At 72.3% G+C, this 54,112-nt stretch carries 44 protein-coding genes, 1 tRNA gene, 2 pseudogenes and 2 riboswitches; of the genes and pseudogenes, 12 read left to right on the top strand and 35 right to left on the bottom strand.

All coding sequences use genetic code 11. From position 1 onward, the window contains the following. From gcvP to CR162_RS17510, 5 genes are all read right to left on the bottom strand, one after another. A partial coding sequence (gene gcvP / locus CR162_RS17530) for an aminomethyl-transferring glycine dehydrogenase (RefSeq protein ID WP_218014923.1) occupies positions 1–2,283 on the bottom strand: 2,283 nt, incomplete at its 3' end. A 65-nt stretch (positions 2,284–2,348) separates the two neighbouring features. Then, complete coding sequence (gene gcvH, locus CR162_RS17525) at positions 2,349–2,726, bottom strand: glycine cleavage system protein GcvH (protein ID WP_099096831.1); 378 nt, start codon at positions 2,724–2,726, stop codon at positions 2,349–2,351. Positions 2,727–2,738: 12 nt separating this feature from the next. Next, complete coding sequence (gene gcvT / locus CR162_RS17520) at positions 2,739–3,839, bottom strand: glycine cleavage system aminomethyltransferase GcvT (RefSeq protein WP_099096830.1); 1,101 nt, start codon at positions 3,837–3,839, stop codon at positions 2,739–2,741. Between the two features lie 47 nt (positions 3,840–3,886). Beyond that, positions 3,887–3,996: riboswitch (glycine riboswitch) on the bottom strand. A 3-nt stretch (positions 3,997–3,999) separates the two neighbouring features. Next, positions 4,000–4,099, bottom strand: a riboswitch (glycine riboswitch). 77 nt (positions 4,100–4,176) lie between these two features. Further along, the gene (locus CR162_RS17515) at positions 4,177–5,010 is read right to left on the bottom strand and encodes a class I SAM-dependent methyltransferase (protein ID WP_099096829.1); all 834 of its coding nucleotides are present in this window, start codon (positions 5,008–5,010) and stop codon (positions 4,177–4,179) included. Positions 5,011–5,154: 144 nt separating this feature from the next. Continuing rightward, positions 5,155–5,709 carry a hypothetical protein gene (locus tag CR162_RS17510; protein ID WP_099096828.1) on the bottom strand — a complete coding sequence of 185 codons (555 nt, stop codon included), beginning with the start codon at positions 5,707–5,709 and terminating at the stop codon, positions 5,155–5,157. A 171-nt stretch (positions 5,710–5,880) separates the two neighbouring features. Here CR162_RS17510 and ispH point away from each other — a divergent pair, with 171 nt between their 5' ends. The 3 genes from ispH to rnhA all read left to right on the top strand — a co-directional run bounded on the left by ispH (position 5,881) and on the right by rnhA (position 8,389). Further along, complete coding sequence (gene ispH, locus CR162_RS17505) at positions 5,881–6,825, top strand: 4-hydroxy-3-methylbut-2-enyl diphosphate reductase (protein WP_099096835.1); 945 nt, start codon at positions 5,881–5,883, stop codon at positions 6,823–6,825. A gap of 117 nt (positions 6,826–6,942) precedes the next feature. Next, the gene (locus tag CR162_RS17500) at positions 6,943–7,920 is read left to right on the top strand and encodes a homoserine kinase (protein WP_099096827.1); all 978 of its coding nucleotides are present in this window, start codon (positions 6,943–6,945) and stop codon (positions 7,918–7,920) included. After that, entirely contained in the window at positions 7,910–8,389 is a 480-nt protein-coding gene (rnhA, locus tag CR162_RS17495) for a ribonuclease HI (RefSeq protein WP_099096826.1), read from the top strand. The genes CR162_RS17500 and rnhA overlap by 11 nt, the downstream gene beginning before the upstream one ends. A gap of 24 nt (positions 8,390–8,413) precedes the next feature. Here the strand turns inward: rnhA and CR162_RS17490 are convergent, their stop codons facing one another. Further along, the gene (locus CR162_RS17490; RefSeq protein WP_099096825.1) at positions 8,414–9,403 is read right to left on the bottom strand and encodes an NAD(P)H-dependent flavin oxidoreductase; all 990 of its coding nucleotides are present in this window, start codon (positions 9,401–9,403) and stop codon (positions 8,414–8,416) included. A gap of 294 nt (positions 9,404–9,697) precedes the next feature. On the opposite strand from CR162_RS17490, the gene CR162_RS17485 reads away from it, so the two are divergent. Then, entirely contained in the window at positions 9,698–10,723 is a 1,026-nt protein-coding gene (locus tag CR162_RS17485; RefSeq protein WP_218014922.1) for an SDR family oxidoreductase, read from the top strand. Between the two features lie 74 nt (positions 10,724–10,797). Here CR162_RS17485 and CR162_RS17480 read toward each other — a convergent pair whose 3' ends face one another. The 12 genes from CR162_RS17480 to CR162_RS22495 all read right to left on the bottom strand — a co-directional run bounded on the left by CR162_RS17480 (position 10,798) and on the right by CR162_RS22495 (position 24,826). After that, a complete protein-coding gene (locus tag CR162_RS17480; RefSeq protein ID WP_099096824.1) occupies positions 10,798–12,441 on the bottom strand; it encodes a hydantoinase B/oxoprolinase family protein in 1,644 nt (547 codons plus the stop codon). Position 12,442: 1 nt separating this feature from the next. Then, positions 12,443–14,518: a hydantoinase/oxoprolinase family protein gene (locus CR162_RS17475; protein ID WP_099096823.1), complete on the bottom strand. Its 2,076-nt coding sequence runs from the start codon at positions 14,516–14,518 to the stop codon at positions 12,443–12,445. Positions 14,519–14,699: 181 nt separating this feature from the next. Further along, positions 14,700–16,352, bottom strand: coding sequence for an ABC transporter ATP-binding protein (locus CR162_RS17470; RefSeq protein WP_099096822.1), 1,653 nt, complete (start codon positions 16,350–16,352; stop codon positions 14,700–14,702). After that, complete coding sequence (locus CR162_RS17465; RefSeq protein ID WP_099096821.1) at positions 16,349–17,182, bottom strand: ABC transporter permease; 834 nt, start codon at positions 17,180–17,182, stop codon at positions 16,349–16,351. The genes CR162_RS17470 and CR162_RS17465 overlap by 4 nt, the downstream gene beginning before the upstream one ends. A 1-nt stretch (position 17,183) precedes the next feature. Further along, positions 17,184–18,161 (bottom strand): ABC transporter permease, encoded by a 978-nt coding sequence (locus CR162_RS17460; protein WP_099096820.1) that lies wholly within the window; start codon positions 18,159–18,161, stop codon positions 17,184–17,186. 8 nt (positions 18,162–18,169) lie between these two features. After that, positions 18,170–19,774 carry an ABC transporter substrate-binding protein gene (locus CR162_RS17455; RefSeq protein ID WP_099096819.1) on the bottom strand — a complete coding sequence of 535 codons (1,605 nt, stop codon included), beginning with the start codon at positions 19,772–19,774 and terminating at the stop codon, positions 18,170–18,172. 203 nt (positions 19,775–19,977) lie between these two features. Then, positions 19,978–20,709 (bottom strand): Crp/Fnr family transcriptional regulator, encoded by a 732-nt coding sequence (locus CR162_RS17450; protein WP_099096818.1) that lies wholly within the window; start codon positions 20,707–20,709, stop codon positions 19,978–19,980. Positions 20,710–20,851: 142 nt separating this feature from the next. Then, positions 20,852–22,258, bottom strand: coding sequence for an NAD(P)(+) transhydrogenase (Re/Si-specific) subunit beta (locus CR162_RS17445; protein WP_099096817.1), 1,407 nt, complete (start codon positions 22,256–22,258; stop codon positions 20,852–20,854). A gap of 3 nt (positions 22,259–22,261) precedes the next feature. Next, entirely contained in the window at positions 22,262–22,666 is a 405-nt protein-coding gene (locus CR162_RS17440; RefSeq protein WP_099096816.1) for an NAD(P) transhydrogenase subunit alpha, read from the bottom strand. A 17-nt stretch (positions 22,667–22,683) separates the two neighbouring features. Continuing rightward, the gene (locus CR162_RS17435) at positions 22,684–23,847 is read right to left on the bottom strand and encodes a Re/Si-specific NAD(P)(+) transhydrogenase subunit alpha (RefSeq protein ID WP_099096815.1); all 1,164 of its coding nucleotides are present in this window, start codon (positions 23,845–23,847) and stop codon (positions 22,684–22,686) included. Between the two features lie 151 nt (positions 23,848–23,998). Further along, positions 23,999–24,472 carry a cellulose biosynthesis protein BcsD gene (gene bcsD, locus CR162_RS17430; protein WP_099096814.1) on the bottom strand — a complete coding sequence of 158 codons (474 nt, stop codon included), beginning with the start codon at positions 24,470–24,472 and terminating at the stop codon, positions 23,999–24,001. A 45-nt stretch (positions 24,473–24,517) separates the two neighbouring features. Beyond that, positions 24,518–24,826: a cellulose synthase subunit BcsC-related outer membrane protein gene (locus CR162_RS22495; RefSeq protein WP_176559902.1), complete on the bottom strand. Its 309-nt coding sequence runs from the start codon at positions 24,824–24,826 to the stop codon at positions 24,518–24,520. Between the two features lie 57 nt (positions 24,827–24,883). Between CR162_RS22495 and CR162_RS22490 the strand changes: the two genes are divergently transcribed. Continuing rightward, a tRNA-OTHER gene (locus CR162_RS22490) sits at positions 24,884–24,979 on the top strand. A 1,056-nt stretch (positions 24,980–26,035) separates the two neighbouring features. Here the strand turns inward: CR162_RS22490 and CR162_RS23260 are convergent. The 6 genes and pseudogenes from CR162_RS23260 to CR162_RS17400 all read right to left on the bottom strand — a co-directional run. Further along, positions 26,036–28,360 (bottom strand): annotated as a pseudogene (locus CR162_RS23260) (tetratricopeptide repeat protein); the annotation flags it as partial. Further along, a complete protein-coding gene (gene bcsA, locus CR162_RS17420) occupies positions 28,357–32,883 on the bottom strand; it encodes a UDP-forming cellulose synthase catalytic subunit (RefSeq protein ID WP_099096812.1) in 4,527 nt (1,508 codons plus the stop codon). The pseudogene CR162_RS23260 and the gene bcsA, both read right to left, overlap by 4 nt. 4 nt (positions 32,884–32,887) lie before the next feature. Beyond that, complete coding sequence (gene bcsQ, locus CR162_RS17415; RefSeq protein WP_099096811.1) at positions 32,888–33,718, bottom strand: cellulose biosynthesis protein BcsQ; 831 nt, start codon at positions 33,716–33,718, stop codon at positions 32,888–32,890. A gap of 13 nt (positions 33,719–33,731) precedes the next feature. Next, a complete protein-coding gene (locus tag CR162_RS17410; RefSeq protein WP_099096810.1) occupies positions 33,732–34,397 on the bottom strand; it encodes a hypothetical protein in 666 nt (221 codons plus the stop codon). Positions 34,398–34,830: 433 nt separating this feature from the next. After that, positions 34,831–35,898: a glycosyl hydrolase family 8 gene (locus CR162_RS17405; protein ID WP_099096809.1), complete on the bottom strand. Its 1,068-nt coding sequence runs from the start codon at positions 35,896–35,898 to the stop codon at positions 34,831–34,833. Positions 35,899–36,026: 128 nt separating this feature from the next. Then, a complete protein-coding gene (locus CR162_RS17400; protein ID WP_099096808.1) occupies positions 36,027–36,725 on the bottom strand; it encodes an alpha/beta fold hydrolase in 699 nt (232 codons plus the stop codon). A gap of 99 nt (positions 36,726–36,824) precedes the next feature. Here CR162_RS17400 and CR162_RS17395 point away from each other — a divergent pair, with 99 nt between their 5' ends. The 3 genes from CR162_RS17395 to CR162_RS17385 all read left to right on the top strand — a co-directional run bounded on the left by CR162_RS17395 (position 36,825) and on the right by CR162_RS17385 (position 41,414). After that, on the top strand, positions 36,825–38,708 hold the full coding sequence (locus tag CR162_RS17395) for a DEAD/DEAH box helicase (protein WP_408887461.1): 1,884 nt from the start codon (positions 36,825–36,827) through the stop codon (positions 38,706–38,708). A gap of 157 nt (positions 38,709–38,865) precedes the next feature. After that, the gene (locus CR162_RS17390; RefSeq protein ID WP_099096807.1) at positions 38,866–40,056 is read left to right on the top strand and encodes an acyl-CoA dehydrogenase; all 1,191 of its coding nucleotides are present in this window, start codon (positions 38,866–38,868) and stop codon (positions 40,054–40,056) included. A gap of 107 nt (positions 40,057–40,163) precedes the next feature. After that, positions 40,164–41,414: a class I SAM-dependent RNA methyltransferase gene (locus tag CR162_RS17385; protein ID WP_099096806.1), complete on the top strand. Its 1,251-nt coding sequence runs from the start codon at positions 40,164–40,166 to the stop codon at positions 41,412–41,414. A gap of 15 nt (positions 41,415–41,429) precedes the next feature. Here CR162_RS17385 and CR162_RS17380 read toward each other — a convergent pair whose 3' ends face one another. Further along, entirely contained in the window at positions 41,430–42,779 is a 1,350-nt protein-coding gene (locus tag CR162_RS17380) for a hypothetical protein (protein WP_099096805.1), read from the bottom strand. Positions 42,780–42,964: 185 nt separating this feature from the next. On the opposite strand from CR162_RS17380, the gene CR162_RS17375 reads away from it, so the two are divergent. Next, a complete protein-coding gene (locus CR162_RS17375; RefSeq protein ID WP_099096804.1) occupies positions 42,965–43,969 on the top strand; it encodes an MBL fold metallo-hydrolase in 1,005 nt (334 codons plus the stop codon). A gap of 47 nt (positions 43,970–44,016) precedes the next feature. Here the strand turns inward: CR162_RS17375 and CR162_RS17370 are convergent, their stop codons facing one another. The 9 genes and pseudogenes from CR162_RS17370 to CR162_RS17330 all read right to left on the bottom strand — a co-directional run. Further along, positions 44,017–44,430 (bottom strand): organic hydroperoxide resistance protein, encoded by a 414-nt coding sequence (locus tag CR162_RS17370; protein WP_099096803.1) that lies wholly within the window; start codon positions 44,428–44,430, stop codon positions 44,017–44,019. A gap of 49 nt (positions 44,431–44,479) precedes the next feature. Beyond that, a complete protein-coding gene (locus CR162_RS17365) occupies positions 44,480–44,845 on the bottom strand; it encodes a HesB/IscA family protein (RefSeq protein ID WP_099096802.1) in 366 nt (121 codons plus the stop codon). A gap of 19 nt (positions 44,846–44,864) precedes the next feature. After that, a complete protein-coding gene (locus tag CR162_RS17360; RefSeq protein ID WP_099096801.1) occupies positions 44,865–45,263 on the bottom strand; it encodes an SUF system Fe-S cluster assembly protein in 399 nt (132 codons plus the stop codon). Then, complete coding sequence (gene sufU / locus CR162_RS17355; protein WP_099096800.1) at positions 45,256–45,723, bottom strand: Fe-S cluster assembly sulfur transfer protein SufU; 468 nt, start codon at positions 45,721–45,723, stop codon at positions 45,256–45,258. Before sufU ends, CR162_RS17360 begins: the two co-directional genes overlap by 8 nt. 25 nt (positions 45,724–45,748) lie before the next feature. Further along, positions 45,749–46,990 (bottom strand): aminotransferase class V-fold PLP-dependent enzyme, encoded by a 1,242-nt coding sequence (locus tag CR162_RS17350; RefSeq protein WP_099096799.1) that lies wholly within the window; start codon positions 46,988–46,990, stop codon positions 45,749–45,751. Continuing rightward, the gene (gene sufD / locus CR162_RS17345) at positions 46,990–48,300 is read right to left on the bottom strand and encodes a Fe-S cluster assembly protein SufD (RefSeq protein WP_099096798.1); all 1,311 of its coding nucleotides are present in this window, start codon (positions 48,298–48,300) and stop codon (positions 46,990–46,992) included. Before sufD ends, CR162_RS17350 begins: the two co-directional genes overlap by 1 nt. Continuing rightward, on the bottom strand, positions 48,297–49,040 hold the full coding sequence (gene sufC / locus CR162_RS17340; protein WP_099096797.1) for a Fe-S cluster assembly ATPase SufC: 744 nt from the start codon (positions 49,038–49,040) through the stop codon (positions 48,297–48,299). The genes sufD and sufC overlap by 4 nt, the downstream gene beginning before the upstream one ends. 88 nt (positions 49,041–49,128) lie before the next feature. Continuing rightward, positions 49,129–50,634 (bottom strand): Fe-S cluster assembly protein SufB, encoded by a 1,506-nt coding sequence (sufB, locus tag CR162_RS17335; RefSeq protein ID WP_099096796.1) that lies wholly within the window; start codon positions 50,632–50,634, stop codon positions 49,129–49,131. 177 nt (positions 50,635–50,811) lie between these two features. Then, a pseudogene (locus CR162_RS17330) lies at positions 50,812–51,228 on the bottom strand (SUF system Fe-S cluster assembly regulator); the annotation flags it as partial. Between the two features lie 151 nt (positions 51,229–51,379). Here CR162_RS17330 and CR162_RS17325 point away from each other — a divergent pair. Next, positions 51,380–52,051 carry an NUDIX domain-containing protein gene (locus CR162_RS17325; RefSeq protein WP_176559903.1) on the top strand — a complete coding sequence of 224 codons (672 nt, stop codon included), beginning with the start codon at positions 51,380–51,382 and terminating at the stop codon, positions 52,049–52,051. A gap of 78 nt (positions 52,052–52,129) precedes the next feature. On the opposite strand, the gene CR162_RS17320 is transcribed toward CR162_RS17325, so the two are convergent. Continuing rightward, entirely contained in the window at positions 52,130–52,612 is a 483-nt protein-coding gene (locus CR162_RS17320) for a peroxiredoxin (RefSeq protein ID WP_099096794.1), read from the bottom strand. A gap of 149 nt (positions 52,613–52,761) precedes the next feature. Between CR162_RS17320 and CR162_RS17315 the strand changes: the two genes are divergently transcribed. Then, positions 52,762–53,400: a YqgE/AlgH family protein gene (locus CR162_RS17315; RefSeq protein ID WP_099096793.1), complete on the top strand. Its 639-nt coding sequence runs from the start codon at positions 52,762–52,764 to the stop codon at positions 53,398–53,400. Between the two features lie 272 nt (positions 53,401–53,672). Then, positions 53,673–53,963: a hypothetical protein gene (locus CR162_RS17310; RefSeq protein WP_141563204.1), complete on the top strand. Its 291-nt coding sequence runs from the start codon at positions 53,673–53,675 to the stop codon at positions 53,961–53,963. Positions 53,964–54,112: the final 149 nt, after the last annotated feature.

Below are 54,112 nucleotides of genomic sequence, written 5' to 3'. Positions count from 1 at the left end.
GTAGGAGATGGGCAGGATCGAGGCGCTGCCGAAGGGCGCGGCCGAGACGGGGCCATAGCCCGTGGCGGGGCCGGCCTCGGCCAGCAGCGGGTGGTTCGGCAGGTGCGGCGCGAGGTGCCTCGCCACGCCGATCGGGCCCACGCCCGGGCCGCCGCCGCCATGCGGGATGCAGAAGGTCTTGTGCAGGTTCAGGTGGCAGACATCGGCGCCGATGCGGCCGGGGGCGGTGAGGCCCACCTGCGCGTTCATGTTGGCGCCGTCCATATAGACCTGCCCGCCCGCCGCGTGCACCGCCTCGCAGATGCGGATGATCTCCTCCTCGAAGACGCCATGCGTCGAGGGATAGGTGATCATCAGCGCCGAAAGCTTCTCCGCGTGCTGCGCGATCTTGGCGTCCAGATCGGCCAGATCGACATTGCCGTCGCGGTCGCAGCCGACCACCACCACGCGCATCCCCGCCATCACCGCCGAGGCGGGGTTGGTGCCATGCGCCGAGGAGGGGATCAGGCAGATGTCGCGCTGCCCCTCGCCGCGCGCCTTGTGGAAGGCGCGGATGGCGAGCAGCCCGGCATACTCGCCCTGGCTGCCGGCATTGGGCTGGAGCGAGACGGCGGCGAAGCCGGTGATGTCCGCGAGCCATCCCTCCAGCCGCCGGACCAGCGCGATGTAGCCCGCCGCCTGGTCGGCCGGCGCGAAGGGATGCAGGCCGGAGAAGCCGGGGAAGGTGACCGGGATCATCTCGGCCGTCGCGTTCAGCTTCATCGTGCAGGATCCGAGCGGGATCATGCTGCGGTTCAGCGCGACGTCCTTGTCCTCCAGCGACTTCAGGTAGCGGAGCATGCTGTGCTCCGCGTGGTGCGTGTTGAACACCGCCGCCGTGAGGAACGCCGAGCCGCGCTCCAGCGCGGCGGGGATGCCGCCCGCGCCGGCGAGGTCCGCCAGCGCCACCTTGCTGCCGCCGACGCTGCCCAGCAGCGCCACCAGCGTCTCCATCTCGGTGCGGGAAACGGTCTCGTCCAGCGCGATGCCGACGCCCGTGGCATCGATGCGGCGCAGGTTGAAGCCGTCGGCCAGGGCCGTGGCCATCAGCGCGTCGGCCTTGTCGCCGGCCTCGATGGCCAGCGTGTCGAAGAAGCTGCCGTGGCGCAGGGTGAAGCCGGCGCGCTGCGCCGCATCGGCCAGCAGCCGCGCCTGCAACGCCACGCGGCGGGCGATGCGCTTCAGCCCCTCCGGCCCGTGCCAGACGGCATACATCCCGGCCATGACGGCCAGCAGCACCTGCGCGGTGCAGATGTTGCTCGTCGCCTTCTCGCGCCGGATGTGCTGCTCGCGCGTCTGCAACGCGAGGCGCATGGCGGGCTTGCCGGCGGCATCGACCGAGACGCCGACAAGGCGGCCCGGCATCAGGCGCTTATAGGCATCCTTCACCGCCATGAAGGCGGCATGCGGGCCGCCATAGCCCATCGGCACGCCGAAGCGCTGGGAGGAGCCGATGACCACGTCGGCGCCCATCTCGCCCGGCGGCGTCAGCAGCACCAGCGAGAGCGGGTCGGCCGCCACGATGGCGAGGCCGCCCGCCTTCTGCACGGCGGCGATCTCGGGCGCGATGTCGCGCACCTCGCCCGTGCTGCCCGGATATTGCAGCACCAGCGCGAAGGGCTTCCGCGCCTCGCAGGCCGCGGCGATGCCGGCCACCGGCACCACCGACACCGTCAGCCCCAGCGGCTCGGCGCGGGTCTGGATGACGGCGAGGGTCTGCGGGTGCACGTCCTCCGCCACCAGCAGGGTCTGGGACTTGGCCTTGGTGGCGGCCAGCGCCATCGCCATCGCCTCGGCCGCGGCCGTCGCCTCGTCGAGCAGCGAGGCGTTCGCCACCGGAAGCCCCGCGAGGTCGCACACCATGGTCTGGAAGTTGACCAGCGCCTCCAGCCGCCCCTGGGCGATCTCGGCCTGGTAGGGCGTGTAGGCCGTGTACCAGCCCGGGTTCTCCAGCACGTTGCGCAGGATGACGGGCGGCACATGGGTGCCGTGATAGCCCATGCCGATCAGCGAGCGGCGGGCCGTGTTCAGCTCCGACAGCGCCCGCAGCTCGGCGATGGCCTCCGCCTCCGAGGCCGGCGGCGGCAGGGTGGAGAAATCCTGGCCCCGGATGGCGGCGGGCACGGTGCGCTCGGCCAGCGCCTCCAGGCTTTCCACGCCGACCACCTCCAGCATGGCGGCGACCTCGGCCTCGCCGGGGCCGATATGGCGCGCGGCGAAGGCGCCGTGGTCCTCCAGCGCCATCAGCTCGTCGAGCGCGGCGCTCGCGGAGGCCCCGCTCACGACTGCCCCCTTCATGGCTGCCCCGCTCACGACTGGCTGTCCACGAAGGACTGGTAGGCGTCCGCGTCCATCAGCGCCTCGATCTCGGCGGTGTCGGCCGGCTGGATGCGGAAGAACCAGCCACCCTCGGTCGGCGCGCTGTTCACCAGGGAGGGGTCGTCGGGCAGGGCGGCGTTCACCTCGACGATGGTGCCGGCGATCGGGGCATAGACGTCCGACGCGGCCTTCACGCTTTCCACCACGGCGATGGAATCGCCGGCCGCCACCTCGCGCCCCACCTCGGGCAGGTCGACGAAGACGACGTCGCCCAGCGCGGTCTGCGCGTGGTCGGTGATGCCGACGGTGGCGACGCCACCCTCCAGCCGCACCCACTCATGATCCTTGGAGAATTTCAGCTCGGCCATCGGGGCAGGTCCTTATCGGGCGTAACGGTGGGGGATGAAGGGCGTGGGGGCGACGCGCGCGGGCAGTTCCCTGCCGCGCACCATCAGGGAAAGGGCGGTGCCGTCGGCGGCATGGGGGCGGGCGACATAGCCCATGGCGCAGGGGCCGCCGAGCGAGGGGCCGAAGGTGCCGCTGGTGATCTCGCCCACCGTCTCGCCGCCCGCCGCGATGGCGGTGTGGGCGCGGGCCGGCTGGCGGCCTTCCGGCAGCAGCCCGACGCGCAGGCGGGCGGGGCCGTTGTCCAGCTCCTGCCGCACGCGCTCCGCGCCGGGGAAGTCCCACGCCATGCGGCGGCGCTTGCCGATGGTCCAGACGAGGCTGGCCTCCACCGGGCTGGTCGTCTCGTCGATGTCGTTGCCGTAGAGGCAGAGCCCCGCCTCCAGCCGCAGCGAGTCCCGCGCGCCGAGGCCGGCCGGCGCCACGCCGGGCAGGGCGAGCAGGGTACGGGCCAGCGCCTCGGCCTGTTCCGCCGGCACGCTGATCTCGACGCCGTCCTCGCCGGTGTAGCCGCTGCGGCTGACCAGCACGGGGATGCCGGCGATCTCCGTCTCGGCCACGCCCATGAAGCCCAGCGCCGCGACGGCGGGGGCGAGCGGCGCCAGCAGCGCCACCGCCTGCGGCCCCTGGAAGGCCAGCAGGGCGCGCCCGTCCAGCCGGTTGAGCCGCACCCCCGCCGGCAGCACGGCCTCGATCGCCGGCAGGTCCACATGCTTGCGGCTGGCGTTCACCACCAGGAACAGCCGGTCGCCGCCCAGATTGGCCACCATGAAGTCATCGACGATGCCGCCGGCCTCGTTGGTCAGCAGGCCGTATTTCTGCCGGCCCGGCTTCAGGATCTGCACGTCGGCCGGCGTCAGCCGCTCCAGCGCGGCGGCGGCTCCCTCGCCCACCAGCTCGGCCTGGCCCATGTGGGAGACGTCGAACAGCGTGGCGCCGGCGCGGGTGGCCAGGTGCTCGGCCAGGATGCCGGCCGGGTACTGCACCGGCATGGCATAGCCGGCGAAGGGCACCATCTTGCCGCCAAGCTCGCGGTGCAACGATGCCAGGGGGGTTTCGAGCAGGGATTCGGCCACGCAGCCTCCAGCGCCGCGCGGGGCGGCGGGTCAGGGTTCGTGGCCCCCCTCTGTCCGATGACCTGAGAGATTCAGCGCGGGCGTTGCGCGCCTTACTCCGTCGGTGCCAGCGCCCGTTTCCGGGCATGCCTGCTTCCAGGCCTGGGCTTTCCAGAGGCCCCTTCCCCACGCGGCCCTTCTGCCTGAGCGTTTCCGGGGGCCGGTTGCGCCTTCGGCGACGGCCACCGCGGACGGCAGCCGTTCTCTCCCGCGCGGGATCTGCGGGTAGGCCACTCTGTGCCCCAGCGCGGGGCGGGGCGCAAGCGTTCCTCTCCGCCCGCGCCCCGCATCCCCTCCTTCAATGCGTGGCGCCCGGCCTGACCACCACCTCCAGATACTCGGACGGCACCACGAGGCCCGCGCCGCCGCCACGGTCGCAGCGCCCGAGCAGGGCCAGGATCTCCTGCTCCAGCCTCCCCTGGGCTTCCGGGTCGAGCGCCTGGAAGGCCTTGTGGACCGGCCCGTAATAGCCGCGGAACACCTCCAGCCAGTGAGTGGGCGAGCGGTAGCGGAACTGGAAGTGCCGCGGCGTGGCCGTGACCGTGGCGTTCGGAAAGAGCTGGCGCAGGCGCTCCTCCGTTCCCCAGAGCGCGGGGGAGCGCACCCCGGCCGGCGGCGGCAGGAAGCCGCCGAGCAGCTTGAAGAGCTGGCCGACGAAGCCGGCCGGCGTCCAGTTGGCCAGGCCGATCCGCCCGCCGGGGCGGCAGACGCGCCGCATCTCCGCCGCCGCCCGGTCCTGGTCCGGGGTGAACATGACGCCGAAGGTGGACAGCACCACGTCGAAGGCGCCGTCCTCGAAGGGCAGCGCCTCGGCATCGGCGACCTTGAAGGTGATGGGCAGGCGGTTCGCCTCGGCCCGGGCGCGGCCCCGCTCCAGCAGGGCCGGCACGTAGTCGGTGGAGGTGACCTCGGCGAAGCGGCGGGCGGCGGCCAGGCTGGCATTGCCATTGCCGCTGGCCACGTCCAGCACCCGTTCGCCGCCCCGCAGGTCCACCGCCCCGCACAGGCTTTCGCCCACGATCTGCAAGGTGGTGCCGATGATGGCGTAGTCGCCGGACGACCAGGCCGCCATCTGCCTGGTCTTCAGTCCCGCCAGATCCGGTGCGGGCGTCGCGCTGGATGGGTCGGACATCGGCTGCCTCCGGATATTGTTGCGATGTCGCACCTTACCCGATCGGCCGGCTTCCCCTCCAGCGGCGCCACCCCTTCTCCTGATGGCGTGAAAGGGGCGCGCGCGCCACCCCGCCTCGCCCGGCCCGGCCCCGGGCGGGCCGCCTCAGCGCGGGCCGCGCTCGCGGTTGAGGGCCAGCTCCTCGGGGCTGAGGACGAAGCCGAGCCAGACCTGCTTCCGCGCCGCCTCCTGCGGGCTGCCGGGGATGCGGATGGTCACCTCCTCCCCCGTGCTGCGGATGCGCGACACATTGGCGGGGAAGCTCACCCGCATGGTGTAGGCCTGGCGCGCGAGAATGCGGTTCTCACCCTCGGCCACCGCCACCATATAGGGGATCTCGGCGGTGCGGCCCGTGGCCGCCGGGCCGCGCTCGGCGGTGAAGCCGGGCGTCAGCGTCACATCCAGCCCGGCCCCTCCGGGCGCGTAGTCGCAGCGCGCCTGGAAGCCGGCGACGGAGGCATTCAGCTCCATGGCCGTCAGGTCCCGCCCGCCCCCGGCGCGGAAGCGCGTCAGATCCGCGGCATCGGCCAGGATGGCCACGCGCGGGCATGGCGCCGTCATCTGCGGCAGCGCGCCGCCGCCGCCGCACCCCGCCAGCAGCAGGAGCGCCCCGCCCATCGCCGCCATCTCGCCGCTTCGGAGCTTCCGCGCCTTGACCATGCCGCCACTCTTCCCCTTAGTGCCGCGTCCGGATGCCATGGCCTCCGGCGCCACGGCCGTCTATGCCATGCCCGCCTACGCCATGCCTGCCTATGCCATGCCCAATGGGCCCGGCACCACCCTGTGAAGCGACCATTCGTGAACGCCAACGCCCCCATCGAACAGGCCAGCATGACCGTCAAGCCCGCCCTGCATGTCCTGCTCGCCGGCCCCCGCGGCTTCTGCGCCGGGGTGGACCGCGCGATCAAGATCGTCGAGGAATCGCTGCGCCGCTTCGGCGCGCCGGTCTATGTCCGGCACGAGATCGTGCACAACAAGTTCGTGGTGCAGAGCCTGGAGGCGCAGGGCGCCGTCTTCGTCGAGGAGCTGGACGAGGTGCCGGCCGACGCGCCGGTGGTGTTCAGCGCCCATGGCGTGCCGAAATCGGTGCCCGCCGAGGCGAGGCGGCGCAACATGGTCTATCTGGACGCCACCTGCCCGCTCGTCTCCAAGGTCCACCGCGAGGCGGAGCGCCACGCCGCCGCCGGCCGGCACATCCTGCTGATCGGCCATGCCGGCCACCCGGAGGTGATCGGCACCATGGGCCAGCTCGAGCCCGGTACCGTGACGCTGGTGGAGACGGTGGCCGATGCCGAGAGCATCCAGGCGCCCGAGGGGCCGCTCGCCTACACCACCCAGACCACCCTTTCGGTGGATGACACGGCGGAGATCGTGGCGGTGCTGCAGCGCCGCTTCCCGCAGCTCGTGGCGCCCGCCAAGGAGGATATCTGCTACGCCACCACCAACCGCCAGGCGGCGGTGAAGGCGATCGCGGCGCGGTCGGAGATGGTGGTGGTGGTGGGCGCGCCCAACTCCTCCAACAGCGTGCGCCTGCGCGAGGTGGCGGAGCGCGCCGGCTGCGCCCGCGCCATCATGGTGCAGCGCGGCCGGGAGCTGGACCCCGCTCTGGCCGACGGCCTTTCCACCCTCGGCATCACCGCCGGCGCCAGCGCGCCGGACATGCTGGTGCAGGAGGTGCTGGAGCGGCTGGGCGAGCGCTTCGCCCTCACCATCGAGGAGGTGGTGGTGGCGGAGGAGAACGTGGTGTTCAAGCTGCCCGCGGCCCTGGCCAAGTAGGGCGGCGCGCACCGCCGGCGGGGGAAGGCCGGCGCGGAGGGGTATGCCGGCATCGCGCCGGTGCCAGGGGGTATGCCGGCCTAGCGCCGGCGGGGATTTCACGAGAACGGGGCGCCGATGGCGGTCTATACCGAGATCTCGGACGAGGCGCTGCGCGCGTTCCTCGCCGATTACGATTTGGGCGAGCTGCTGGCCTTCCGCGGCATTGCGGAAGGCGTGGAGAACAGCAACTACGCGTTGAAGACCAGCGAGGGCGGCGACTTCGTCCTCACGCTGTACGAGAAGCGCGTGGACCCGGCGGAGCTGCCCTGGTTCCTCGGGCTGATGCGCCACCTGGCCTCGCAGGGCCTGTCCTGCCCGCTGCCCGTGGCGGGTCGGGACGGCATCGCGCTGCGCGAGCTGGCGGGGCGGCCGGCCGCCATCTGCACCTTCCTGCCCGGCGTCTGGCCGCGCCGGGTGCGGCAGGAGCATTGCGCCCCGCTCGGCGCCGCGCTGGCCATGCTGCACGCGGCCGGCGAGGGCTTCCGCGCCGAGCGGCCGAACGGCCTCGGCCCCCGCGCCTGGGCGCCGCTGCTGGAGCGCTGCCGCGAGGGCGGCGACGCGGTGCAGCCTGGCCTCGTCGCCGAGCTGGAGGGCCACCTTTCCGGCATCCTGCGGGAATGGCCGCGGGGCCTGCCGCGCGGCCACATCCATGCCGACCTGTTCCCCGACAACGTGTTCTTCCTGGAGCAGGAGCGCGGCACGCCGCGCGTCTCCGGCCTGATCGACTTCTACTTCGCCTGCACCGACCACCTGGCCTACGACATCGCCATCTGCCTGAACGCCTGGTGCTTCGAGCCGGACCTCGCCTTCAACATCACCAAGGCCCGCGCCCTGCTCGGCGCCTACCAGGCGCTGCGGCCGCTGAGCGGGGCGGAGCTGGAGGCGCTGCCGGTGCTTTGCCGTGGCGCCGCCATCCGCTTCCTGCTCACCCGCCTCTATGACTGGACGCACACGCCCCCCGGCGCGCTGGTGACGCGCAAGGACCCGCTGGAATACCTCAGGCGCCTGCGCTTCCACGCCGCCGCGAAGGATGTCGGCGCCTATGGCCTCTGACGTCTTCGAAAGCGCTCCCGCCGAGGCGGCGGAGCGCGTGGTGGAGATCTGGACCGATGGCGGCTGCAAGCCCAATCCCGGCCCGGGCGGCTGGGCCGCGATCCTGCGCTTCGGGAGCGCGGAGAAGGAGCTTTCGGGCTTCGACGCCGCCACCACCAACAACCGCATGGAGCTGACCGCCGCCTGCATGGCGCTGGAGGCGCTGAAGCGCCCCTGCACCGTGAAGCTGCACACCGACAGCGAGTATGTCCGCAACGGCATCAGCCGCTGGGTGCATGGCTGGGTGCGCAACAACTGGCGCAACGCGGCCAAGGACCCGGTGGCGAATTACGAGCTGTGGCAGCGCCTGCTGGCCGCCGCCCGCCCGCACAAGGTGGAATGGCTCTGGGTGCGCGGCCATGCGGGCGACCCGATGAACGAGCGCGCCGACCAGCTCGCCACCGCCGCGCGGCTGGCCGGCGAGGGCTGAGCACCCGGCGGCGGCTGGCCGGGCTCAGGCTTCCACCGTCCCGGCGCGCAGCAGGGCGGGCCGTTCGCGCAGCTCAAGCCGGGCCGCCGCGTATTCCCGCCGCAGCCGGGCGATCAGCGCGGCGGCGGGCTCCACGGCGCGGATGGCGCCGATCCCCTGCCCCGAGCCCCAGATGTCCTTCCAGGCCTTCTTGCGGTCGGAGGAGAAGTCCATGCGCGAGGGGTCGGAGGCGGCGAGGTTGTCCGGGTCCAGCCCGGCATTGGCGATCGAGCCGCGCAGGTAGTTGCCGTGCACGTCGGTGAAGAGGTTGCTGTAGACGATGTCGCCCGCGCCGCTTTCCACGATCATGCGCTTGTAGGCCTCGGCCGCCCTCGCCTCCTCGGTGGCGATGAAGGCGCTGCCGATATAGGCGAAGTCCGCGCCCATCGCCTGCGCCGCCAGGATCGACCGCCCGTTGGCGATGGCGCCCGACAGCGCGACGGGCCCGTCGAACCAGGCGCGCGTTTCCTGCACCAGCGCGAAGGGCGAGAGGCTGCCGGCATGGCCGCCCGCCCCGGCCGCCACCAGGATCAGCCCGTCCGCCCCCTTGTCGATGGCGCTGTGGGCGAAGCGCTGGTTGATGACGTCGTGCATCACATGGCCGCCATAGGCGTGGATGGCCTCGTTCACCTCCCGCCGGGCGCCGAGGGAGGTGATGATGAGCGGCACGCGGTGCCGCGCGCACAGCTCCAGGTCCTGCTCCAGCCGGTCGTTCGAGCGGTGGACGATGAGGTTGATGGCGAAGGGCGCGGCCGGCGCCTCGGGGTGGGCCGCGTCATGCGCGGCGAGCCGCTCGCGGATCTCGCCCAGCCACTCGTCGAGCTGCGACAGCGGGCGGGCGTTCAGCGAGGGCATGCTGCCGATGACCCCCGCGCAGCACTGGGCCACGACCAGGTCCGGCACGGAGATGATGAACAGCGGCGAGGCGATCACCGGCAGGGAGAGGCGGCCGCGGAGCGAGGCGAGCAGGGTCATGGTGCAGGGCGTTTCCCGATCGGGTTGGCAGGGCGGAGGGAAGGCGCCGGGACGGACGGCTCCCTCCTCCGCGTCGCGCGGCCGATCCTTGCCGAAGAACGCCTCCCCGCCAATGAGGAAGCTGCCCCTGCCGCCGCGCGGCAGCTCCGGCAACCCAGGGCGGGTGGCGCGGCTTAGAGGGTGGGGCCGGCGGAAATCCCGGCAGGCGGGAACCGCCCCCTGCCCCGCCGGTAGGTGCGGCATGCCCCGCGCCAGGCCGGCGCCCCTCCTTCGCAGCCCCGGAGTTCCTCCCGCATGTCCGCATCCCTTCCTTCCGACACCAGGCGCCGGCCGGTGCTGGTCATCACCGGCGGCTCCTCCGGCATCGGCCGCTGCACCGCGGCGCTGTTCGCGCGGCGGGGCTGGGATGTCGGGCTCATCGCGCGCGGCCGGAACGGCCTGGAATCGGCGCAGGAGGAGGTGCGCCAGGGCGGCGCCCGCACCGCCATCGCCGAGGCCGACGTGTCCGACTCCGCCGCGCTGGAGCAGGCCGCCACGGCCATCGAGGCGGAGCTCGGCCCGATCGACGCCTGGGTGAACTGCGCCGGCGTCAGCTCCTATGGCCGCTTCATGGACGTGCCCGAGGAGGATTACGAGCGGGTGACGCGCGTCACCTATCTCGGCGTCGTCAATGGCACGCGGGTGGCGCTGAAGCGGATGCTGCCGCGCAACCGGGGCAACATCGTCAATGTCGGCTCGGCCGTGGCGCTGCGGGCGGTGCCGATGCAGTCCGCCTATTCCGCCGCCAAGCACGCGGTGGCCGGCTTCACCGAGGCGCTGCGGGCCGAGCTGGTGGAGGCGCGCAGCGCGGTGCAGCTCGGCATCGTGCATCCGCCCTCGACCAACACGCCGTTCTTCAGCCATGCCGCCTCGCACCTGCCGGAAGGCGGCGTGCCGCGCCCGCCGCCGCCGATCTACGCACCGGAGATCACCGCCGACGCGATCCACCTGGCCGTGACGCAGAACCGGCGCTCGGTGCAGGTCGGCGGCCAGACGGCCATGTTCGGGGTGGCCAACACGGTGATGCCGGGCGCGCTGGACTGGCTGCTGGGCCATCTCGGCACCACCGCCACCCAGGTCACGAACTCCGAGCGCATCGCCGCGCAGCGGGACGAGACGCTGCACCGCCCCTCCCTGCGGGCCTCGCCGGTGCATGGCCCCTTCGGCGGCGAGACGCTGGGCCACAGCGTGCAGATGGCGCTCTCGCGCAACCCCACGCTCTGCGTCGGCCTCGGCGTCGCCGCCCTGGCCTTCCTGACCTCCCGGCTCACCCGCCGCTGAGCCGGGCCGCCGGGGAAGCCCGCCGGGGGGCCACTCCTGCCCGGCGGGCTTCCGGCGCCGCCGCCCGGGCCCTGCTAGGGCCTGGCCGTCACCAGCCCATCGGCGATGTCGCGCTCCACCAGCCCCGGGTCGCGCTCCGCCGGGTCGCCCATCCCTCCCCCGCCGGGAAGCTTCAGCAGCAGGCGCCGGCCCTTGGGCACCACCTGGTAGCCCTTGGTGCGCAGGGGTGTGCCGTCGTCCAGCCCCACCCAGCCCGGCGCGCCGTCGCCACCGCCGTCGCGGCCGCGCGGGGCGTTGGCCACGCGGTCGAAGATGGCGTTCACCGCGAATTCCGCCTCGCCCTTGGTGCCGATCTCCATGATCTGCCCGAAGCCGCCGCGGGTGCGCCCCGCGCCGGCCGAATCCGGCCGCAGCTCCTTCTTCCAGAACACCACGGGCGCCACGTTCTCGGTGGCCTCCACCGGCATGGTGCGCACGCCGGAGGGGAAAGCCGTGCCATCCAGCCCGTCCTTGGCCGGCCGCGCGCCGGTGCCGCCGGAGTTGAAGGTGATCACCTCGAAATCCGGCAGCTCGGCGGCGGCACCGGAAACCTGGCCGCCACCGCGGAGCGGCGGGTTCCACAGGCAGGAGGAGCCCTCGGCGGTCACGCGGTCCGGCACCACCTGGTGCAGGCATCCCATCATCAGGTCCGGCAGCAGCTGGCCGGTGACATGCCGCACGCTGACCGGGAAGGGCCGCGGCGCGTTCAGGATACAGCCTTCCGGGATCTCCATGCGGAAGGGCGCCAGCGAAGCCCAGTTGTTGGGAATCTCGGGCGCCACCACGCACTTGATGCCGAAGCAGGAATAGGCGCGGCAATAGGCCGCCGGCACGTTGATGCCGCGCCCCGACAACCCCGAGGTGCCAGCGAAGTCCACCGTGATGTGGTCCTCGTGCAGCGTCATCGCGGCCTTCAGCGTGACAGGGGCTTCGTAGCCGTCGCTGCGGATGCTGGCGCTGTAGGTGCCGCGCGGCAGCTTCCGGATCTCCGCGATGGTGGCGGCGAGCGAGCTGTCGAAGATGTACGCGGCCAGCGGGTCGATGCTGTCCATGCCGAACTCGTCCAGCATCTCCACTAGCCGCTTGATGCCGGCGTCGTTGCAGGCGCAAAGGGAATAGACGTCGCCTTCCAGCTCGACCGGCGTGCGGGAGCCCGCGCGGATGAAGTCGAAGAAGGTCTCGTTGGCGCGGCCCTGGTCGAAGCACTTGACGATGGGGATGTACATCCCCTCCTCGAATACGCTGCGCCCCTCGGGCCCCATGCCGAGGCCGCCCACGTCGATCACATGCGCGGTGTTGGCGAAGAGGCCGACGATCTTCCCCTGCCGGAAGGCGGGCGAGACCACGGTGAGGTCGTGCAGGTGGCCGGTGCCGAGCCAGGGGTCGTTGGTGATGTAGTGGTCGCCCGGCTTCATCGTTTCCGCCGGGAACTTGGCGAGGAAGTGGCCGACGGACTCCATCATGGAGTTCACATGGCCGGGCGTGCCGGTGACAGCCTGCGCCAGCATGCGGCCCTTGAGGTCGAAGATGCCGGCGGAAAGGTCGCCCGCCTCGCGCACCGTGGTGCTGAAGGCGGTGCGGATCATGGTCTGCGCCTGCTCCTCCACCACCGCGATCAGGCGGTTCCACTGGATCTGGCGCTGGATCTTCTCGAGCGCATTCATCGGCTGGGCGTCCATGTCACGCGGCCTCCTTGAACAGTTCCAGATATCCGAGCGCATCCATGCGGCAGGTCCAGCCGGGGCCGACCAGCGTGCTGGTTTCCGCCTCGGCGACGATGCAGGGGCCGGCGAGCGTCGCGCCGGGGGAAAGGTGCTCGCGGTCATACACCGCCCAGTCGGCGACGGTGCCGTCGGTGGTGTCGCGCACCGCCTGGTGGCGGATGGGGGACGGCGCAGGCGCCTCCTCCACCGCGCCGGCGGGCGCCACCTCGGGCAGCACCGTCGCCACCGTCACGGCGAAGGACAGGATCTCCACGTCGCTGCCCGGCACGGGGCGGTCGTAGAAGCGGGAATACTCGGCATCGTAATCGGCGCGGATGGCGGCGATGTCGGCCTCCGTCAGGTCGCGCGCCGGCAGCGCCACGGAGATCTCGTGGCCCTGGCCGACATAGCGCATATAGGCGATGCGGCTCTCGGCGAGCCTAGCGCCGAAGCTGCCCTGCTCCACCACGCTCCGCGCCTCGGCCGACATGGCGCCGAGCAGCCCGTTCACCGCCGCCACGTCGAAGCTGCGGAAGCGCTGGTAGAGGCTTTTCACCACCTCGTAGCCCACGGGCGCGCGCAGGAAGCCGATGGCGCTGCCGACGCCGGCGCCCGAGGGCACCAGCATGCGCGACACGCCGATCTTCTCCGCCACGCGGTAGCCATGCACCGGCCCGCCGCCGCCGAAGGCGATGATGGCGCGGCCCTCATAGCCCTTGCCGCTCTCGATGGCATGGACGCGGGCGGCGTTGGCCATGTTTTCGTCCACCATCTCGACCACGCCGAGGGCGGCCATTTCCGGGGCCAATCCAAGCCTGCCGCCGACATGCTCCTCCAGCGCGGCCAGCGCCGGGGGCACCTGCAGCGGGAACTGGCCGCCGGCGAACAGGGCGGGCTCGTAGCGGCCGAGCGCCAGGTTGGCATCCGTCACCGCCGGCCGCGTGCCGCCGCGGCCATAGCAGGCCGGGCCGGGATCGGCGCCGGCGCTTTCCGGCCCCACCTGGATGCGGCCCAGCGCATCGACCTGCGCCAGGCTGCCGCCGCCCGCGCCGATCTCCACCATCTCGATGACGGGGATGCGCAGCGGCAGCCCCGAGCCCTTCTTGAAGCGGCCGACGCGCGCCACCTCGAAGCTGCGGCTGGCCTGGGGCTGGAAGTCGTCGATCAGGCAGACCTTGGCGGTGGTGCCGCCCATGTCGAAGGACAGCACCTTCGACAATCCCCGCTGCCGCGCGACATGGGCGGAGAAGATGGCGCCGCCCGCGGGGCCGCTCTCCACCAGCCGGATGGGGAAGCGCGCGGCCGTCTCCACCGTGGTGAGCCCGCCGCCGGAGAGCATCATGAAGAAGGGGCAGGCGAAGCCGCCCTCGGCCAGGCCCTGTTGCAGGCGGCCGAGATAGCTGGCCATCAGCGGCTGCACATAGGCGTTGGCGACGGTGGTGGAGAAGCGCTCCCATTCCCGCATCTCGGGCGAGACCTCGGAGGAAAGGGAGACCCGCACCTCCGGCCATTCCTCCGCCAAAATCTCGGCGGCGCGGCGCTCATGCGCCGGATTGACGAAGGCGTGCAGGAAGCCGATGGCGACGCTCTCGATGCCCTCCGCCTTCATGAAGGCGATCTGCCGGCGCAGCGCCGCCTCGTCCAGCGGCAGCAGGACCTTGCCTTCATTGTCCAGCCGCTCCGGCACGGGCAGGCGCCAGCGGCGCGGCACCAGCGGCCGCGGCAGCTCGATGTTCAGGTCATACTGGTCGTAGCGGGACTCGTTGCCGAGGGCGAGCACGTCGCGGAAGCCCTCGGTGGTCAGCAGCGCGGTGCGGGCGCCCTTGCGCTCGATCACGGCGTTGGTGGCGAGGGTGGTGCCGTGGATGAACAGCGCCACATCGGCGGGCCGCAGCCCCGCCTTGTCCAGCACGACGCGGATGCCCTCCAGCACGCCCAGCTCCGGCGCGTGCGGCGTGGTGAGCACCTTCGCGGTCCAGCGCTCCCCATCGCGTTCCAGCGCGAGATCCGTGAAGGTTCCTCCGATGTCGGAGGCCAAGCGAGCAGAAGGCATCAGTCGGAACACTCCCAGCCAGGACGGGCGGGGAGTGTTCACCGCTTCGGGGCGGCTGAAAAGCCACCTTCGCCCCTCTTGTTGGACCCGGCCGGCGCGGATCTGCCCGTCCCTTGCACAGCCCTGATGACGGGCTGGGCAACGGGCGGGCCAGGGGGAAGGGCTTCCCCTCCCCTTCCGGTCAGGCCGGCTCCTCGCTGCCGAAGGCCACGGGCGGGGTCCAGCCCTGCCCGGGAATGGCCGCCATCAGCGCCCGCGTGTAGTCATGCGCCGGCCGCGCGAAGACCTCCGCGACCGGGCCGCTTTCCACCACCTCGCCCTCGCGCATCACCGCCACATGGTCGCAGAGCTGGGCGGCGACGCGCAGGTCGTGGGTGATGAACACGATGGACAGGCCGAGCTGCGCGCGCAGCCGCGCCAGCAGCTTCAGCACCTGGGCCTGGACGGACACGTCCAGCGCCGAGACCGGCTCGTCCGCCACCAGCACGCGCGGCCGCATGGCCAGCGCCCGCGCCAGCCCGATGCGCTGTCGCTGCCCGCCGGAGAATTCGTGCGGGAAGCGGTCCAGCGCGGCGGGGTCCAGCCCCACCAGCCCGAACAGCTCCCGCGCGCGGGCCATGGCCTCGGCCTTGGGCGTGCCATGGATGATCGGGCCTTGCGCCACCAGCTCGCCCACGCGGCGGCGCGGGTTGAGGCTGGCGAAGGGGTCCTGGAACACCATCTGCACCTGCGGCGCGGCCTGGCGGAGTTCTTCCCGCGAAAGGGCCAGACGGTCCTTGCCCTCCAGCCGGATCTCGCCGCCATCTGGGTCCAGCAGCCGGACGATGCAGCGGGCCAGCGTGGACTTGCCCGAACCGCTCTCGCCCACGATGCCCAGCGTGGCGCCGCGCGGCAGGCTGAGGGAGACGTCCTTCACCGCGTGGGTGACGCGCCGGTTGCGCTTCAGCCAGCCGCCCTTGCGGTAGGTCTTGGAGACGTGGTCGATCTCCAGCACCGCCTCGGCCGAGACGGGCTGGGGCGCGGGCGGCGCCAGCGGCGGCACGGCGGCGACAAGGGCGCGGGTATAGGGGTGTTGCGGACGGTTCAGCACCTCATCGGCAGGCCCCTGCTCCACCAGCAGGCCGCGCCGCATCACCGCCACGCGGTCGGCGATGTCGGCCACCACGCCGAAATCATGGGTGATGAACAGCACCGCCGTGCCGGTGCGCCGCTGCATGTCGCGGATCAGGCGCAGGATCTGCGCCTGGGTGGTGACGTCGAGCGCGGTGGTGAGCTCGTCGCAGATCAGCAGGCGCGGCTCCAGGGCCAGCGCCATGGCGATCATGGCGCGCTGCCGCTGGCCGCCCGACAGCTCGTGCGGAAAGGCGCGCCCCGCCGCCGCGGGGTCGGGGATGCGCACATCCCCGAGCAGCGCCAGCACGCGCCGGTCGATCTCGGCGCCGGAAAGCCGCGTGTGGACGCGGAACATCTCGGCGATCTGGCTGCCGATGCTGCGCAGCGGGTTCAGCGCCGTCATCGGCTCCTGGAACACCATGCCGATGCGCGCGCCGCGGAGCTTGCGCATCTCGGCCGGAGACAGGGCCAGCAGGTCCCGCCCCTCGAACAGGATGCGCCCCGCCGTGGCGCGCACCCCCTCGGGCAGCAGCCCCATCACCGCGCCGGCGGTGAGCGACTTGCCCGAGCCGCTCTCGCCCACCACGCAGAGGATCTCGTTGGGCGCGAGGCGGAGCGAGACGTCCTCCAGCGCGTGCGGACGGTCGGCGCCCCGGGGCAGGGCGACGGTCAGCCCCTCGATGGAGAGCAGAGGGGGGGAGAGGAGTGTCGTGTCGCTCATCGGCCCCTCAGCCTCGGGTTCAGCGCGTCGTTCAGCCCCTGCCCGACCAGCGAGACGCCGAGCACGGTGAGCAGGATGACGACGCCCGGAATGGCGGAGACGTACCACTGCACGCGCAGCACGCCGCGCCCGGCGCCGATCAGGTTGCCCCAGCTCGGCACGTTGGGGTCGGACAGGTTGAGGAAGGCCAGCGCGCTTTCCAGCAGGATGGCCACCGCCATGATGACGCTGGCATAGACGATGACCGGCGGCAGCGCGTTGGGCAGGATCTCGCGGAAGATGATCTGCGCGTCCCGCATCCCCAGCACGCGGCAGGCCTGCACGAACTCCCGGTTGCGCAAGGACAGGAACTCCGCCCGCGTCAGCCGCGCCGAGGGCGGCCAGGAGACGATGCCGATGGCGATGGTGACGAAGGTGATGTCCGAGCCGAACACCGCCACCAGCACCAGCAGCAGGATGAAGTTGGGCAGGGTCTGGAACGCCTCGGTGACGCGCATCAGCACGTCGTCCACCCAGCCGCCATAGAAGCCCGACACGGCACCGATGACGATGCCGATGACGATGGCGATGACCGTGGCGACGAGGCCGATCAGCAGCGAGACGCGGGCGCCGTGGAAGATCTGCGCCGCGATGTCCCGCCCCGTGTTGTCGGTGCCGAGCCAGAAGCGCGGGTTGTCCATCGGCCATTGCAGCGGGCGGCCCGCCAGCGAGAGCGGGTCGCGCGGGAAGACGAAGGGGGCGGAGACGGCCATGCCGATCACCGCCAGCACCAGCAGCAGGCCGATCACCGCCGCCGGGTTGCGCATATAGCGCCGGAGGAAGCCGAGCATCTCAGCGCCCCGACACGATGCGCGGATCGAGCTTGGCGTACAGCATGTCCACGATGAAGTTGATGGCGATGACCAGCAGCGCCGAAACGAAGACGATGCCGAGCAGCGTGTTCACGTCCCGCTGCACGACCGATTCATAGGCCAGCCGCCCGAGGCCGGGCAGCGCGAAGACGCTTTCCACCACCACCGAGCCGCCCAGCATGGTGCCGGCCTGCAACCCCATCAGCGTGACGCCGGGCAGCAGCGCGTTGCGCAGGACGTGGCGCAGCACCACCGCCGTCTCGCCCAGGCCCTTGGCGCGGGCGGTGCGGACGAAATCCAGCGTCAGCACCTCCAGCATGGAGGCGCGCATGATGCGCAGATAGGTGGCGAGGTAGGTGAGCGCCAGCGTCGCCACCGGCAGCACCAGGTGCCAGGCGATGTCCAGCACGCGCGTGAGGCCGGCGTTGCCGCTGCCGATCTCCTCGAAGCCGCCCGCCGGCAGCCAGGAAAGCCGCACCGCGAAGACCACGATGCCCATCATGCCGAACCAGAAGGAGGGGGTGGCGTAGAACACCAGCCCGAGCGTCGAGATCAGCGTGTCCGGCCAGCGGTTGACGCGCCGCGCGGCGACGACGCCGAGCGCCATGCCGGCGGCGAAGGCGAAGCTCAGCGCGCTCGCCATCAGCAGCAGCGTCACCGGCAGCCGCTCCAGGATCACCTCCGCCACCGGCTTGCCGTAGATGGCGGAGAAGCCGAGGTCGAGCGTCACCAGCCGCAGCAGGTAGCGGCCGAGCTGCACCACCACCGGCGCGTCCAGCCCGTAGAAGGTGCGGAGCTGCTCGGCCATGGCCGGGTCGCCGCCGCCCATCTGGGCGATCAGCGCGTCCACCGTGTCGCCGGGCGCCAGCTGCAGCAGCAGGAACAGCCCGACCAGGATCAGCAGCAGCGTCGGCAGGCTGGCGGCCAGCCGGCGCAGGGCGAGCAGCAGGATCTGCATCCGCGGCGTTACGAAGGCAACAGCCAGGTGTCGTGCCAGTCACCGGAATCCCAGCGCGGCACGTTGTGGTGGTTCTGCACCCGCTTGGAAGTGGCGGCGTAGAAGGGCCGCTCGGTCATCATCCACACCGGCAGCTCGTCATTCACCTGGCGGACGAACTCGGCATAGAGCGCGCGGCGCTTCGCGGAATCCAGCTCCGTGGCGGCCTGGTCGATCAGCTGGTCCACCTTGTCGGACTGCCAGCCGAACTGGTTGGTCCAGGGCGAGCCCTTGGGGCTGCCGGAGCGGTACCAGACGGTGGTGGAGACCGCCGGGTCGCCGCGATACTGGTGCCAGCCCGTGGCGAGGTCGAAGTTCCAGTCCCGGTACACGGCGGAGAGCGCCCCGGCGATGTCGAGCTGCACGATCTCGACGCGGATGCCCACCTGCTGCAGCGATTGCTGGATGAAGGTGGCCAGCAGCGGCACGTCCTCGCCGTTCATGATCGGCACGATGCGGAGCGAGAAGCGGACGCCCCCCGCGCCACGCCGGTAGCCCGCCTCGTCCAGCATCTTCTCGGCGCGCGCCTTGTCGTAGGGGTAGGGCACCGGATTGTTGGGGAAGAACTCCGGCGAGAGCGAGGGGATCGGCCCCGTGGCGCGCTTGCCGAGGCCGTAGAGGAAGTTCTCCAGGAAGAAGTCCACGTCGATGGCGTGGGCGATGGCCTGGCGCACGCGCTTGTCGGACAGCTCCTTGCGGCGCGTGTTGAACTCCAGCGTGTTGTTGAACACGTTGCCCTCGACGCCGCGGGTCGAGACCTCGAAGCGGTCATCCTTGCGCAGCCGGTCGAGATCGGCCAGCGGCAGGCCGTTATAGGCGGAAAGCTGCACCGCCCCCGTTTCCAGCGCGGCGGTGGCCGCCGAGCGGTCGGTGATGAAGCGCCACACCACGCGGTCGAGATAGGGGAAGCCCTGGCGCCAGTAGTTCGGGTTGCGCTCGGCGATGACGTACTGGCCGCGCTGGTACTCGACGAACTTGAAGGGGCCGGTGCCGATGGGGGCCGTGTTGGCCGGGTTCTCCAGCACGTTGGTGCCCTCGAACACATGCCTCGGCACCACATAGCCCAGGTCGCAGAGCGCGCGCAGCAGCAGGTCGAGCGGCATCGGGCGGGAATAGCGGAACACCGCCGTGTGGGCGTCCGGCGTTTCCACAGCATCGAGGTAGAGTTGCAGCGTGGTGCCGTAGTTGAGGTGCTTCTTCCACTGCTCCATCGCGCTGTACTGCACGTCGGCGCTGGTGAAGGGCTTGCCGTCATGCCACTGCACGCCCTCGCGCAGCCGGAAGGTGACGGTCTTGCCGTCCGGCGCCGCCTCCCAGGCGGTGGCCAGCACGGGGACGATCTTGCCGCCCGCACCGAGATCGACCAGCGGCTCGATGATCTTGCTGGTGATGACATAGACGCCGGTGGAGGCGCGCAGCGCCGGGTTCAGGATGCGCTGCTCGGAGCCCAGATGCACCGTCAGCACGCCGCCGCGGCGCGGCTCCTGGGCAAGGGCGGCGGGCAGCGGCAGGCCGCTGGCCAGGCTGGCGAGGCCGGCGCCGGACAAGAGCAGATGACGGCGGGAGAGGCGCATGGTCTGAGGCTCCGTCGGTGGTGATGGAGGCGGGGCGATCAATGGACGCTGAGCGTCCGCATGATTGGAACAGCCACTAAGGCAGATCGTCGAATTGAGCCAGGGTCAAGGCAGCGCTGAAGGCGCCTTGCCGCGTTGCAGCGAGGCTGGCGCGAATGATGCTGCTTCGCAAGAGGGAAGCGCCCGGCTCCCCGCAGGCCCGCTCAGGCGCCGACGCGGGTCAGCACCGGCGGCGCGGGGGCGGTGGACCAGCCGGCGAGCTCTTCCATCGCGGTGCGGTCCAGGAGGTCGAGCCGCCCCTTCTGGAAGGAGGCCACGCCGTCCCGCCGCAGCACCGCCAGGGCACGGTTGGCGTGTTCCACCGAAAGGCCCAGCGCATCGGCCAGGTGCGCCTGCTTCAGCGGCAGGGGAGCGCCGCTGCGGTCCGCCCCGCCGCGCCGGGCAAGCCGGCCATGCAGCTCCAGCAGCAGGTGCGACACCCGCCCCAGCGCGTCGCGCCGGCCGAGGCTGGTCAGCCGCTCGCGCAGCCGGGCGCGGTCGCGCACCAGGCCGTCGGCATAGGAAAGGGCGAGGCCCGGGTCGCGGCCCATGAACTCGCAGAGCCGGTCCTTGGCGAGCACGCAGAAGCTGACATCGGTCAGCGCCGAAACCTCGGCGCCGTCCTCGCTGCGCTCCACCAGGTCGCCGGGCAGGTGGAAGTCGAGGATCTGGCGGCGCCCGTCCGGCGTCGTGGTCCAGGAGAAGGCCCAGCCGGCATACAGGGTGAAGACGGAGTCGCGGATCGCCTCGTTGGCGCGCACCAGCCGGACGGCGGAGCGGACGCGGGCGATCTCGCCCACCCGCGCCTGGGGCACCACCCGGAACAGGGCAAAGGGCCGCACCGCGCAGGCCGCGCAGGAACCGGGCAGCGGAGTTGGGCTGTTCTTGGCGACCATGGGCTGCTTATAGAACTGCTTCCAGGGTGAAACAAAGGCGGAATGCGCAACCCACCTCGGTTCCGCGCGCGCGGCGGGGCGGCGCGGCGGGGCGGCGCGGAACGGGCCGGGGGAAGAGGCCTCCCCGCCCCCGGCCCGCCGGTCACTTCTGCAGGGCCTGCACGATCTGCTGCGTCACCTTCTTGGCGTCGCCGAACAGCATCATGGTGTTGTCGCGGAAGAACAGCTCGTTCTCCACGCCGGCATAGCCCGAGGACATGCCGCGCTTGACGAAGAACACCGTCTTGGCCCGCTCCACGTCCAGGATCGGCATGCCGTAGATGGCGCTGGACTTGTCGGTCTTGGCGGCGGGGTTGGTCACGTCGTTGGCGCCGATCACATAGGCCACGTCGGCCTCGGCGAATTCGGGGTTGATCTCCTCCAGCTCGTGCACCTCGTCATAGGGCACGTTGGCCTCGGCCAGCAGCACGTTCATGTGGCCGGGCATGCGCCCCGCGACGGGATGGATGGCGTAGGAAACCTCGACGCCCTCCTTCTTCAGCAGGTCCGCCATCTCGCGCAGCACCTGCTGGGCCTGCGCCACCGCCATGCCGTAGCCGGGCACGATGATGATCTTGCCGGCGTTCTTCATCAGGTAGGCGGCATCCTCGGGGCTGCCGGCCTTGACGGGCCGCGCCGGTCCGCCGCCGCCCGCCGCCTGCGCCGCCGCCGGGTCGCTGCCGAAGCCGCCCAGCAGCACGTTGACGATGCTGCGGTTCATCCCCTTGCACATGATGTAGGAGAGGATGGCGCCCGAGGCGCCCACCAGCGCGCCGGTGACGATCAGCAGCAGGTTGCCGACCGTGAAGCCGATGCCCGCCGCCGCCCAGCCCGAATAGCTGTTCAGCATGGACACCACGACCGGCATGTCCGCGCCGCCGATCGGGATGATCAGCAGGAAGCCCAGGCCCAGCGCCAGCAGCGCGATGACCCAGAACAGCACGCCGCTGCCCGTGGCGACAAAGGCGATGACCAGCACCAGCAGCAGGATGCCGAGCGCGAGGTTCAGCCAGTGCTGGCCCCGGAAGGTGATCGGCGCGCCGGACATCAGCGCCTGCAGCTTGGCGAAGGCGATCAGCGAGCCGGAGAAGGTGATGGCGCCGATGGCCAGGCCCAGCGACATCTCGACCAGGCTGCCGGCCTTGATGTCGCCCGGCACGCCGATGCCGAAGCTCTCCGGGTTGTAGAAGGCGGCGGCGGCGACGAACACGGCGGCCAGGCCCACCAGCGAGTGGAAGGCGGCCACGAGCTGCGGCAGCGCCGTCATCTGGATGCGGTTGGCCAGCGCCGTGCCGATGCCGCCGCCCAGCACGATGCCGGCCAGGATCAGCGCCAGCCCGCCGCCGCCCATGCCGGGCTGCGCCAGCGTCGCCACGATGGCGAGCCCCATGCCCACCATGCCGTAGAGGTTGCCGCGCCGGCTGGTCTCGGGGTGGGACAGGCCGCGCAGCGCCAGGATGAACAGGACGGAGGCGACGAGATAGGCGAGGGTGGAAAGGGTGTGGGCCACGGCTCAGCCCTTCTTCTTGAACATGGCGAGCATCCGGCGCGTCACCATGAAGCCGCCGAAGATGTTCACGGAGGCGAGCGTGACCGCCAGGAAGCCGAAGGCCTTGGCGGCCCAGGAATCGCCGAGGCCGGTGGCCAGGATGGCCCCCACCACGATGACCGAGGAGATGGCGTTGGTGACGCCCATCAGCGGCGAGTGCAGCGCCGGCGTCACGTTCCACACGACGTGATAGCCCACGAAGCAGGCGAGCAGGAAGATCGTCAGCAGCAGCAGGAAGGGCTCGGCGGCGGCGGCGCCGTGCGCGATGGCGGGTGCCGCCGCCTCGGCCATCTGCCGGGCCTGGGCGGCCAGCGCCAGGGCCCGCTCGGCGGTGGCGCTGGCCTGGTTGGCAAGGTCGGTCGCGTTCATGTTCGTGGTCCCTCCCCTCAGGCCGCGGCGGCCGTGGCGAGTTGCGGGTGCACCACCGCGCCCCCCCGGGTGAGCGTGACGCCGCGGACGATCTCGTCCTCCTGCGGCAGCTTCGGCGCCTTCGCCTCCCTGTCCCAGAAGGTGGACAGGAAGGTCAGCAGGTTGCGGGCGTAGAGCGCGCTGGCCGCGGCGGGGATGCGGCCCGGCCAGTTGGTGTGGCCCAGGATCTTGACGCCGCCCTCCGTGACGATGGCCTCGCCCGGCTTCGTCAGCGCGCAGTTGCCGCCCGCATCGGCGGCGATGTCCACCACCACGCTGCCGGGCCTCATGCTCTCCACCATGGCGGCGGTGAGCAGGGTCGGCGCGCGGCGGCCCTGCACCAGCGCGGTGCAGACCACCACATCGGCCTTGGCGACCGCGGCGGCGATGACCTCGGCCTGCCGGGCGTAGAACTCGGGCGAGAGCTGCTTGGCATAGCCCCCCGCCGTCTGCGCGGCGCGGCTTTCCTCGTCCTCGTAGCCCACGAAGGCGGCACCAAGGGACTTGATCTCCTCCTTCGCCGCCGGCCGCACGTCGGTGGCCGAGACGCGCCCGCCCAGGCGCCGCGCCGTGGCGATGGCCTGCAGCCCCGCCACGCCCGCGCCCATGATGAACACATTGGCGGCCGGGATGGTGCCCGCCGCCGTCATCAGCATGGGAAAGCCCTTGTCGAAGGCGGCCGCGCCCTCGATCACGGCGCGGTAGCCGGCGAGGTTCGCCTGGGAGGAGAGCACGTCCATGCTCTGCGCGCGGGTGATGCGCGGCAGCAGCTCCATGCTGCAGGCCTCGATCCCCAGCTCGGCATAGGCCTGGGCCCGCCGCGGGTTGGCGACCGCCTCCAGCGTGCCGATCAGCAGCGCGCCGCGCGGGATCAGCGCCAGCTCGTCCACCTCGCCCTCGCCCGTGCCGAGCGGCGCGCGCACCTTCAGCACCACCTTGGCGCCGGCCAGCGCGGCCGCGGCGTCGGGAACGATCTCGGCGCCCGCCTCGCGATAGGCGGCATCGGTGAGGCCGGAGCCGGCGCCGGCGCCGGTCTCCACCACCACGCCGAGCCCGAGATCCATCAGTTTCCGCGCCGTCTCCGGCGTGGCCGCGACACGGGTCTCGCCCGCCCGCCTTTCCTTGAGCACCGCGAGGCGCATTCCCCGCCCTCCTCACCTGTTTAATTGGGGGCGGAGGATGCCGGGCGGGTCGGGATGCCGCAAGGCTCACATCAGCGGGCCAGCCCCGCCGGATGAGCGCGCGCGCCGGGCGGACACCGCCGGGCCGCCTGGCGCGCCGGAATGCCGGCGCCTAGCTGCCGTAGCGCAGCTCCGCCAACCCCGGCTCGTGGCGGACCAGGCGGAGCTGCGGCCCACCCTCGGCGCCGCCGCCCTGCTGCTGCGCCAGCCAGGCCGCGTAGAGCCCCTCCAGCACAGTGGCGAACCATTCCCCCGCCTCGTCCCCGGCCGCGCCCACGGCGGGGGCGGCGTGGTGCGAAAGGCGCAGGCTGCGGTCGGTCTCGTCCAGCGCCACGGCGACATAGCCCCAGGAAAGCTCGGCCAGGGCGGCGTTCATCCGCGCCTCCAGCTCGGGCAGCGTGGCCGCCGCCGGCAAGGGCACCGCCTGGCCGAGCCGCGTGCCCACGGCGCGCAGCAGGCCGTTGCGGGTGTTGCGGTCGAGATGCGCGTCCAGCGTCTCCAGCAGGGCGCGCAGGAAGCCACGCCACTGCGCGCTGACATCCCGCCGCGCGAGATAGGCCAGCGCCGCGGGGTCCATCTGCGTCATGCCCGTTCCTTCATGCACACCACCCCCAGGATGCCCGCCCGGGGCTCACTGGTCCAGCCGGTAGCGGGCATAGAGCAGGCCGCGGGCCTCGCTCCAGTCGGCGGACTTGTCGTAGCGCAGGGCGGCGCCGAGGCGGAGCGCCGGCGTCAGGTTGTATTCCAGGTCACCGCGCAGGCCGCCGGCGAAGCCGGTCTGCGACTGCCCCGGATAAAAGGCGCTGACGGTGGGGTCGGAGGCCGCCTGCGCCTCGAGCCGGCCCTGCGCCGCCGCATCGGTCGGGAAATAGGGCGCGCGGTCCTCCCGCCAGGAGGCGATGCCGGCCGTGCCGCCGATGCGGTAGGTGAAATCCCCCATCCGCGCGCGGTAATCCAGCGGGATCGAGGCGCCGAGATAGGATTGCGGGCTGTAATAGCCGCCATGGCCGAGGGTGAAGAGGCGCAGGTTCTTGTCATAGGCCTGGTAGACGAGGTCGAGGCCGGTCACCAGCTCCGAATCCGGCCGGCGGTACAGGGCATGGCTGAGGCCCGCCCCCGCCTCGATACGGGTGTTGTCGGCGACGCCATCGCCCTCCAGCGTGGAGTAGCCGCCGCCCACATAGAAGTTGGTGTCGCCCACGGCGAACTCGAACTGGCCGCGCGCGGTGTTGCGCACCACGCCGCCCCAGACCTGACCCGTGCCGCGGTCCCGCATGCCGGCCCAGGAGAGCATGGTGTCGGTCATGGCGCGGCGTTCGGCCGTCACGCGCAGGCGCAGGCTCTCGGTCAGGGCCGGCGCTACCTCGACGCCGCCCAGCACGTTCTGCTTGCGGAAGCCGAGCGGCGTGGTGCCGATGTCGAGCGAGAAGTTCGGCCGCGTGTAGCCGGCTGCGAAGGAGACGCCGGAGGCGGAGGTGTCGGTGGGGGTCAGCGCCCGCGCCACCGCCGCAGGGACGGCCACGCCCGGCCCGGGCAGGCGCAGCGCGTTGCCGCCGAAGCGGCGCAGCGTGCCGGAATCCTGCGCCATGTCGCCGGAGTCGATGTTGACGGCCTGCGCCCGCAGCGCCACCCGCCCGCCAATGCCCGGCATGGCGGTGGAAACCTCCGCGCCGGCACCGAACTCGGTGAGCTGGTCGAGCCCCGCCTCGCCGCTGCGGGTGCGGAAGTTGAAGCCGGGCGTGGCGATGGTCGCCGCCTCCTCCCGCACCTGCGCCAGCTCGCGCTGGATCTGCGCCAGCACCGGATCGGCGGGCGCCGCGGTCTGGAGGCTGCCCGCGTAGCCGCCGGAAGCCGGGCCCAGACCCGGACCCGGACCCGGACCCGCCAGGGCCACGCGGCGGAACGGGTTCTCCGAGGCGACACCCGGCGCGGCGCCGCCAGGGGAAACGCCAGGGGAAACGCCAGGAGAACCAAAGGGCGCGCCGCCCATGGCCGGCGCGCCGGCGCTGATGCCGAGCTGGCTGCGGCGCTGCTCGGCCGCCAGCTCGAGCGCGGCGCGGGCGCGGCGCGGATTGCCCGCGGCACGCGCCAGCCGCGCCTCCAGCATGGTCAGGCGTGGGTCGTTCGGCGCCATGGCGCGGCCATCCGCCAGCAGCGCCTCGGCACGCGCGTTCTGCCCCAGCGCCAGCGCGGCATCGATGGCGCCGGCGCGCGCGTCGAGGTTGCGCGGGTCGCGCTGCAGCACCGCCTCGGCGATGCGCTGCGCCTCGCGCGGCTCGCGCGCGCCCTGGTAGAGGCGGGCGAGCGCCAGATTGGCGTCGGCGTTCTGCGGGTCCTGCCGCAGCGCCGGCACCAGCCGGTCATAGGCGGCGGCCTGGTTGCCCTGCTCGTTCAGCCGGTCGCTGGCGCGGATGGCGACGCCGGCATGCAGACCGGCGAGCTGCCGGCGCTCATCGGCGGTCAGGCGCGGGTCCTGGGCGAGCTGGGCGGCGAGCTGCGTCGCTTCCGCCTCCATGCCGCCCTCCAGCAGCGCGCTGGCCAGGGCGATGCGCCCGGAAGGCGGCGCGCCGCGGTTGACCGCGAGGGCGACGCGCGCCGCCTCGGCCGCGCCGCGGCTGTCCCCCATGCCGGCCAGCGCCTCCACCACCAGGCGCGGCGTCTCGCCGCTCGGATCGGGGCGCGCGGCGAGCGCCATCAGCCGGCGGCGCGCCTCGTCCGGCTGGCCATACTGGGCCGGCTCGGCGGCGGCGGCCACCTGCTGCTGGATGCGCACGCCGCGCAGCAGACGCGTCTGGTCGGCGCTGCGCAGCCGCTCGGGGATGCGCTCCACAAGGGCGGCGGCATCCCGGGTGCGGCCCTGCTCGGTGGCGAAGAGGGCGGCGGCGTGCAGCGCCTCGGGCTTGCCGCTGGCGGCAAGCTGGTCCAGCACGGCGCGGCCCTCCAGCGGCTCGCCCTGGCTCGCCAGGGCACGGGCAAGATCGAGGGCGACCCAGGGATTGTCCGGCGTGGCCTGCTGCGCGGCGCGCAGCAGCGCCAGGGCGGCGGCCGGATCGGCGCTGCGGGTGGCCTCGGCGCGCAGCGATTCCGCGCGCTGCGTGGCGGCCGCCGAGGCGAAGGCGCCACCATGCTGCGCGGCGAGCTGCTCCGCCTCCGCGAAGCGCCCCTGCTGCTGCAGGGCGTCGTAGAGCCCGGCCAGGGCGTTGTTCAGGTTGGGCCGGCGGGCCAGGGCGGCGCGGTAGCGCTGCTCGGCGCCCAGCGGGTCGTTGCGGCGCAGCGCCAGGTCGCCGAGCAGCGCCTCGGCATCGGCGCGCTCGCCGCTCTCGCGGCGGGTGGCGGCCAGCAGCAGCGTCTCCGCCTGGTCGAGCTGGCCGCGCTGGATCAGGCCGCGGGCCTGGGTCAGCTCGCCCGTGTAGCTTGCGCCATCCAGCGCGCGGCCCCATTTGCGCCGGCCCTCCCGCGGGTCGGCGGCGATGGCGGCGGCGAGCAGCCGGCGCGCCTCGGCCGTGCGGCCCTGGCGCAGCCGCACCAGCCCGAGCCCGCCCGTGGCGTCCGGGTCGCCCGCATTCGCCGCCAGCACGCTCTCGAAGGCCTGCGCGGCCTCGCCCAGCCGGCCGGCGTTCAGCGCCTCGAAGCCGCGGATGCGCGCCTGGCCCACCTCGTCCACCGGCCCGGCCGGCGGATTGCGCGCCTCCTCCAGCCGCTGGCGAAGCGCCGTGTCGCTAGGATTGGCGCGCAGGTAGTCCTCGATGGCGGGGGCGGCCTCCGGGTTCGGGCCCTGCCACAGCAGCGCCTCGCGCCAGGCGGCGCGCGCCGCCTCGGCGGTGTCCTGCCGCTGCGCGAGCGCCTGGAGGCGGCGGATGCCCTCCGCGCGCGAGCCCTCGCGGTAGGTCAGGATCTGCGCGTAGGCCAGGGCCAGCCGGGCGTCGCCGGGGCGGCCCTCGGCCAGCCGCTCCATGGCGTTGCGTGCCTCGGCATAGCCTTCCTGGGTGCCGGCCAGCGCCTGGTAGTACTCGACGGCGTAGTTGTCGGGCGGGGTGCTGCCGCCGAACATCTGCCGGTAGCGCGCCACGGCCTGGGCTTGCTGGCCGGCCTGCGCCAGCCGCCGCGCCTCGGCCACGGCGCCCGGATCGACCGTGGCGCCGCGCACCGAAAGGGCGGCGTCCGACAGGCGCGGATCGGCCGGGGCGAGCTGGCGGATGCGCGCCAGCAGCCGGTCCGCCTCGGCGCGGTTGCCGTTCTCCGCCTGCGCCGCGGCGGCGGCGGAAAGCGCGTCCACGTTGTTGGGCTCGACCGCGAGCACCCGCTCCAGCGTCTGCAAGGCGCGGTCGGGTCGGTTCTGGCTGCGCCAGAAATTGGCCTGCTCCAGCAGCACGCCGATGGCGCTGTCCTGCGCCCGCGCCGGGGCGGCGGGCAGCAGGGGCAGAAGCGCGGCCGAGACGACCGTGGCCAGGAGGCGGGAGCGGAATCCGGTCATTGCGTCCTGGTCCTCAGACGGCGGGCGGCCCGGCGGCGCAGCAGCCAGTAGGTCGGGATGGCGATGAGCAGGGAGGACAGCAGGGCCAGGCCCAGCAGCATGTCCGGCCGCTTGCCCAGCCAGTATTGCGGCCAGAGATGCAGCGGCAGATCGCCCACCGTGTAGCTGGGGACGGTCTTGAAGGAGGCCATCCGGCCGCCCGAAAGCAGCGCCAGGTCGCCCTGGATCAGGGGCACCAGCGCGGGGTCGCGCAGCGCCGCCATCATCGCCTCCATCCCCTGCGGGTTGGTGCCGCTGATCGCGACCACCGAGCGGCCGCCGCGCAGCGGGCTCTGGAACCCGGCCAGCATGCCCATCCCCTCGCCCGGCGAGGCCAGCATCGCCTCCAGCCGCTGCCGCTCGCGCAGCCGGTCGTCGCCAATGAAGAAGTTGCGGAAGCCTTCCAGGGCGCCCGGCAGGGCGAGACTGACGCGGCTGCCCTCGACCCTCACCGGCCCGTCCTGCCGCAGCAGCGCGCCAAGCGCCGGCTGGCGGCCGAGCGAGCCCACCACCAGCAGGTCGCGGTCGGCCATCTGCTCCAGCGCGTTGGGGCGGACGATCTGGAGCTGGGTGGCGGCGTGGCCGACATTGGCCGCCAGGTGGCCCACCAGCGCCAGCGCGGTGGACAGCTCCAGCGTGTTGGCGCGGTCGGGCAGCACCAGGGCGGTGGTCGAGAAATCGGCCAGCCGCGTGTAGGGGTAGCCGGCGCCGGCGAAATAGGCGAGGTTGGGCAGCTCGGTGAAGCGGTAGGCGCGCGAAAGGTCGATGGTGCTGTCGGGGTCGATGGCGGCGCGCACGTCGCCGGGGATGGAGATGCAGTCGCCGCGGTTCAGCGGCCGCATGTCGAAGCGCATCTGCAGCTCGTTCTGGCCGAAGACCAGATAGGGCGGCAGCCCCACCTCGCCGCTGCCCCGCTCGCCCGCGGCGCCGAGGCCGGTCTGCCGCGCCAGCCAGTTCCACGGCCAGCCCGGCTCCATCTCGCGCAGCGGGAAGGAGTGCAGGTAGAGGTTGTTCAGCGCCACGTCGAGCCGCGAGACCGCCACGTCGGTGATGGGGCCGGGAGGGGCGCGGAAGTGCAGGTTCACCGGCATGGCGCGGTCGCGCCAGGTGTAGAGGTCGGGCGCGGTGCGGAAGGGGATGGCGATGTTGCCGGGCGCGAAGCCGTAGCTCTGCAGCTCGGAGGGATCGACCAGCTCGCCGAAGCGCACGGGGCGGTCGCTGTTGATCCAGCGCGGCGCATCATAGGGCCGGCGCGCCACCATCTCCGGCGACGACACCATGGCGATCTCGCCCGAGAGCGCCTGCGGGCCCACGGCCAGCGCCTGCGCCGCCGTCACCGCCTCGGCGGCGGTGCGGCCGCCCACCACCAGCAGCGTGGCGCCGGGATCGGCGGGGTTGGGCACCACGGCGAGGGTCGGCCCCTCCATCCGCGGCAGGGCGAGGCCGGGCACCGTCTCCTGCCCCGCCACCATCACCATGGCGTTGCCGCGCGGCGGCACGCTGGTGCTGACGGGGAAGCTGGCGCCGCGGTAGTCGGCCTGCACGGCGAACCAGGAGCTGGCGATGGCGGCGGCGCGCACCAGCTCGTTGCCCGCCATGTCGGGCATCACCACGGGCAGGACCAGCCGCTCGTTGCGCAGGCGGCGGTCGAAGAAGGGCTCGGGCAGCCGCGCCAGGTCGCGCGCCAGCGGCAGCCGCTCGACCGTCAGGTGCAGGGTGGAGAGGTCCGAGATCGTGGACCAGAGCAGGCCCGAGAGCGGGTCGTTGCACTCCACCGCGTAGCGGCCGGTGAAGCGGAAGTTCAGCCGGTTCACATCGGCGAAGAAGACCGGGTTCACCGGGAACTCGACCGGCCCGAAGGAGGGGCGCGCGCGGTCTGGCGTGATGGTGCCGACGAACTGCTCGTTCAGCGTGATGGCGATCTGGCTGAGCTCGGGGATCAGCGCCGGGCTGCTCGCGCCCTGCAGCACCAGCCGGGCGCCGGTCACCACCTCGTCGGAGCGGATGCCGAACAGCACGCCCTGGAGGTCCGACGTGCCGCGCAGCTGCATCGGGCCGCCGAGGCCGAGCTGGCGCAGGGTGCGGGTCTGGATGCGGACATTGCCATCGGCCGGGGGCGCGCCGAAGAGCGTGCCGCCGGGCAGCGGCGCCACGCCCGGGTCGGGCTGCGCGAAGGCGGGCGCGGAAGGCTGCGGGGCGGCGAAGGGCGGCGCCGCCTGCGGCATGGAAACCGGCGGCGGAGGCGGAGGCGCCTGCGGCCGCTGCGCGGCGGCCGTGCCCGGCCAGGCGAGGCCCGCGGTCAGCAGCAGCGCGGCGGCGCGGCGGAGCCTGGCCGCCTTGCCGGTGGCGCCGCCCGCCTCGGCGCGGGCCCTGGCGGCGCGGCGGTTGCGCCGGCCCCGCAGCGAGATCTGGCTGTCGCCACGGAACAGGCCGGTGATGCTCACCACCACCTCCAGCAGGGCGCGCAGGGGGCGGTCGGGACGCACATGGTCCCAGTCCAGCCAGGCATCGGCACGGCCGAGCACGACGCGGACAATATTGCCTTCATCCATCAGCCCTTGTGGCTCGAAGCGGGCCTGCAGGCGGCCGTCCTGCCACCGCAGCACTTCGGCCGGCAGCAGAATGCGCTCCGGCCCGATATCGAATTCCAGGTGCAGCCGCGTCTCGGCCGGGATCTCGTCGCGGCGTTCCAGCATCAGGGCGGCGCCGCCCAGCGAGACGTCGATGCTTTCGCCGGCGAGGCGGGTCCCATCCGCCAGCACGGCCGCCACCGGCAGGCGCGCATGCACGCGGTGCCGCTCGCGCACCTGCCGCCGCTCGCGGCCCACGGCGAGGCCCGCCATCACCGTGACGAGCGACAGCACCACCCAGATGGAGTTCAGCGCGTTGGCCTGGAACTCGAGGCTGGAGGGGGGGTTCGCCGCCATGCCGTAGATGCCCGACAGCAGGCCGAGCACCAGCACGATGGCCAGCACGAAATTGGCGGCCACGGCGCGCAGGTCGAAATAGCCCTCCTCCAGCGTGCCGCCCTTGTCGGTGACGTTGAACTTGCCCTTCTTGGGGTCGAACAGCGTCGCCAGCACCACGGGCAGCAGGTAGAGCGCCAGCACCGTCTCGTAGATCTCGGACCAGAAGCTGTGGCGCACCTTGCCCTGCACGCGGCTGTTGGTGCCGATGGAATGGAAGATGTGCGGCCCGGCATAGGCCAGGATGGCCAGCGGCGAGGCGGCGATGATGCTCTGGCCGAACAGCAGGAAGGCCAGCGGCGCCGTGAGGAAGACGAAGCGCGGCAGCGGGAAGAGGAAATGCCACTGCGCGTTGACGTAGCAGAGCCGCTGGTAGAGCTTCAGCCCCGGCCCGAGCATCGGGTTGTCCACGCGGAAGATCTGCACCATGCCGCGCGCCCAGCGCATGCGCTGGCCGATATGCGCGATGAGGCGGTCCGTCGCCAGGCCGGCCGCCAGCGGCACGCGCAGATAGGCGGTGCGCCAGCCGAGCCGCTGCATCTTCAGCGAGCAGTGGCAATCCTCCGTCACCGTCTCGGTCGGCACGCCGCCCACCTCCTCGAGCGCGGTGCGCCGGAGCACGGCGCAGGAGCCGCAGAAGAAGGTGGCGTTCCAGAGGTCGTTGCCCTGCTGCACCAGGCCGTAGAACAGCAGCCCCTCGTTGGGCACGCGCTTGCCGGAGGCGAGGTTCCGCTCGAAGGGATCGGGCGAGTAGAAATGGTGCGGCGTCTGCAACATGCCGATGCCCTTGTCGCGCACCATCCAGCCGATGGTGAGCTGCAGGAAGGCACGGGTGGCCACGTGGTCGCAGTCGAAGATGACGATGTACTCGCCCTTCGTCCTGGTCATGGCGTGGTTGATGTTGCCGGCCTTGGCGCCCTTGTTGTCGGGGCGGATCATGTAGCCGCAGCCCACCTCCTCGGCGAACTTGCGGAAGTCCTCCCGGCGCCCGTCATCGAGGATGTAGACGTTCAGCTTCTCGCGCGGCCAGTCCATGGCCATGGCGCCGAACACCGCGGGGCGCACCACCTCCAGCGGCTCGTTGTAGCTGGGGATGAACACGTCCACGACCGGCCACTCCGCCGGGTCGGGCGGCAGCGGCACCGGCCTGCGCTCCAGCGGCCAGAGCTGCTGGAAATAGGAGAGCAGCAGCGCGATGACGGCGTAGATCTCGGCCAGCAGCAGGCCCGTGCCGAGAAAGGTGCCGATGAAGCCGCCATAATCGAGCGTCTCGGTCAGCCGCCAGTAGAGGTAGCGCAGCGACATCAGGCTGGAGAGCGCCATCAGGAAGAACATCGCGCCACGCCCCGGCACGCGCGACACCGCCAGGAAGATGAGCAGCCCCGCCCCGGCCAGGGCGAGCTGTTCCATCGGCTCCAGGGGCGAGACCACGAAGACGAAGCCGAGAAGGGCGCCCAGGATCGCCATCATGCCGCTGAGGAGCGGCAGGCGCGCCATCAGCCCGCGGAAACGCCGCATTCGCTTACCATCCCCCCCGCAGCAGCCCCGGCAGCGGGCCGGCGGCGGAAGCCGCGGGCGCCACCTCGGGCATGGCCGGCAACAGCATCTCGATCGCGCGCGCGACGTGGCGCAGATCGCCCGCCGCCGCGCTGGCCGGCGCCATGTCCTGCACCAGGCGCATCTCCGACAGCGCCTCGGCCACCGCCTCGTCGCGGCTGACGGCCCCGAGCAGGCGTGGCCCCAGATGGCGCGCCACGACCTCGGCCGCGCTGCGCGACAGCCGGGCGCGGAGATCGACGCCGTTCAGGACGAATTGCAGCCTGCCGCCGAAAAGCGCGGCCATGGTGCCGCCGCCGAGGAAGCGCCCGCTCTCCACCTCGGCCAGCATGGCGGTGCTGATCGCCTCGCTCTGCAGCACCGTCACGATGACGGTGGCGAGCGGCGCGGCCACGGCCAGGGCCTGGGAAGGGCCGGGCGGCAGGTCGGCCACCACCAGCAGCTTCGGGTCGGACAGCATCTCGCGCAGGGGCGTGGCCAGCGTGGCGGGCTCGCGCTCCAGCAGCAGCGCCTGCTCCAGCGCCGCGCGCAGCTCGATGGCGCCATGCGGCAGCAGCAGCACGTCCGGGGCGGTGCGGCGGACCAGCGCGCGCCAGTCCGGCCGGCGCGGCAGCTCGGCCATGAAGCCGCCCGTGTCGTGCAGCGGCACGCCGAAATGCAGGCGCAGCGCGTTCTGCGGGTCCAGGTCCAGGGCCAGCACCGCACGGCCGCCGCGGCGGAGGGCATCGGCCACGTTGGCGGCCAGCGTGGTCTTGCCCACCCCTCCCTTGGGGGAAACAAACGCGATCAGCGGCATCAGGCGGCGTTCCTCAGGCCTGCCGGGTGGGGCGCAGGCCGCCCAGCACATCCGCCAGCGGGGTGACGCCCGGCGCGGCGGGTGGCGGCGGGGCGCCCAGGCTGCGCAGCAGGCCGGGCAGGGAGGCGGAGGCCGCGGGCGGGGTGTCGAGCGGCGCGAAGGGCACGCCGAGCGTCGCCAGCAGGGAGGGCGCGGCGGGCTGCACCGGCGGCGGCGTGGCCTGGCCGAGCTGTGCCAGCAGCCCGCTCCGCGGCGGCGGCAGGGCGGCTTTCGTGGCGGAGGCCTGCAGGGCGGCGAGCAGCGAGGCGGCGCCTCCGAGCGGGGCCGGCGCGGCAGGGGGAAGCGGGGCGGCGGATGGCGCGGCGGCAGGAGGCGCGGCCACCGGCGGCGGAGCGGCGGGCGGCGGGGCGGCGGGCAGCACTTCCCGGAACAGGAGGGAAGGCCTGGCGGCCGGCGCCTGCGGCCGGGGCTGGAACGCCGCGGCCAGGGGCGTGGAATCGAATTCCCCCGCCACTTCCCCCGCCACTGGGCGCGGCGGGCCGAAGCCTGCCCCTGCGGGGGCGGCGGCCGGCGCGGCCAGGGGTGCCGGCAGGGGGGCCAGCAACGGCGGCGGCGTGGGCGCCGCCACCGGTGCCACGGTGGCCGGCATGTCGGGCGGCGGCTGAAGCGCTTCGGGCATGGACGGGGCCGGATGTTCTGCTCTCAGCCTCGTGAGTACCGTTTCCAACCGGGAAAGGTCCAGAACAGGTTGCACCCCGCCCCCTCCCGCAACCTCGGAAACCCCGGTGCTGTGCTGCGGAGAACACGGTTCCTGCACGCTCGCCACTGAGGACTGGGGCAGCGGCGGAGCCTTCGCCTCAGGCGCCGCCGGCACGGGAACGGCCCGCGCGGCCACGCCGGGCACGTCCTTCCGTTCAGCCAAAACAGGTTTGTTTGCAAAGGTTTGGTAGCGGATTCCAGCCATGTTCAGCGCAGCCGCCACCCGCGCCACATCGACATTTTGTCCCATGTCCGCCCCGTTTCCCGGCCACCATGCAGAGTGGCCTTCCGTCGTCTATGTGGTAAGCAGCCTTCCTGCAAGATTATCCGAATCTGTATCGAAATTTGGTTAATTATATTTTTGCAGACAAAATCAACATTTTCAGGACATTCGAGTAATAATCGTCCTGGCGTGGCAGGCTTCCTGAAACTCCTGCGCGATAACCTCCCAGTTCGAGCACCCACCGTCCGATCTCCTGCATACCCGATGACGCGGGATAGGTCGCGTTGCGGTTGCCGGTGAGATCGACCCACGCGGGCCAGTAGGCATGGCCAGGGTCGGCCCAGAACCGGCGGGCCGCCTGCACAGGCGCCTCATCCTCCAGCCCCGCCCAGCACAGATAGAGCGGCACGCGCACCGCGTCGTAGGAGAAGCGGCCCGGCCAGCGGGGCGGCAGGGCAAGGGCGCCATCGGCCCGGCGCAGGCTCAGCCAGTCCGGCGGCAGGCTCCAGCGGCCGAAGCGGGCACGGCGCAGCAGGGCGAGCCCGTCCCGCGCCAGGCGCAGCCAGGCCGGGTCGGGCACCGCGCGGGCCAGCACGCCGAAGATGGGAAAGGCATAATAGGAGGGGTTCAGCACCACATGGTCCGCCTCCTCGAAGCCGTGCAGGGCGGGCAGCAGCACGGTGCCGCCCGCCACCTCGCGCAGCAGCAGGCGCAGCACGTCCCGCGCGATGGCGGCGCCCGCCTCCGTATAGGCGGCATCTCCCCAGCGTTGCCCGGCCAGCAGCAGGGCGGCGGCGGCGAAGAGGTCGCCATCGGCGGCGTTGTTGCGGTCGGGCACGGGGGTGAGGCCGCCGGGCATGTAGCGCCAGGCCAGCAGGCTGTCCCGCGGGCGGGCCAGCACCTGCCGGGTCCAGCCCCAGATGCGGTCGAAGCTGTCGCGGTCGCCGCAGCGCTCGGCGCAGTAGAGCGCCCATCCCTGCCCTTCCGAATGCGAGACACCCTGGTTGCCGGTATCCACCACCCGCCCCTCCGGCCGCAGGAAAGCCTGCCGGAAGTGCCGCCAGCTTTCCGCCAGCGCGGGCGGCGGCGGCGCGCCGGGCAGCGGCGCGGCCGCCAGGGCGCCGGCCACGGGCATGCCGGCGGCGGAGGAGGTGGCCAGGGCGGCCAACAAGGCGCGCCGGGGAACGGAGGACGGCATGACGCCCAGGCTCGCGCCGCGCTCCTTGCGGATTGGTTACGACGCCGGCCGCGGCGGTGCCTTTCCCCGCCCCAGGCCGCTCCTTCGCCCCTCCCCCGCCGGCCCCTTCGGGCAAAGGCGGGCTGGCCTCAGGCGGCGAGCCAGTCCCGCATCAGGGCGGTGGCCGCCTCGGGCTGCTCCATCGTCGGCAGGTGCCCGGAGCGGGCGATGCGCGCGAGCCGCGCGCCGGGGATGCCGGCGGCGATCTCCTCGGCCAGGGTGGGCGGCGTCAGCACGTCCTCCTCCCCCACCGCGACCAGGGTGGGCAGGCGGAGGCCGGGCAGCAGCGGGCGGGAATCGGGGCGGTGCAGGATGGCGAGCTGCTGGCGCAGGAAGGCCTCGCGCCCCACGCGGTCGGCCATGGCGCGCACCTCGTGGGCGAGCGGCCCCGCCACCGCATCGGGGTGCAGCAGGCTGGGCAGCAGGCGCGGCGTCACCCCGCGGAACTGGCCGGTGCGGGTCAGCGCCATCAGCCCGCGGCGGCGGCGCACGGCCTCCTCCGTGTCGGGCCGGGCGGAGGTGTCGAACAGCGCCAGCCGCGTGACCCGCTCCGGCGCGAGGCGCAGGATCTCGAAGGCGACGTAGCCGCCCATCGACAGCCCGGCCAGGGCGAAGCGCGGCGGCGCCCGCTCCAGCGTGCGCAGCGCCATGCCGCGCAGCGTGTCGTCCTGGGTCAGGTCCGCCACCTGGCAGTCCGCCAGGCCGCGAAGGGCCGCGATCGGGTCGCGCCACAGCCGCGCGTCGCACAGCAGGCCGGGCAGCAGCAGCAGGTCGTGTCGGTTCGGCATCACGGCCCTGCTGTTACGCTTCCGGCGCGGGGCGGGCAACCGCGCGGAATGGCCGCGGGGGCGGTGGAAAACCTTGCCAAGCCGGTGCGAGCGGCGCATATGCGGGTCTCGGAGACCGGAGATCGGCCGCGTGGCTATCGCGCGGCCGCCCGCACACATCCCGCCGCCTGCCGGCGAAGGAACCGACTGCCCTTGAGCGATCAGCCTGACGTGACCGCGCCCCGCGTGGCCGAAGACGAGCTTTCCGATACGATGACCCAACCGGCAACCTCCCCAGAGCCGGCCGAAGCCGCTGCGCCGCCCGCCGAGCCGGAGCCGCCGCGCGCCACCTTCGAGGATCTGGGGCTGTCCGAGGCGCTGCTGCGCGGCGTGTCCGAGGCGGGCTATGTGCATCCCACGCCGATCCAGGAGCAGGCCATCCCGGTGGTGCTGATGGGGCGCGACGTGATGGGCTGCGCCCAGACCGGCACCGGCAAGACCGCCTCCTTCGTGCTGCCGATGATGGACATCCTGGCCGGCAGCCGGGCCAAGGCGCGCATGCCGCGCTCCCTGATCCTGGAGCCGACCCGCGAGCTGGCGCTCCAGGTGGCCGAGAACTTCGTCAAGTATGGCCAGCACATGAAGCTGAACCATGCCCTGCTGATCGGCGGCGAGAGCATGTCCGACCAGCGGGACGTGCTGGACAAGGGCGTGGACGTGCTGATCGCCACGCCCGGCCGCCTGCTCGACCTGTTCGACCGCGGCCGCGTCATGCTGGCCGACTGCAAGGTGCTGGTGATCGACGAGGCGGACCGCATGCTGGACATGGGGTTCATCCCCGATGTCGAGCGCATCGTCTCCATGCTGCCGCCGCTGCGCCAGACGCTGTTCTTCAGCGCCACCATGGCGCCCGAGATCCGCAAGCTGGCCGACGCCTTCCTGCAGAACCCCAAGACCATCTCGGTCTCGGCCCCTGCCTCGGTCGCCACCACCATCACCACGGGCGTCGCCTTCGTGCAGCCGCACGACAAGCGCGAGGCGCTGCGCCGGCTGATCCGCAGCCAGGACGTCCAGAACGCGCTGATCTTCTGCAACCGCAAGCGCGACGTGGACGTCCTCCACAAGAGCCTCGGCAAGCACGGCTTCGCCGCCGGCGCGCTGCATGGCGACCTGCCGCAGTCGGTGCGCTTCGCCACGCTGGAGAAGTTCAAGGCGGGCGAGCTGCAGCTGCTGGTCTGCTCCGACGTCGCGGCGCGCGGCATCGACATCGGCGGCCTGTCCCACGTCTTCAACTTCGACGTCCCCTTCCGCGACGAGGACTATGTCCACCGCATCGGCCGCACCGGCCGGGCGGGCCGCGAGGGCCATGCCTACACCATCGCCACCGCCGACGACGTGAAGCTGGTGGAGGCGATCGAGAAGCTGACCGGCAAGCCGGTCCCCCGCATCGAGATCTCCGGGCTGGACCCGGTGAGCGAGGAGGAGCTGGCCGAGGCTGCCGCCGCGCCGCGTGGCGGACGCGACCGTGGCAGGCACGCCGCCAAGGGCGGCCGTGGCGGCGCCGAGCCGCGCCGGAGTGACAAGGAGCGGGGCGACAGGGAGCGGGGCGAGAAGGAGCGCGGCGAGAAGGAAATCGTCCGCCGCGGCGCCAACCGGATCCGCCCCGAGGCCGAGCCGGCCGAGGCGCGCGCCGAGCGCGGCCCCCGCCGCGAGGAAGCCCGCCCGCCGCGCGAGCGCGACGAGGCCCGGCCCCACCATGACGAGGCGCGCGCGCCGCGCGACCGCGACGAGACGCGCGCCCCGCGCGACCGCGACGACCGCCGCCGCGACCACCGGCGCGACGACCACCGCCGCGAGCGCGACGATCTGGGCCCGCCGGTGCGCGGCTTCGGCGACATGATCCCGGCCTTCATGCTCATCCCCATCCCGCGCCCGCAGCGCGATACCGGCATCGCCGAGTCGCCGGCCGAGGCCGAGGAGAACCGGGGGGCGGAAGCCGCCTGAGACCGGACCCCGCCGCGCGGCCCGCCCGGACAAGGGGATGGGCCGCGCGGCGCGGTTGCCGCGCGGGGACAACGGGGCCAGTCTCCGCGGCCGATACTGGCCCCATGCGCGCCCAGCCCGGCCACAGCGAGGCCGGTTCCAGCAGGAGAGAAACCCCATGAATGTCGTGACCCAAGCCGCCAAGCCGAGCTTCGTCTGGGACGACGCCCTGCTGCTGGAGGACCAGCTCTCCGAGGATGAGCGCATGATCCGCGACGCGGCGCGCGACTACTGCCAGGAGAAGCTGTTCCCGCGCGTGCTGGAGGCCAACCGCCACGAGGTCTTCCACCGGGAGATCATGAACGAGTTCGGCGAGATGGGCTTCCTGGGCGCGACGCTGGACAGCCATGGCTGCGCCGGCGTCAACTACGTCTCCTACGGCCTGATCGCGCGCGAGGTCGAGCGGGTGGACAGCGGCTACCGCTCCGCCTTCTCCGTGCAGTCCTCCCTCGCCATGTTCCCGATCTGGGCCTACGGCACGGACGCGCTGAAGGACCGCGTGCTGCCCGGCATGCAGAAGGGCGAGCTGGTCGGCTGCTTCGGCCTGACCGAGCCCGATGCCGGCTCCGACCCCTCCTCCATGCGCACCCGCGCCAGGAAGGTGGATGGCGGCTACCTCGTGTCCGGCTCCAAGACCTGGATCACCAACTCGCCGATCGCCGACGTGTTCGTGGTCTGGGCGAAGGACGAGGCGGGCGACGTGCGCGGCTACGTGCTCGAGAAGGGCATGAAGGGCCTTTCCGCGCCCAAGATCGAGGGCAAGTTCAGCCTGCGCGCCTCCACCACCGGCATGATCATGATGGAGGAGGTGTTCGTGCCGGAGGAGAACCGGCTGGACGTGAAGGGGCTGAAGGGGCCGTTCTCCTGCCTCAACCGCGCCCGCTACGGCATCGCCTGGGGCGCGCTCGGCGCTGCCGAGTTCTGCTGGCACGCGGCCCGCAACTACACCATGGAGCGCAAGATGTTCGGCCGCCCGCTGGCCAACACGCAGCTCGTCCAGAAGAAGCTGGCCGACATGCAGACCGAGATCACCCTCGGCCTCCACTCCGTGCTGCGCCTCGGCCGCCTGTTCGACGAGCACCGCGTGGCGCCGGAGATGATCTCGCTCTGCAAGCGCAACTCCTGCGGCAAGGCGCTCGACATCGCCCGCGTGGCGCGTGACATGCACGGCGGCAACGGCATCGCCGACGAGTATCACGTGATCCGCCACGTCATGAACCTCGAGGCGGTGAACACCTATGAGGGCACGCATGACGTGCACGCGCTGATCCTGGGCCGCGCCCAGACCGGCCTGAACGCCTTCGGCTGAACCGTCGGAAGGCGCGGAGGGAAACGTCTGCGTTTTCCCAGGCTTCCGCTCAGGAGTTCCAAGGGGGGCAAAGCCCCCCTTGTTCTGTTTCAAGGGGTCCGTTTCCGGTGCAAGTGACGATCGAAGCCCTGGGCGCCGCCGGCGACGGCGTGGCCACCGCGCCGGACGGCTCGCGCCTGTTCATCCCCTTCGCCCTGCCCGGCGAGGTGGTGCGCCCCGATGGCCCCGTGGTGCTGTCCCCCAGCCCGGAGCGCGTCGAGCCCCCCTGCCCGCATTTCGGCCCCTGCGGCGGCTGCGTGCTGCAGCACTGGGCGCTCTCCCCCTATGCCGCCTGGAAGCGCGGCCGCCTGGCCGAGGCCCTGGCGCGCGCCGGCTTCGGGGACGCGCCCGTGGCCGAGACGCGCGTCACGCCGCCTCGCACCCGCCGCCGCGCGGACCTGGCGCTGCGCCGCCGCGCCGATGGCAGCGTGGCGCTCGGCTTCCACGCGCGGGGCGGGGGCCCGGTGGAGGACCTTTCCACCTGCCATGTGCTGGACCCGGCGCTGGTCGCGCTGTTCGAGCCGCTGCGCACCCTGCTGCGCGGCCTGCCGGCCTTCCGCCGCGAGGGCTCGGCCGTGCTGAACCTGCTGGACACCGGCCCCGACCTGCTGCTCCGCCTGGATGGCGTGCCGGGGGTGCAGGAGCGTGCCACCCTCGCCGCCTTCGCCGCCGCGCGGGGCATTCCGCGCATCGCCGGCTCCGGGCTGAAGGGGGGCGTGACGGAAACCCTGGCGCAGCTCGGAGGGGTGGGCATCGCCTTCGCCGGCGTCACCGTGGCGCCGCCGCCCGGCGCCTTCCTCCAGGCGACGCCCCAGGGGGAGGCCGCCATCGTGGCCGCCGTGCTGGAGGGCCTGCCGAAGCTCACCGGCCGCGCGCGCATCGCCGAGCTGCATGCGGGGCTCGGCACGCTGTCCTTTCCGCTGGCCGGGCATGCCCGCGTCGCCGCCTTCGAGGGCGCGCCGGAGACCGTGGCGGCGCTGGATGCCGCGGCGCGCAAGGCGGGCGGGCGCGTCACCGCCACGCGGCGGGACCTGGCGCGGCAGCCGCTCGGCCCGAAGGAGCTGGAAGGCTTCGCCGCCCTGGTGCTGGACCCGCCCTTCGCCGGCGCCGCCGAGCAGATGCCCGCCCTGGCCCGCAGCGCCCTGCGGCGGATCATCTACGTCTCCTGCAACCCCGCCGCGCTGACGCGGGACGGCAGGACGCTGCACGCCGCCGGCTGGCAGGTGGCGCAGGCGACGCCGATCGACCAGTTCCTCTGGTCGGCGCAGCTGGAGGCGGTGGTGGTGTTCGAAAGGCCGCGCGCCGCCCGGCCGCTCTGAGGGTCCGGCGGCCGCTCAGCCGCCGTGGAAGCCCCACATCCCCTCGACGTCGCGCAGCATGGCGCGCACCTCGGGCGTGCCGCGCAGATCCACCATGCCGAAGCCGGGCTGCCGCACCCAGACGACGAACTCCGCATTGGCGAAGACCGGCGTGGCATTGCGGGCGAGGTCGCGCAGCCTGGGGTGGCCGAGGCCGGCCATGGCGCTCTTGCGCAGCACGGTCCAGTCCGGCGCCACATCCTCGGGCAGCGCGCTCACGCAGTCATCGAGGAGGGAGGCGAAGGCGCGGGGCGCCAGGACCCACTCTCCGGGGAGGCGGCGCTGGCGGATGAAGGCGGCCGTTTCCGCCCAGAGCGGGTCCCCGGCCGGAAAGCCGGGCGGGTCGGGCGCGTCCTGCCCGGTGTGGAGCGCCAGGCGGCGCAGCACATCGGCCAACACCGCCTGCTGCGCCGGCTTCAGCTCGTCGGGCAGAGGGCTGAGGGCAGCCTCCGCCTCGGCCACGCGGGCCTCGTCCAGCAGGCGCTGGGCCCGCTCCAGATGCAGGGCGGGCGCGTCGTTGCCGGCCGCCAGGGCGTGCTCCAGCAGCCACAGGCCGGCCTCCGGACCGAAGCGGCGGTCGAGCAGCTCCGCCACGGAGCGGGCATAGTCCGGGCAGAGCAGGCGCCGCTCCCGCCGCAGCCGGCGCGCTCGCCCCTCATCCACCCCGCCCTGCCCCAGCGCCTCCCGCAGCAGCCGCTCGACCAGCCCGGCATTGACGGCGAAGCGGATGGAATCGTGGCGGGAAAAGGGCGTCGGCACCCGCGCCACCGGCCCCGCCTCGCCGATCAGCGCCGCGTGCCGGGCATCCTCGCGGAACAGCGGGTCGAGGAACAGCAGCACCTGCCCCGCCATGTCCCCTGGCGTGACGCGCATGCCGTCATGCAGTTCGGGCCGAAAGAAGAGGCGGCTGCGGCGGTGGTCGAAATGGCCGACCTGGCCGGGCTCGATGGAGAATTGCGGCGAGAAGGCCAGCGTCACGTCGGCGCGCAGCCGGGCGCCGTATTTCAGCGCGGCATAGGCGCCCATGCTGAAGCCGTAGAGCACCACCCGCCGGTGGCTGGCCAGCACCGCCTCCAGCGCGGGCAGGACCTGCGCCATGTCCCGCTCGGGAAACCAGCTGGCATGGTAATCCGCCAGCCCCAGCAGCGAGACGCCAAAGCGACTGAGGAAGCCCTGCCCCCAGATCGAGGGGCGCTCCTGCCGCGGCGCGAAGGAGACGAGCAGCGTCTCGCCCTCCCCCTTCTGGTAGAGGGCCGCCACGCGTCCGGTGTCGATGAGGAGGCCGGGCCTCGCGGCGGGCTGCTTCGCCAGGGTCACGCTCGTCACTGATCTCTCCACGCCCCTGTCCCTTCAGGGCCGCGTTCCAGGGGGTGCGCATAGCAGAAGGCGGCGGCTGGGGGTATCGGCGCCGCCCCCGCCCCTTCCCCGCGCGGAAAGAGGGCGGTCTTGACCCGCGCCCGGGAGAACCCACCCTTCTGCCGGGTGGCCCGCTGGCCATATGGGAGATGAGGATGGAACTCGATCGACGCACGCTGCTGCAGGCCGCCGGCGCGCTGGCCATGGCGCCAGCCCTGCTCCGCCTCGGCCTGGCCGACGCCCTGGCGCAAGGCGCCGCCGCCCCGGCCTCCCCCGCCGCCGGCCCGCAGCAGGCGCCAGGCTTCTACCGCTTCCGGCTCGGCAGCCGCCTGGTGACGATGGTGCATGACGGCCATGGCCGCCGCCCCAACCCGACCCAGGGCTTCGTGCGCAACGCCGAGCCGGCCGCCGTGGAGGCGGCGCTGCGCGAGGCCTTCCTGCCCACCACCCATCTCGACATCCCCTACACCGTGACCGTGCTGGAAACGCCGGACGGGCTGGTGCTGTTCGACACGGGCACGGGCGGGCAGCTCGGCGCCACGGCCGGCAACATCCCGGCCAACATGCGCGCCGCGGGGCTGGACCCGGCGCGCGTCACCCTGATCGTGCTGACGCATTTCCACGCCGACCACATCACCGGCCTGACCGATGCCGAGGGCAAGCCGGCCTTCCCCAATGCCGAGGTGGCGCTGCCCAAGGCCGAGCACGACTACTGGATGGATGAGGGGCAGGCGAGCCGCGCGCCGGAGGCGATGAAGGGCGCCTTCGCCAATGTCCGGAAGCGGCTGGAGCCCTACAAGGCGCGCATCCGGCCGATCGACGGCGCGGGCGAGGTGGTGGCGGGCGTGCAGGCGGTGCCGAGCTTCGGCCACACGCCGGGCCACACCAGCTACCTGCTGGCCGACGGCAACGACCAGGCGATGCTGCTGGGCGACGTGACCAACCGCCCCGAGCTGAACCTGCGCAACCCGGGCTGGCACCTGGTCTTCGACATGGACGCGCAGATGGCGGAGACGACGCGCCGCCGCATGTTCGACCGCGTGGCGACCGACCGCATCCGCTGCATCGGCTACCACTTCCCCTTCCCCGCCAATGGCTATGTGGCGAAGGAGGCGCAGGGCTACCGCTTCGTGCCGGCCGGCTGGTCCAGCACGGTCTGACGGCGGCCGCCGGGGGGAGCGGCGCTTCCCCCGGCGAGGCGCCAGGGTCAGACGGCCTCCACCGAAACGTCGATGTTGCCGCGGGTGGCCTTGGAATAGGGGCACATCTGGTGGGCGGCCTCCACCAGCTCCTGCGCCTGCGCCTTGTCCAGCGCCGGCAGCTTCACCTTCAGCTTCGCCGAGAGCTGGAAGCCGCCCTCCACCTTGTCGATGCCCACGTCGCAGGTGACGGTGGAGCCGGTGGTGTCCAGCTTCTTCTGGCGGCCGACCGCGTCCACCGCGCCGCTGAAGCAGGCGGCGTAGCCCGCGGCGAAAAGCTGCTCGGGGTTGGTGGCGCCCGCCTTACCGGGGCCGCCCATCTCCTTGGGGATGGACAGGTCCTGGCTGATCAGGCCGTCGCTGCTGGCCACATGCCCGTTGCGGCCGCCCTGGGCCGTGGCGCTGCCGGTGTAGAGAGCCATGTCTTTCTCCGTTCTCGGTGGTTGCCGGGCCCAGAGTTGGGGTGCCGGCTCAGACGTGGAAACTCTCCCCGCACCCACAACGGCCCTTCTCATTCGGATTTGTGAAGGTGAAGCCGGCGGACATGGCCTTCACCTCGTAGTCCATGGTGGTGCCGAGCAGGAACAGCGTGGCCTTGCGGTCCACCAGCACGGTGACGCCCTTGTCGGTCACCACCTCGTCGCCGGGACCGGGAGCGTCGGTCCAGCCGAGGTCGTAGGCCATGCCGGAGCAGCCCTTGGTCTTGACCGCGATGCGCAGCAGCCTGCCCTGCTGGCCCTTCTCGTAGAGCCCGCGCAGCCGCTCCGCCGCCGCGTCGGAAAGCTGCATCAGCGGCGGCAGGGCGCGGCGCGGACGGGCCTCGGTGGTGGTGCTCATCTCTCCTCCTCCTCCGCGCTCAGTACATGTTGAGGGCCAGCCGGGCGTCCTCGCTCATGCGCGAGGGATCCCATGGCGGGTCCCAGACGATCTCCACCGCCACGTCCGTGACGCCGGGGACGGTGCGGACCATCTCCTCCACCTGCCCAGGCAGCTCCTGCGCCGAGGGGCAGGAGGGGGTGGTCAGCGTCATCTCGACCTTGACGGCACCGGCCTCGCTCAGCTCGATGGCGTAGATCAGGCCCAGCTCGTAGATGTTGACCGGGATCTCCGGGTCATAGACCTGGGCGATGGCGTTGATCACGGCGTCCTCGGACAGGCGGGGGGCCGTCTCGCCCTCCGGCGTCCAGGCGGCGTGGGCCCCGGTTGCATGAGCCCCGGCCGTGGTGGCCTCGGGAGCGGGGGTTCCGTCACTCACTGCTCGCCTCCTTGCCCGTGTTCTCCAGCGCGGCGTTCAGCGTGTGCCAGGCGAGCGTCGCGCATTTCACCCGGCTCGGGAACTCGTGCACGCCGCCCAGCGCCTGCAGGCGCTCCATCTCGTCCTCCAGCACGCCGCCGCAATCGGGGCAGGTGCCGGTCATCGCCAGCTCGCGGAACTTCTCCGCCAGCGTGCGCGCCTCCTCCTGCGTCTTGCCGCGCACCGTCTCGGTCATCAGGCTGGCGCTGGCCATGGAGATGGCGCAGCCCTTGCCCTGGAAGGCGACATCCGCCAGCCGCCCGTCGGGCGCCAGCTTCACCCAGAGCTGCATGCGGTCGCCGCACATCGGGTTGTCGCCGCGGCCCTCGCGGTCCGCCTCCTCCAGCCGGCGGAAGTTCCGCGGCTTGCGGCCATGGTCCAGGATCACTTCCTGGTAGAGATCGCGCAGATCGTCGAACATCAGCCCTCCGCGGCCCCGCGGGCATTCATCCAAAGAACTCCCGTGCCTTGCCCAGCGCCTCGGCGAGGTAATCGACCTCCGCCTCCGTGGTGTAGAGGCCGAAGGAGGCACGGCAGGTGCTCTCCACCCCAAATCGTGCGTGCAGCGGCTCGGCGCAATGGCGGCCCGAGCGCACCGCGATGCCCACGCGGTCCAGCAATGTCGCCAGGTCATGGGCATGGGCGTTGTCGAGCGCGAAGGCGAAGACGCCGCCGCGGTCCTGCGCGCGGCCGATCAGGGTGAGCCCGTCGACGGCCGGGAGACGCGCCATGGCGCGGTCCACCAGATGCCGCTCATGCGCCTCGATGGAGGCCATGCCGATGCCCCGCACATAGTCGATCGCCGCGTGCAGCCCGACCGCCTCGATGATGGGCGGCGTGCCGGCCTCGAACTTGGCGGGCACGGGCGCGGGCAGGAAGCCCTCCAGCGTCACCTCGGAGATCATGTCGCCGCCGCCGAGGAAGGGCGGCATCGCCTCCAGCAGTTCCATCCGCCCCCAAAGCACGCCGATGCCGGTGGGGCCGTAGAGCTTGTGGCCGGTGAAGACGTAGAAGTCGCAGCCCAGCGCCTGCACGTCGACCGCGCGGTGGACGGCGGCCTGGGAGCCATCCAGCAGCAGCCTGGCGCCATGGGCGTGCGCCAGGGCGGCCAGCCGCGCCGCCGGCGTCACCGTGCCCAGCACGTTGGACATGTGGGTGACGGCGACCAGCCCCACCTTGCCATCCGCCAGCTTGGCCTCGACATCCTCGAGGTCCAGCTCGCCGGCATCGGTCACCCGCGCCACGCGCAGCTCGATGCCGTGCGCGGCCTTGAGCATCTGCCAGGGCACGAGGTTGGCGTGGTGCTCCATCTCGGACACCAGCACCGCCTGCCCCGGCTTCAGCACGCCGCGCCCGTAGCTGTGCGCCACGAGGTTGATGGCGTTGGTGGAGGAGCCGGTGAAGACGATCTCCCGCTCGCTCGCCGCGTTCAGGAAGCCGGCCACGGCCCGGCGCGCCGCCTCATAGGCCTCGGTGGCGGCCTCCGAGAGGTGGTAGGCGCCGCGATGGACATTGGCGTAGGCCGTCTCCATCATCCGCGTCATGGCCTGGATGACCTGGCGCGGCTTCTGGGCGGAGGCGCCGGAATCCAGGAACACCAGATCCTTGCCGCGCACCTTCTCCGACAGGATCGGGAAATCCTGGCGGATGCGCGCGACATCGAAGGAAGGCGCCACCACCCCGTCCATCACGCCGCGTTCCTTTCCCACCAGCCGGCCACGGCCTCGGACAGGGCGGCACGGGCGGATTCCTCCGTCACGCCCTCGATCGCCTCCTGCAGGAAGGCCTCGATCAGCATGGAGCGCGCCACCGCCGCGGGGATGCCGCGAGCACGCAGGTAGAAGAGCTGGTTCTCGTCCAGCTCGCCTACCGTGGCGCCGTGGCTGCACTTCACGTCGTCGGCGTAGATCTCGAGCTGCGGCTTGCTGTCGATCTCGGCCTGGTCGGACAGCAGCAGCGCCTGGTTCATCTGGTAGCCGTCGGTGCGCTGCGCGACCTGGTGGACGTGGATCTTGCCCTGGAACACGCCGCGCGAGCGGCCGGCGAGCACCGTCTTGACCGTCTGGCGGCTCGGGCAGTCCGGCGCCGCGTGGTCGAGGAAGGTGGTGCAGTCGCCGTGCTGGCCATCGCCCAGCAGCTGCGCGCCGTTCAGGTGCGCGGCGGCCTTCGGCCCGACCAGCGCCACATGCGCCTCGGAGCGGGACAGCTTCGCGCCCACATGCAGCAGGAAGCTGTCATAGGTGCCGCCCTCCGCCACGCGGGCGAAGACGGTGGAGAGATGCAGGCCGGCGGAAGCCTCCTGCTGGATGCGCGCATGGGTGATGTGCGCCCCCGCCGCCACCTCGACCTCGAAGACCGGGCTGTGCAGGTAGCGGCTCTCGCCATGGCCCCAGCTGCGCTCGATCAGCACCAGCCTGGCACCCTCGGCCAGCCGCACCAGGTGGCGCGGATGGGCGGTGACGGGGCGATCCGCGCGGGTGACGGAGAGCAGCTCGACGACGCCCCCATCCTCGTCCGGCCCCAGCTCGATCAGCGCGCCATCCTCGAACAGCGCGGTGTTCAGCGCCACCAGCGGCAGGTCGTCGGTCCGCGCCAGGGCGCCGAGGCGGCCTTCCAGCTCCGGCAGGTGGCGGGCGAGGCTGCGCACCGGCACATCCGCGTCCGACAGCTCGGCGCTGAAGCGGCCATCGACGAACACCACGCGCTTCGGCGCCGCGTGGCGCGGCAATGGCAGCGCGCTCTCCACCGGCGTCAGCGGCTCGCCGAAGCCCGTCTGGGTGAGCGGGGCGAGATCGGTGTACTTCCACGCCTCGACCCGCCGGGTGGGAAAGCCCTGGGCGCGGAACGCCTCGGCCGCGCGGTCCCGCAGCGCGGCGAGCCAGGGCAGGCCGATGCCGGGCAGGCGGGCGCGCAGCCCCTCATAGCGGTGCAGGAAGCCCGCGGCCCCCGCCGCGCTCAGGCCCGCCTCGCTCAGGCTGTTCTCGACCGGGGCGTTCATGCCGCCTGCACCGAGCCGTAGCCGCTCGCCTCCAGCTGCTTCGCCAGCTCGGGCCCGCCCGTCTGCACGATGCGGCCGCCCATCAGCACATGCACGCGGTCGGGCACGATGTAGTCCAGCAGGCGCTGGTAGTGGGTGATGACTACGGCGGAGAAGTCGGGGCCGCGCATGGCGTTCACGCCGTCCGCCACGATCTTCAGCGCATCGATGTCGAGGCCGGAATCGGTCTCGTCCAGGATGGCGACCCTGGGCTGCAGCAGGGCCATCTGCAGCACCTCGTTGCGCTTCTTCTCGCCGCCGGAGAAGCCGACATTGACGCCGCGCTTCAGCATGTCCTCCGGCATGGACAGCTCCTTCATGCGCGCGCGCGCGGTCTTGAGGAACTGCATCGCGTCCAGCTCGGGCTCGCCCTTGCTGCGGCGCTGCGCGTTGAGCGCGGTGCGCAGGAAGTTGGCGTTGCCGACGCCGGGCAGCTCCACCGGGTACTGGAAGGCCAGGAACAGGCCGGTCGCGGCACGCTCCTCCGGCTCCATGGCCAGCAGGTCATGGCCGTTGAAGCTGGCGGTGCCGCCGGTGATCTCGTAGCCCTCGCGCCCGGCCAGCACATAGGAGAGGGTGGACTTGCCGGAGCCGTTCGGCCCCATGATGGCGTGCACCTCGCCCTGCGGCACCTCCAGGTCGATCCCCTTCAGGATCTCCTTGCCGTCGATTTCGGCGGTCAGACCTTCGATCTTCAACATCGTCTTCTCAGTTCCGTCCTTTGCGGGCGGTGGGGGGCCGCCCGAACAATCCCGCTTGGCGCCTGGCGCCCGGTTCCTGTGGCGGGCCTCAGCCCACCGAGCCCTCGAGGCTGATCTGCAGCAGCTTCTGCGCCTCCACCGCGAACTCCATCGGCAGCTCCTTCAGCACCTCGCGGCAGAAGCCGTTGACGATGAGCCCGACCGCGTCCTCCTCCGACAGGCCGCGCTGGCGGCAGTAGAAGAGCTGGTCCTCGGCGATGCGGCTGGTGGTCGCCTCGTGCTCCACCTTGGCCGTCATGCAGCGGTTCTCGATGTAGGGCACGGTGTGCGCGCCGCACTGGTCGCCGATCAGCAAGGAGTCGCACTGGGTGAAGTTGCGCGCCCCGGACGCCTTCGGGCTGATCTTCACCAGGCCGCGATAGGTGTTCTGCCCATGCCCCGCGCTGATGCCCTTGGAGATGATGGTGGAGCGCGTGTTCCGGCCGATATGGAACATCTTGGTGCCCGTATCGGCCTGCTGGCGGTTGTTGGTGATGGCGACCGAATAGAACTCGCCCACCGAATCATCGCCCTGCAGGATGCAGGAGGGGTACTTCCAGGTGATGGAGGAGCCCGTCTCCACCTGCGTCCAGGAGATCTTGGAGCGCGCGCCGCGGCAGGCGCCGCGCTTGGTGACGAAGTTGTAGATGCCGCCCCGGCCCTCGGCGTCGCCCGGGTACCAGTTCTGCACCGTGCTGTACTTGATGGTAGCGTCGTCCATCGCCACCAGCTCGACCACGGCGGCGTGGAGCTGGTTCTCGTCGCGCATCGGCGCCGTGCAGCCCTCGAGGTAGCTCACATGGCTGCCCGCCTCGGCGATGATCAGCGTGCGCTCGAACTGGCCGGTGCTCTTGGCGTTGATGCGGAAATAGGTGGACAGCTCCATCGGGCAGCGCACGCCCTTGGGGATGTAGACGAAGCTGCCATCGGTGAAGACCGCCGAGTTCAGGGCGGCGAAGAAGTTGTCGCCCTGCGGCACCACGGAGCCGAGATACTGGCGCACCAGCTCGGGATGCTCCTGCACCGCCTCGGAGATGGAGCAGAAGATGATGCCTTCCTTGGCCAGCCGCTCCTTGTAGGAGGTGGCCACCGAGACGCTGTCGAACACCGCGTCCACCGCCACCGGCATGCGCGCCTCGCCGCCCTCGGCCGGCACCTCGCCCGCGCCCTCGACGCCGGCCAGGATCGCCTGCTCCTTCAGCGGGATGCCGAGCTTCTCATAGGTGCGCAGCAGCTCGGGATCGACCTCGTCGAGCGACTTCGGCCCCACCTTCTTCTTCGGCGCGGCGTAGTAGTAGGCATCCTGGTAGTCGATGGGCGGGTAGCTCACCGCCGGCCAGCGCGGCTCCTCCATGGTCTTCCACAGGGCGAAAGCCTTCAGGCGCCATTCCAGCAGCCAGGCCGGCTCGTTCTTCTTGGCCGAGATGAAGCGGACGATGTCCTCGTTCAGCCCCTTGGGGGCGAACTCCATGTCGATCTCGGTCTCGAACCCGTACTTGTAGGTGCCCTGTGTGACGGAGGCGACGGCGTCGATGGTCTCGGAAACGGCAGGCATGATCTTGACCCCTTACTCGGCGGGCGAATGGGCGGGCAGACGGGCCGGCGGCGCCGGCGGAGCGTTCAGGCCGGCCTGCGCCGGCGGAGCATTCAGGCCGGCCTGCGCCGGCGGGAATTCAGGGCCGGCCTGCGCCGGCGGGAAATCGGGGCCGGCCTGCGCCGGCGGGGGCTTCCTGCGGCCGGCGGCGGGGCGGGGGGCCGCCAGCTCGGCCAGGGAAATGGCGGAAAGCGCGGCGCGGATCGCCTCGTTCACCGGATCCCAGCGGCCGCGCACGGGGCAGACCGTCTCCGCCTCGCAGCAGCCGCTGGCACCGTCGACGCAGGCCGTGAGCGCGATCGGGCCGTCAATGGCGCAGATCACCTCCGACAGCGGAATGGCCCGCAAGGGGCGCTCCAGCCGGTAGCCACCCCGCGCGCCGCGCAGCCCCTCCACCAGGCCCGCATGGCCCAGCGCCTTCAGCACCTTGGCCACGGTCGGCTCGGCGATGCCGGTGGCCAGGGCCAGGCAGGGCGCGGTCTGCACCCCGCCCTCCGCTTCCAGCCGGGCCAGCACCACCACGGCGTAATCGGTCAGTTTCGACAGCCGCAACACGCGGACCTTCTCCTGAAAGCGGACCTGTCTTGTCCGGTATCGGGCAGATGCGCTCGCCCCCGGGGCTTGTCAAGAAGCCGTCATCTGGTTCGCGGCCGGCCTCCCCGGCATCCCTCTTTTCCGGGCGCCGCGGGAGTGCCACGCTAGGCCCATGAGCAACGAGCCCAGCCCCGCCGCACCCAGCCCTGCCGGCCCTGGCCACCCCGCAAGCACCCGCCCCGCGCACCCCCGCCACGCCGCCAGCCTGATCCTGTGGCGGCAATCGGCCGGGGGCACGGTGGAGGTGCTGATGGGCCTGCGCGCGGCCGGGCACCGCTTCATGCCCAACCGGCTGGTCTTTCCCGGCGGCCGGGTCGACCTGGCCGACCGCACCGCCCCCGCCGCCACCGAGCTGCGCGCCGACACCCGCGCCGCGCTGGAGCGCCGCGCGCCGCCGCGCCTGGCCCGCGCCCTCGCCATCGCCGCGGCGCGGGAGCTGGAGGAGGAGACGGGGCTGCGCCTGGGCGGTGCTCTGCCGACGCTGGACCGGCTGGACTATCTCTGCCGTGCCGTGACCCCCGCCCGCAGCCCGATCCGCTTCAACGCCCGCTTCCTGGTGGCGCCGGCCGAGGCGGCGGAAGGCAGTCTTTCCGGGTCGGGCGAGCTGGAGCGGCTGGACTGGCTGTTGCTGGAAGGGGTGCTGGCGCTGCCCGTGGCGCCCATCACCGCGCGCGTGCTGAACGAGTTCCGCGAATGGCTGGCCATGCCCGAGACGGCGCGCGCCACGCGGCCGCTGATCTGGTTCCGCGGCCGCGAGAACCGGTTGCAGGAAGCGGCCGCCTGAGGCGCCCCGCGCCCGCGTGGCGCGGTCCAGGCCAGGCCATGGCGGGCGCCACGGACACGCGGCGCCCGGTTCCGCCGCTCAGAGCGCCGCGAGGATCGCCTCGCCGCCCGACACCTCGAAGGCGCCCGGCTGCTCGACGGCGACATGCGCCACCTTGCCGTCCCTGGCGATGAGCGCGAAACGCTGGCAGCGCACGCCAAGCCCGCGCGCCGTCAGGTCCAGCTCCAGCCCGAGCGCGCGGGTGAAAGCCGCCGAGCCGTCGGCCAGCATCACCACCTTGTCGCCCACGAGCTGGTCCTTGGCCCAGGCCTGCATCACGAAGGGGTCGTTGACCGCCATGCAGGCGACCGTGTCCACGCCCTTGGCCTTCAGCGCGTCGATGTTCTGCAGGAAGCTCGGCATGTGCTTGGCCGAGCAGGTGGGGGTGAAGGCGCCCGGCACGCCGAACAGCACCACGGTCTTGCCGCCGAACAGCGCCTCGGTGGTCAGCTCGCGCGGGCCCTCGACGGTGGCCTGGGTCAGCGTCAGGGCGGGAATCGACTCGCCGGCTTGGATCGGCATCGGACCGTTCTCCTCGTTGGGCCCCCGGCATTTCACGCCGGCGCGCACCCTGTCAACCGAGCCCCTGGCCAGCTTTCCTCCACCCCGCCGGAGCCCTGGGCATCGCGCCGCTTGCGCGGGGCCCGCCCCGCCGCCATCTTCACCACACCATGGCAAAACGCGCACGCGAGGTTGAGATTCCAGGGGCTTCCCGTTCCGCCGCAGCCGGCTGGGGCCGGGCGGGCGGCCTGCAGGCGGGCTATCTGGGCGGGCAGCTCCTGGTGGCCATGCCCAGCATGCAGGACCCGCGCTTCGCGCGCGCGGTCATCTGCCTGTGCGCGCATTCGGCCGATGGCGCCATGGGCATCGTGCTGAACAAGCCGCTGGAGAATCTCAGCTTCGAGGAACTGCTCAAGCAGCTCGAGGTGGAGCCGCTGCCGCCGCAGCGGCAGATCCGCCTGCTGGCCGGCGGCCCGGTGGAGGGCGGCCGGGGCTTCGTGCTGCACACCACCGATTGGTCGAGCGAAGGCAGCCTCAAGGTGACCGGCGATCTCGCCCTGACGGCCAGCGTCGACATCCTCAAGGCCATCGCCGGCGGCGGCGGCCCGCGCCAGGGGCTGCTGGCGCTGGGCTATGCCGGCTGGGGCCCGGGCCAGCTGGAGGACGAGATCCAGCGCAATGCCTGGCTGAACGTGACGCCGGACGAGGCGCTTCTGTTCGAGGGCACGCCGGACGAGAAATGGCGCCAGGCCCTGGCCAAGCTGCGCATCGACCCGCTGCTGCTTTCCGGCACCGCCGGTCACGCCTGAGCCCGCCTCTCCCTTGCCCGATCTTCCCCGCGCCAGCGGCGAGACGCGCCGCGCCGCCGCCCGCCGCGGCATCATGCGCTCGGAAGAATGGCGGGGCGGCAACGTGTTAGCCCGGCCCTTGGCCAGCCGCGCGGCCATGGACACAGGGCAAGCTTGAGCTCGGGCTTTTGTTCTTCTGCCAAAATATTTTCGCGAGAGCGAAGAATCCCTTAACAAAGGCCTAAAGAACGGTGTATGTATTTATCACAGCTTTGTGATTGAAGGACGCCGAGATGGCCTCCCAGTTCCGCCGCATCAAGGACGATGCGATTCAGATCAAGCAGCATGACGGCTTGCCCAACAAGTTGCTGAACGCCTTTCACCAGGCCTGCGACGAGGGCGATCCCTATTGCGGGCTTGTGCTGCTCGAGCTCCTGGAACTGGAATTGCAGAGCATGGCGCCGAGCCAGCTCCGCACGCGCGCCCTGGAAGGGCTGATCATGGCCTATGAGAAGCTGTGGCAGCTCTGCCCCACCGCCCTTCCCTTCGCCCTGCGCAGCACGGCCTGCGGACTGGCCCACTAGCCCTCCCTTCCGTGGCGTTCGCGTAGCCTCCCGCGCTTGCCGGGCGGCCGCGCCGCCCCGAGCGGCAGCCGGCATCCTGATCGGATGGCGCCCAGGGCGCCACGACCGGGATGCCGGCGCCGGTTAGACCTCCAGGCCAACGTCATCCT

Source organism: Teichococcus rhizosphaerae (genome assembly GCF_002631185.1).
GTDB lineage: Bacteria > Pseudomonadota > Alphaproteobacteria > Acetobacterales > Acetobacteraceae > Pseudoroseomonas > Pseudoroseomonas rhizosphaerae.
Note: the sequence above shows the minus strand (reverse complement) of the source record. Positions and strands in the feature narration are given on the sequence as shown.

What these genes read in the sequence shown, in the direction of transcription:
- gcvH (WP_099096831.1), bottom strand. Translation starts at nt 2,726, where the DNA reads ATGGCCGAGCTGAAATTCTCCAAGGATCATGAGTGGGTGCGGCTGGAG.
- CR162_RS17515 (WP_099096829.1), bottom strand. Translation starts at nt 5,010, where the DNA reads ATGTCCGACCCATCCAGCGCGACGCCCGCACCGGATCTGGCGGGACTG.
- CR162_RS17510 (WP_099096828.1), bottom strand. Translation starts at nt 5,709, where the DNA reads ATGGTCAAGGCGCGGAAGCTCCGAAGCGGCGAGATGGCGGCGATGGGC.
- ispH (WP_099096835.1), top strand. Translation starts at nt 5,881, where the DNA reads ATGACCGTCAAGCCCGCCCTGCATGTCCTGCTCGCCGGCCCCCGCGGC.
- CR162_RS17500 (WP_099096827.1), top strand. Translation starts at nt 6,943, where the DNA reads ATGGCGGTCTATACCGAGATCTCGGACGAGGCGCTGCGCGCGTTCCTC.
- rnhA (WP_099096826.1), top strand. Translation starts at nt 7,910, where the DNA reads ATGGCCTCTGACGTCTTCGAAAGCGCTCCCGCCGAGGCGGCGGAGCGC.
- CR162_RS17490 (WP_099096825.1), bottom strand. Translation starts at nt 9,403, where the DNA reads ATGACCCTGCTCGCCTCGCTCCGCGGCCGCCTCTCCCTGCCGGTGATC.
- CR162_RS17485 (WP_218014922.1), top strand. Translation starts at nt 9,698, where the DNA reads ATGTCCGCATCCCTTCCTTCCGACACCAGGCGCCGGCCGGTGCTGGTC.
- CR162_RS17480 (WP_099096824.1), bottom strand. Translation starts at nt 12,441, where the DNA reads ATGGACGCCCAGCCGATGAATGCGCTCGAGAAGATCCAGCGCCAGATC.
- CR162_RS17475 (WP_099096823.1), bottom strand. Translation starts at nt 14,518, where the DNA reads ATGCCTTCTGCTCGCTTGGCCTCCGACATCGGAGGAACCTTCACGGAT.
- CR162_RS17470 (WP_099096822.1), bottom strand. Translation starts at nt 16,352, where the DNA reads ATGAGCGACACGACACTCCTCTCCCCCCCTCTGCTCTCCATCGAGGGG.
- CR162_RS17465 (WP_099096821.1), bottom strand. Translation starts at nt 17,182, where the DNA reads ATGCTCGGCTTCCTCCGGCGCTATATGCGCAACCCGGCGGCGGTGATC.
- CR162_RS17460 (WP_099096820.1), bottom strand. Translation starts at nt 18,161, where the DNA reads ATGCAGATCCTGCTGCTCGCCCTGCGCCGGCTGGCCGCCAGCCTGCCG.
- CR162_RS17455 (WP_099096819.1), bottom strand. Translation starts at nt 19,774, where the DNA reads ATGCGCCTCTCCCGCCGTCATCTGCTCTTGTCCGGCGCCGGCCTCGCC.
- CR162_RS17450 (WP_099096818.1), bottom strand. Translation starts at nt 20,709, where the DNA reads ATGGTCGCCAAGAACAGCCCAACTCCGCTGCCCGGTTCCTGCGCGGCC.
- CR162_RS17440 (WP_099096816.1), bottom strand. Translation starts at nt 22,666, where the DNA reads ATGAACGCGACCGACCTTGCCAACCAGGCCAGCGCCACCGCCGAGCGG.
- CR162_RS17435 (WP_099096815.1), bottom strand. Translation starts at nt 23,847, where the DNA reads ATGCGCCTCGCGGTGCTCAAGGAAAGGCGGGCGGGCGAGACCCGTGTC.
- bcsD (WP_099096814.1), bottom strand. Translation starts at nt 24,472, where the DNA reads ATGACGCAGATGGACCCCGCGGCGCTGGCCTATCTCGCGCGGCGGGAT.
- CR162_RS22495 (WP_176559902.1), bottom strand. Translation starts at nt 24,826, where the DNA reads ATGGGGGATTTCACCTACCGCATCGGCGGCACGGCCGGCATCGCCTCC.
- bcsA (WP_099096812.1), bottom strand. Translation starts at nt 32,883, where the DNA reads ATGCGGCGTTTCCGCGGGCTGATGGCGCGCCTGCCGCTCCTCAGCGGC.
- bcsQ (WP_099096811.1), bottom strand. Translation starts at nt 33,718, where the DNA reads ATGCCGCTGATCGCGTTTGTTTCCCCCAAGGGAGGGGTGGGCAAGACC.
- CR162_RS17410 (WP_099096810.1), bottom strand. Translation starts at nt 34,397, where the DNA reads ATGCCCGAAGCGCTTCAGCCGCCGCCCGACATGCCGGCCACCGTGGCA.
- CR162_RS17405 (WP_099096809.1), bottom strand. Translation starts at nt 35,898, where the DNA reads ATGCCGTCCTCCGTTCCCCGGCGCGCCTTGTTGGCCGCCCTGGCCACC.
- CR162_RS17400 (WP_099096808.1), bottom strand. Translation starts at nt 36,725, where the DNA reads ATGCCGAACCGACACGACCTGCTGCTGCTGCCCGGCCTGCTGTGCGAC.
- CR162_RS17395 (WP_408887461.1), top strand. Translation starts at nt 36,825, where the DNA reads ATGCGGGTCTCGGAGACCGGAGATCGGCCGCGTGGCTATCGCGCGGCC.
- CR162_RS17390 (WP_099096807.1), top strand. Translation starts at nt 38,866, where the DNA reads ATGAATGTCGTGACCCAAGCCGCCAAGCCGAGCTTCGTCTGGGACGAC.
- CR162_RS17375 (WP_099096804.1), top strand. Translation starts at nt 42,965, where the DNA reads ATGGAACTCGATCGACGCACGCTGCTGCAGGCCGCCGGCGCGCTGGCC.
- CR162_RS17370 (WP_099096803.1), bottom strand. Translation starts at nt 44,430, where the DNA reads ATGGCTCTCTACACCGGCAGCGCCACGGCCCAGGGCGGCCGCAACGGG.
- CR162_RS17365 (WP_099096802.1), bottom strand. Translation starts at nt 44,845, where the DNA reads ATGAGCACCACCACCGAGGCCCGTCCGCGCCGCGCCCTGCCGCCGCTG.
- sufU (WP_099096800.1), bottom strand. Translation starts at nt 45,723, where the DNA reads ATGTTCGACGATCTGCGCGATCTCTACCAGGAAGTGATCCTGGACCAT.
- CR162_RS17350 (WP_099096799.1), bottom strand. Translation starts at nt 46,990, where the DNA reads ATGGACGGGGTGGTGGCGCCTTCCTTCGATGTCGCGCGCATCCGCCAG.
- sufD (WP_099096798.1), bottom strand. Translation starts at nt 48,300, where the DNA reads ATGAACGCCCCGGTCGAGAACAGCCTGAGCGAGGCGGGCCTGAGCGCG.
- sufC (WP_099096797.1), bottom strand. Translation starts at nt 49,040, where the DNA reads ATGTTGAAGATCGAAGGTCTGACCGCCGAAATCGACGGCAAGGAGATC.
- sufB (WP_099096796.1), bottom strand. Translation starts at nt 50,634, where the DNA reads ATGCCTGCCGTTTCCGAGACCATCGACGCCGTCGCCTCCGTCACACAG.
- CR162_RS17325 (WP_176559903.1), top strand. Translation starts at nt 51,380, where the DNA reads ATGAGCAACGAGCCCAGCCCCGCCGCACCCAGCCCTGCCGGCCCTGGC.
- CR162_RS17320 (WP_099096794.1), bottom strand. Translation starts at nt 52,612, where the DNA reads ATGCCGATCCAAGCCGGCGAGTCGATTCCCGCCCTGACGCTGACCCAG.
- CR162_RS17315 (WP_099096793.1), top strand. Translation starts at nt 52,762, where the DNA reads ATGGCAAAACGCGCACGCGAGGTTGAGATTCCAGGGGCTTCCCGTTCC.
- CR162_RS17310 (WP_141563204.1), top strand. Translation starts at nt 53,673, where the DNA reads ATGGCCTCCCAGTTCCGCCGCATCAAGGACGATGCGATTCAGATCAAG.